General features: G+C 71.1%; 48 protein-coding genes, 1 tRNA gene and 1 riboswitch (1 of these 50 running past the window's edge). Of the genes, 30 read left to right on the forward strand and 19 right to left on the reverse strand.

The genetic code is table 11. From position 1 onward, the window contains the following. The first annotated feature begins 107 nt into the window (after positions 1-107). The 4 genes from dxs to ACFC0D_RS16520 all read left to right on the forward strand — a co-directional run bounded on the left by dxs (position 108) and on the right by ACFC0D_RS16520 (position 4,341). Positions 108-2,078, forward strand: coding sequence for a 1-deoxy-D-xylulose-5-phosphate synthase (dxs, locus tag ACFC0D_RS16505; RefSeq protein WP_376435684.1), 1,971 nt, complete (start codon positions 108-110; stop codon positions 2,076-2,078). Next, positions 2,075-3,460, forward strand: a complete 1,386-nt coding sequence (locus ACFC0D_RS16510) for an aspartate aminotransferase family protein (RefSeq protein WP_376435687.1) — start codon at positions 2,075-2,077, stop codon at positions 3,458-3,460. Before dxs ends, ACFC0D_RS16510 begins: the two co-directional genes overlap by 4 nt. Positions 3,461-3,535: 75 nt before the next feature. Next, complete coding sequence (locus tag ACFC0D_RS16515; protein WP_376435689.1) at positions 3,536-4,165, forward strand: XRE family transcriptional regulator; 630 nt, start codon at positions 3,536-3,538, stop codon at positions 4,163-4,165. A 20-nt stretch (positions 4,166-4,185) separates the two neighbouring features. After that, complete coding sequence (locus ACFC0D_RS16520) at positions 4,186-4,341, forward strand: DUF6126 family protein (protein WP_376435691.1); 156 nt, start codon at positions 4,186-4,188, stop codon at positions 4,339-4,341. A 9-nt stretch (positions 4,342-4,350) separates the two neighbouring features. Here ACFC0D_RS16520 and ACFC0D_RS16525 read toward each other — a convergent pair whose 3' ends face one another. Then, on the reverse strand, positions 4,351-5,163 hold the full coding sequence (locus ACFC0D_RS16525) for a tyrosine-protein phosphatase (RefSeq protein ID WP_376435694.1): 813 nt from the start codon (positions 5,161-5,163) through the stop codon (positions 4,351-4,353). A 366-nt stretch (positions 5,164-5,529) separates the two neighbouring features. Beyond that, positions 5,530-5,703, forward strand: a riboswitch (cyclic di-AMP (ydaO/yuaA leader). 4 nt (positions 5,704-5,707) lie between these two features. Between ACFC0D_RS16525 and ACFC0D_RS16530 the strand changes: the two genes are divergently transcribed. Further along, positions 5,708-6,679 (forward strand): peptidoglycan DD-metalloendopeptidase family protein, encoded by a 972-nt coding sequence (locus tag ACFC0D_RS16530; protein ID WP_376435697.1) that lies wholly within the window; start codon positions 5,708-5,710, stop codon positions 6,677-6,679. 163 nt (positions 6,680-6,842) lie between these two features. Further along, positions 6,843-7,637, forward strand: a complete 795-nt coding sequence (locus tag ACFC0D_RS16535) for an SGNH/GDSL hydrolase family protein (protein ID WP_376435700.1) — start codon at positions 6,843-6,845, stop codon at positions 7,635-7,637. Here ACFC0D_RS16535 and ACFC0D_RS16540 read toward each other — a convergent pair. The 8 genes from ACFC0D_RS16540 to ACFC0D_RS16575 all read right to left on the reverse strand — a co-directional run bounded on the left by ACFC0D_RS16540 (position 7,624) and on the right by ACFC0D_RS16575 (position 16,069). Further along, positions 7,624-8,478, reverse strand: a complete 855-nt coding sequence (locus ACFC0D_RS16540) for an STM4011 family radical SAM protein (RefSeq protein WP_376435702.1) — start codon at positions 8,476-8,478, stop codon at positions 7,624-7,626. The two genes, ACFC0D_RS16535 and ACFC0D_RS16540, sit on opposite strands and share 14 nt — an antisense overlap. A 13-nt stretch (positions 8,479-8,491) precedes the next feature. Beyond that, a complete protein-coding gene (locus ACFC0D_RS16545; protein WP_376435704.1) occupies positions 8,492-9,823 on the reverse strand; it encodes an STM4012 family radical SAM protein in 1,332 nt (443 codons plus the stop codon). After that, on the reverse strand, positions 9,820-10,641 hold the full coding sequence (locus ACFC0D_RS16550; protein ID WP_376435868.1) for an STM4013/SEN3800 family hydrolase: 822 nt from the start codon (positions 10,639-10,641) through the stop codon (positions 9,820-9,822). The genes ACFC0D_RS16545 and ACFC0D_RS16550 overlap by 4 nt, the downstream gene beginning before the upstream one ends. A gap of 20 nt (positions 10,642-10,661) precedes the next feature. Next, positions 10,662-11,831: an STM4014 family protein gene (locus ACFC0D_RS16555; protein ID WP_376435707.1), complete on the reverse strand. Its 1,170-nt coding sequence runs from the start codon at positions 11,829-11,831 to the stop codon at positions 10,662-10,664. Beyond that, complete coding sequence (locus ACFC0D_RS16560) at positions 11,828-12,787, reverse strand: STM4015 family protein (protein WP_376435710.1); 960 nt, start codon at positions 12,785-12,787, stop codon at positions 11,828-11,830. The genes ACFC0D_RS16555 and ACFC0D_RS16560 overlap by 4 nt, the downstream gene beginning before the upstream one ends. A 161-nt stretch (positions 12,788-12,948) precedes the next feature. Next, a complete protein-coding gene (locus ACFC0D_RS16565; protein ID WP_376435713.1) occupies positions 12,949-14,046 on the reverse strand; it encodes a hypothetical protein in 1,098 nt (365 codons plus the stop codon). A 98-nt stretch (positions 14,047-14,144) separates the two neighbouring features. Further along, positions 14,145-14,780 (reverse strand): TetR/AcrR family transcriptional regulator, encoded by a 636-nt coding sequence (locus tag ACFC0D_RS16570; RefSeq protein ID WP_376435716.1) that lies wholly within the window; start codon positions 14,778-14,780, stop codon positions 14,145-14,147. A 110-nt stretch (positions 14,781-14,890) separates the two neighbouring features. Continuing rightward, entirely contained in the window at positions 14,891-16,069 is a 1,179-nt protein-coding gene (locus ACFC0D_RS16575; RefSeq protein WP_376435718.1) for a Glu/Leu/Phe/Val dehydrogenase dimerization domain-containing protein, read from the reverse strand. Between the two features lie 88 nt (positions 16,070-16,157). On the opposite strand from ACFC0D_RS16575, the gene ACFC0D_RS16580 reads away from it, so the two are divergent. The 7 genes from ACFC0D_RS16580 (at position 16,158) to ACFC0D_RS16610 (ending at position 23,430) form a co-directional block, all read left to right on the forward strand. Further along, on the forward strand, positions 16,158-17,387 hold the full coding sequence (locus ACFC0D_RS16580) for an MBL fold metallo-hydrolase (protein WP_376435720.1): 1,230 nt from the start codon (positions 16,158-16,160) through the stop codon (positions 17,385-17,387). Between the two features lie 843 nt (positions 17,388-18,230). Continuing rightward, positions 18,231-19,397, forward strand: coding sequence for an ATP-binding protein (locus ACFC0D_RS16585; RefSeq protein WP_376435724.1), 1,167 nt, complete (start codon positions 18,231-18,233; stop codon positions 19,395-19,397). Further along, positions 19,394-19,795 (forward strand): roadblock/LC7 domain-containing protein, encoded by a 402-nt coding sequence (locus ACFC0D_RS16590; RefSeq protein WP_329113631.1) that lies wholly within the window; start codon positions 19,394-19,396, stop codon positions 19,793-19,795. The genes ACFC0D_RS16585 and ACFC0D_RS16590 overlap by 4 nt, the downstream gene beginning before the upstream one ends. Next, positions 19,792-20,169 (forward strand): DUF742 domain-containing protein, encoded by a 378-nt coding sequence (locus ACFC0D_RS16595; protein ID WP_376435728.1) that lies wholly within the window; start codon positions 19,792-19,794, stop codon positions 20,167-20,169. The genes ACFC0D_RS16590 and ACFC0D_RS16595 overlap by 4 nt, the downstream gene beginning before the upstream one ends. Continuing rightward, complete coding sequence (locus ACFC0D_RS16600; protein ID WP_329113627.1) at positions 20,144-20,737, forward strand: ATP/GTP-binding protein; 594 nt, start codon at positions 20,144-20,146, stop codon at positions 20,735-20,737. The genes ACFC0D_RS16595 and ACFC0D_RS16600 overlap by 26 nt, the downstream gene beginning before the upstream one ends. Positions 20,738-20,746: 9 nt before the next feature. Next, positions 20,747-22,099 (forward strand): cytochrome P450, encoded by a 1,353-nt coding sequence (locus tag ACFC0D_RS16605; RefSeq protein WP_376435730.1) that lies wholly within the window; start codon positions 20,747-20,749, stop codon positions 22,097-22,099. Between the two features lie 197 nt (positions 22,100-22,296). After that, positions 22,297-23,430, forward strand: a complete 1,134-nt coding sequence (locus ACFC0D_RS16610) for a tryptophan dimethylallyltransferase family protein (protein WP_376435733.1) — start codon at positions 22,297-22,299, stop codon at positions 23,428-23,430. Positions 23,431-23,446: 16 nt separating this feature from the next. On the opposite strand, the gene ACFC0D_RS16615 is transcribed toward ACFC0D_RS16610, so the two are convergent. Continuing rightward, entirely contained in the window at positions 23,447-24,778 is a 1,332-nt protein-coding gene (locus tag ACFC0D_RS16615; protein ID WP_376435736.1) for a flavin-containing monooxygenase, read from the reverse strand. 585 nt (positions 24,779-25,363) lie between these two features. Here ACFC0D_RS16615 and ACFC0D_RS16620 point away from each other — a divergent pair. Genes ACFC0D_RS16620 through ACFC0D_RS16640 form a run of 5 tightly spaced genes read left to right on the forward strand, consistent with a single transcriptional unit; the run spans position 25,364 to position 29,236 of the window. After that, positions 25,364-27,253 (forward strand): ATP-binding protein, encoded by a 1,890-nt coding sequence (locus ACFC0D_RS16620; RefSeq protein ID WP_376435738.1) that lies wholly within the window; start codon positions 25,364-25,366, stop codon positions 27,251-27,253. A gap of 7 nt (positions 27,254-27,260) precedes the next feature. Continuing rightward, positions 27,261-27,695, forward strand: a complete 435-nt coding sequence (locus ACFC0D_RS16625) for a roadblock/LC7 domain-containing protein (protein WP_376435741.1) — start codon at positions 27,261-27,263, stop codon at positions 27,693-27,695. Next, on the forward strand, positions 27,692-28,069 hold the full coding sequence (locus tag ACFC0D_RS16630) for a DUF742 domain-containing protein (RefSeq protein ID WP_376435744.1): 378 nt from the start codon (positions 27,692-27,694) through the stop codon (positions 28,067-28,069). The genes ACFC0D_RS16625 and ACFC0D_RS16630 overlap by 4 nt, the downstream gene beginning before the upstream one ends. After that, a complete protein-coding gene (locus ACFC0D_RS16635) occupies positions 28,047-28,670 on the forward strand; it encodes an ATP/GTP-binding protein (RefSeq protein WP_376435747.1) in 624 nt (207 codons plus the stop codon). Before ACFC0D_RS16630 ends, ACFC0D_RS16635 begins: the two co-directional genes overlap by 23 nt. Continuing rightward, the gene (locus ACFC0D_RS16640) at positions 28,667-29,236 is read left to right on the forward strand and encodes a GAF domain-containing protein (protein WP_376435750.1); all 570 of its coding nucleotides are present in this window, start codon (positions 28,667-28,669) and stop codon (positions 29,234-29,236) included. Before ACFC0D_RS16635 ends, ACFC0D_RS16640 begins: the two co-directional genes overlap by 4 nt. An 89-nt stretch (positions 29,237-29,325) precedes the next feature. On the opposite strand, the gene ACFC0D_RS16645 is transcribed toward ACFC0D_RS16640, so the two are convergent. Next, positions 29,326-30,525 carry an acyl-CoA dehydrogenase family protein gene (locus tag ACFC0D_RS16645; protein ID WP_376435753.1) on the reverse strand — a complete coding sequence of 400 codons (1,200 nt, stop codon included), beginning with the start codon at positions 30,523-30,525 and terminating at the stop codon, positions 29,326-29,328. 537 nt (positions 30,526-31,062) lie between these two features. Here ACFC0D_RS16645 and ACFC0D_RS16650 point away from each other — a divergent pair. Next, positions 31,063-31,434, forward strand: a complete 372-nt coding sequence (locus ACFC0D_RS16650; RefSeq protein WP_376435756.1) for an MmcQ/YjbR family DNA-binding protein — start codon at positions 31,063-31,065, stop codon at positions 31,432-31,434. A gap of 21 nt (positions 31,435-31,455) precedes the next feature. Here ACFC0D_RS16650 and ACFC0D_RS16655 read toward each other — a convergent pair whose 3' ends face one another. Next, entirely contained in the window at positions 31,456-32,349 is an 894-nt protein-coding gene (locus ACFC0D_RS16655; RefSeq protein ID WP_376435759.1) for a transketolase family protein, read from the reverse strand. A gap of 21 nt (positions 32,350-32,370) precedes the next feature. Continuing rightward, entirely contained in the window at positions 32,371-33,057 is a 687-nt protein-coding gene (locus ACFC0D_RS16660) for a transketolase (protein WP_376435762.1), read from the reverse strand. A 128-nt stretch (positions 33,058-33,185) separates the two neighbouring features. Here ACFC0D_RS16660 and ACFC0D_RS16665 point away from each other — a divergent pair. After that, positions 33,186-33,259: transfer RNA gene (locus ACFC0D_RS16665), tRNA-Pro, on the forward strand. A 209-nt stretch (positions 33,260-33,468) separates the two neighbouring features. Here ACFC0D_RS16665 and ACFC0D_RS16670 read toward each other — a convergent pair. Further along, positions 33,469-33,975 carry an RrF2 family transcriptional regulator gene (locus ACFC0D_RS16670; protein ID WP_376435765.1) on the reverse strand — a complete coding sequence of 169 codons (507 nt, stop codon included), beginning with the start codon at positions 33,973-33,975 and terminating at the stop codon, positions 33,469-33,471. Between the two features lie 108 nt (positions 33,976-34,083). Here ACFC0D_RS16670 and ACFC0D_RS16675 point away from each other — a divergent pair, with 108 nt between their 5' ends. The 9 genes from ACFC0D_RS16675 (at position 34,084) to ACFC0D_RS16715 (ending at position 45,637) form a co-directional block, all read left to right on the forward strand. Beyond that, positions 34,084-34,830 carry an SDR family oxidoreductase gene (locus tag ACFC0D_RS16675; protein ID WP_376435768.1) on the forward strand — a complete coding sequence of 249 codons (747 nt, stop codon included), beginning with the start codon at positions 34,084-34,086 and terminating at the stop codon, positions 34,828-34,830. 203 nt (positions 34,831-35,033) lie between these two features. Next, positions 35,034-36,254 (forward strand): saccharopine dehydrogenase C-terminal domain-containing protein, encoded by a 1,221-nt coding sequence (locus ACFC0D_RS16680; protein WP_376435771.1) that lies wholly within the window; start codon positions 35,034-35,036, stop codon positions 36,252-36,254. A gap of 112 nt (positions 36,255-36,366) precedes the next feature. Beyond that, positions 36,367-37,875, forward strand: coding sequence for an APC family permease (locus tag ACFC0D_RS16685; RefSeq protein ID WP_376435774.1), 1,509 nt, complete (start codon positions 36,367-36,369; stop codon positions 37,873-37,875). A 1-nt stretch (position 37,876) separates the two neighbouring features. Continuing rightward, positions 37,877-38,293 carry a universal stress protein gene (locus ACFC0D_RS16690; protein ID WP_376435777.1) on the forward strand — a complete coding sequence of 139 codons (417 nt, stop codon included), beginning with the start codon at positions 37,877-37,879 and terminating at the stop codon, positions 38,291-38,293. A gap of 256 nt (positions 38,294-38,549) precedes the next feature. Beyond that, a complete protein-coding gene (locus ACFC0D_RS16695; protein WP_376435780.1) occupies positions 38,550-39,959 on the forward strand; it encodes a family 2B encapsulin nanocompartment shell protein in 1,410 nt (469 codons plus the stop codon). 98 nt (positions 39,960-40,057) lie between these two features. Beyond that, positions 40,058-41,323, forward strand: coding sequence for a family 2 encapsulin nanocompartment cargo protein terpene cyclase (locus ACFC0D_RS16700; RefSeq protein ID WP_376435783.1), 1,266 nt, complete (start codon positions 40,058-40,060; stop codon positions 41,321-41,323). A gap of 14 nt (positions 41,324-41,337) precedes the next feature. Further along, on the forward strand, positions 41,338-42,222 hold the full coding sequence (locus tag ACFC0D_RS16705) for a geranyl diphosphate 2-C-methyltransferase (protein ID WP_376435786.1): 885 nt from the start codon (positions 41,338-41,340) through the stop codon (positions 42,220-42,222). Positions 42,223-42,414: 192 nt separating this feature from the next. Further along, entirely contained in the window at positions 42,415-43,737 is a 1,323-nt protein-coding gene (locus ACFC0D_RS16710; protein ID WP_376435789.1) for a cytochrome P450, read from the forward strand. A gap of 79 nt (positions 43,738-43,816) precedes the next feature. Further along, a complete protein-coding gene (locus ACFC0D_RS16715; protein WP_376435793.1) occupies positions 43,817-45,637 on the forward strand; it encodes an ABC transporter ATP-binding protein in 1,821 nt (606 codons plus the stop codon). A gap of 25 nt (positions 45,638-45,662) precedes the next feature. Here the strand turns inward: ACFC0D_RS16715 and ACFC0D_RS16720 are convergent, their stop codons facing one another. The 4 genes from ACFC0D_RS16720 to ACFC0D_RS16735 form a co-directional block, all read right to left on the reverse strand. After that, positions 45,663-46,460, reverse strand: a complete 798-nt coding sequence (locus ACFC0D_RS16720) for a hypothetical protein (protein WP_376435796.1) — start codon at positions 46,458-46,460, stop codon at positions 45,663-45,665. A gap of 199 nt (positions 46,461-46,659) precedes the next feature. After that, a complete protein-coding gene (locus ACFC0D_RS16725) occupies positions 46,660-47,721 on the reverse strand; it encodes a trypsin-like serine peptidase (RefSeq protein ID WP_376435799.1) in 1,062 nt (353 codons plus the stop codon). Positions 47,722-47,774: 53 nt separating this feature from the next. Next, entirely contained in the window at positions 47,775-53,180 is a 5,406-nt protein-coding gene (locus ACFC0D_RS16730; RefSeq protein WP_376435802.1) for a trypsin-like peptidase domain-containing protein, read from the reverse strand. Positions 53,181-53,305: 125 nt separating this feature from the next. Further along, positions 53,306-54,202, reverse strand: a complete 897-nt coding sequence (locus ACFC0D_RS16735) for a DNA/RNA non-specific endonuclease (protein WP_376435805.1) — start codon at positions 54,200-54,202, stop codon at positions 53,306-53,308. Between the two features lie 106 nt (positions 54,203-54,308). Here ACFC0D_RS16735 and ACFC0D_RS16740 point away from each other — a divergent pair, with 106 nt between their 5' ends. Beyond that, complete coding sequence (locus tag ACFC0D_RS16740) at positions 54,309-55,121, forward strand: caspase domain-containing protein (protein WP_376435808.1); 813 nt, start codon at positions 54,309-54,311, stop codon at positions 55,119-55,121. Positions 55,122-55,143: 22 nt separating this feature from the next. Here the strand turns inward: ACFC0D_RS16740 and ACFC0D_RS16745 are convergent, their stop codons facing one another. Further along, positions 55,144-57,164: the 3' portion of an AAA family ATPase gene (locus ACFC0D_RS16745; RefSeq protein WP_376435811.1), read on the reverse strand. Its footprint extends 1,000 nt past the window's final position; only the last 2,021 of its 3,021 coding nucleotides appear in the window; its start codon lies off the right edge, out of view; it ends in the stop codon at positions 55,144-55,146.

Consider the following 57,164-nt stretch of genomic DNA (forward strand, 5'->3'; position numbering starts at 1 on the left):
GACGGACTCCGGCACCCGTGGGTGCGACGGGGCGCCGGGGGAGCCCTGCCCTGGACTCCCCGGGCGCGCAGCAGTACGCCGGGTCGACGGGTCGAAGGGGGCCGAGCATGACGATTCTGGAGAACATTCGGGGGCCACAGGACCTCCGGCCGCTCGGCGAGGCCGAGCTCGACGAACTGGCCGAGGAGATCAGGCAGTTCCTGATCCGGGCCGTCGCCAGGACCGGCGGCCATCTGGGCCCCAACCTCGGCGTGGTGGAGCTCACGCTCGCCCTGCACCGGGTCTTCGACTCGCCCGCCGACCGCATCCTGTGGGACACCGGTCACCAGACCTACGTCCACAAACTGCTCACCGGCCGCCAGGACTTCTCCAAGCTGCGCGGCAAGGGCGGACTCTCCGGCTATCCCTCCCGCGAGGAGTCGCCGCACGACGTCATCGAGAACTCGCACGCCTCGACCGTCCTCGGCTGGGCCGACGGCATCGCCAAGGCCAACGAGGTGTCCGGACGCCCGGACCACGTGGTCGCCGTCATCGGCGACGGAGCCCTCACCGGCGGCATGGCCTGGGAGGCGCTCAACAACATCGCCGCCGCCAAGGACCGGCCCCTGATCATCGTCGTCAACGACAACGAGCGCTCCTACGCGCCCACGATCGGTGGCCTCGCCCACCACCTGGCGGCCCTGCGGACCACCGACGACTACGAGCGCTTCCTCGCGTGGGGCAAGGACGTACTCCAGCACACACCGGTCATCGGGCAGCCGCTCTACGGCTCGCTGCACGGCGCCAAGAAGGGGTTCAAGGACGCCTTCGCGCCCCAGGGCCTCTTCGAGGACCTCGGCCTGAAGTACGTCGGCCCCGTCGACGGCCACGACGTCGGAGCCGTCGAGTCCGCGCTGCGTCGCGCCCAGCGCTTCCACGGGCCCGTGCTCGTCCACTGCCTCACCGAGAAGGGCCGCGGCTACGGACCGGCGCTGGAGGACGAGGCCGACCGCTTCCACGCCGTGGGGGCCATGGACCCGCTCACCTGCGAGCCGCTGACCCCGTCCGGCGGCCCGTCCTGGACCTCCGTCTTCGGTGACGCGATCGCCGAGATCGGGGCGGAGCGGCCGGACGTGGTCGCGATCACCGCCGCCATGCTGCACCCCGTCGGCCTGACGAAGTTCGCCGAGCGCTTCCCCGACCGGGTCTGGGACGTCGGCATCGCCGAGCAGCACGCCGTCGTCTCGGCCGCGGGCCTCGCCGCCGGCGGCCTCCACCCGGTCGTCGCCGTCTACGCGACCTTCCTCAACCGTGCCTTCGACCAGCTGCTCATGGACGTGGCCCTGCACAGGTGCGGAGTCACCTTCGTCCTCGACCGGGCCGGCATCACCGGCACGGACGGTGCCTCCCACAACGGCATGTGGGACCTGTCGCTCCTCCAGGTCGTGCCGGGACTGCGGATCGCCGCGCCGCGCGACGCCGAGCAGCTGCGGGTCCAGCTGCGCGAGGCCGTCGAGGTCGACGACGCACCGACCGTGCTGCGGTTCCCCAAGGAGACCGTCGGCGCTCCGGTGCCGGCCGTGGGACGGATCGGCGCCATGGACGTCCTGCTCGCCCCCCGGCCGGACGTCGGCTCGGAGCCGGAGCTCGTCGCCCGGCCGGGCAACGCCGTCCGGCCGGATCTCGGCTCGGAGCCGGATCCCGCCGCGCAGTCGGACGCGGAGGTGCTGCTGGTCGCCGTCGGCGTGATGGCGGAGGTCTGCCTCCACGCCGCAGACCTGCTGGCCGCACGCGGCATCCGGTGCACCGTCGTCGACCCGCGCTGGGTCAAACCGGTCGACGAGGCCCTCGCCCCGCTCGCCGAGCGGCACCGCCTGGTCGCGGTCGTCGAGGACAACAGCCGCACGGGCGGCGTCGGGGCGGCGGTCGGCCAGGCCCTGCGCGACGCGGGCGTCGACGTACCCCTGCGGACGTACGGAATCCCCGAACAGTTCCTCGCGCACGCGAAGCGCGGCGAGGTGCTCGCGGATCTCGGCCTCACCCCGGTGGAGATCGCCGGAGACATCAGCGCGGCACTGACCCGGAAGAAGGGGCGATGACCAAGGAGTTCGACCTCGCGGCGCTGCTCGCCGAACGCGGCGCCGAGCGCTACGAGCTGCACACCCGGTACCTCAACCACCAGCTTCCGCGGATGCTGCACACCATCGGCTTCGACAAGGTCTACGTGCGGGCCGAGGGTGCCCACTTCTGGGACGTCGACGGCGGCGACCACCTCGACATGCTCGCAGGCTTCGGTGTCATGGGCCTCGGCCGGCACCACCCCGTCGTCCGCCAAGCTCTCCACGACGTCCTGGACGCCTCCCTCGCCGACCTCACCCGCTTCGACTGCCAGCCCCTGCCCGGGCTGCTCGCCGAGGAGCTGCTCGCCCACAGTCCGCACCTCGACCGGGTCTTCTTCGGCAACAGCGGCACGGAGGCGGTGGAGACCGCGCTGAAGTTCGCCCGGTACGCCACCGGGAAGCCGAGGGTCCTGTACTGCTCCCACGCCTTCCACGGCCTGACCACCGGTTCCCTCTCGGTCAACGGAGAGGACGGCTTCCGGGACGGCTTCGCCCCGCTGCTGCCCGACACCGCGATCGAGCTGGGGGACCTGGAGGCCCTGGAGCGGGAGCTGCGCAAGGGGGACGTGGCCGCGTTCGTCGTCGAGCCCATTCAGGGCAAGGGGGTGCACGAGGCGCCGCCCGGCTTCCTGCGCGCCGCCCAGGAGCTGCTGCACGCACGCGGCGCGCTGCTGATCGTCGACGAGGTGCAGACGGGGCTCGGCAGGACCGGGGACTTCTACGCGTACCAGCACGAGGAAGGTGTCGAACCGGACCTCGTCTGCGTCGCCAAGGCGCTCTCCGGCGGCTATGTGCCGGTCGGCGCGACGCTCGGCAAGGACTGGATCTTCAAGAAGGTCTACTCGTCCATGGACCGGGTCCTCGTCCACTCGGCCAGCTTCGGTTCGAACGCCCAGGCCATGGCCGCCGGGCTCGCCGTGCTCTCGGTCATGGAGAACGAGGGGACGGTGGCGCATGTGCGCCGGGTGGGCGAGCTGCTGTCCTCGCGCCTGAAGGAGCTCGTCCCGCGCTACGAGCTGCTGAAGGAGATCCGCGGACGCGGGCTGATGATCGGGATCGAGTTCGGGCGGCCGTCCTCGCTCGGGCTGCGCAGCCGGTGGACGATGCTGCAGGCGGCCCGCAAGGGGCTCTTCGCCCAGATGGTCGTCGTCCCGCTCCTCCAGCGGCACCGGATCCTCACCCAGGTCTCGGGCGATCACCTCGAGGTGATCAAACTGATCCCGCCGCTGATCATCGACGAGGAGGACGTGGACCGCTTCGTGACCGCCTTCACGGCCGTGATGGACGACGCCCATGGGGGCGGCGGACTGATGTGGGACTTCGGGAAGACGCTGGTCAAGCAAGCGGTGGCACAGCGCTGATCTTCGGCCTCGCGAGGCTTTTGCCTCTGAGGCAAGAATGTTGCCTCAGAGGAAAGATCCTGGCGGAATGGAGGCATGGAGCACCTCCCCGGGGAGCGGTCCCCGGACCCCGCCGCACCCGATGTCCTGCCGGACGTCGCGCCCCAGCTGCGCGCCCTGCGCCGACGCCGCGGGCTGACCCTGGAGGCCGCCGCCCAGCGGGCCGGTCTCTCCCCGGCCCATCTCTCCCGGCTGGAGACGGGCCGCCGGCAGCCCTCGCTGCCCATGCTGCTCGCCCTCGCCCGCATCTACGGTACGACGGTCGCCGAGCTCCTGGGGGAGGTTCCGCCCGAGCGTGATCCGGTCGTCAGGGCGGGTCGGTCCGAGCCCGTCGAGGCCGACGGCTGGATCTATCGCCAGGCCGGTGGCCCCGGCCGCGCGATGCAGGCGCTCCGGGTCCACGTGCCGTACGCCACCCGGACCGACATCGTGCGCGTCCACCCCGGGGAGGAGTGGCTCCACGTCCTCGAAGGGCAGGTGCGGCTCGCACTCGGCGACACCGTGCACGTACTCGACCCGGGGGACAGCGCGCACTTCGACTCGCTCACCCCGCACCGCATCGGCGCCGCCGGCCGCGGCGGGGCCGAGCTGCTCTTCGTCCACACGCTGATGCAGAGCCCCGCTGCCGAGCTGTGTCTCGGCGACGGAACTCCGTATCCGCGCTGAGCCCTTCGGAAGGGGCCGATATGTCCGAGAAGTCCGCACCCGTCACCGGCGAAGAGCGCGACGGGGGCAAGTTCCCCAAGGGTCTGGTGCTCCGGCTCTTCGCCTATCTGGTGGCCGGGCACCTCTTCGCCGGGTTCCTCTACCTGCTGTTCATGCTCGGCGGGCAGAACCAGTAGGGGGCGGGGTCACGCCTCGACGACGAGTCGCTCGCGCAGCCGCTCCCGCGTCTCGGGAGAGAGCTCGAGGCCGTCCGTGAGGTAGCTCTCGACCGTGCCCCAGGTCTGCTCGATCGTCTCGAACGAGGCCCGCAGGTACTCGACGCGCGCGTCGAAGAGCGGGCTGAGCAGCTCCATCACCTCGGGCGACATGGCGTCCGCGGCGGTGGAGCTGCGGCGCACCTTGTACCGGCGGTGCGGGTCGTTCGACTTCACGTAGTCGGCCTCGATCGCCTCGCGCTCGACACCCACCGCGAGCAGCGAGATGGCGATCGACAGGCCCGCGCGGTCCTTGCCGGCCGCGCAGTGCATCAGCGCCGGAACGCTGTCCTCGGCCATCGCGTGCAGGATGCGGCTGTGCTCAGCGGTCCGCTCGACAATCATCTTCCGGTACGAATCGGACATTCGGCCGGCCGCCTTGCCGTCACCCAGGATGGCGCGGAGCTGCTCCAGCTCGCCCGTGCTGACCAGCTTCCAGAACTCCTTGCCGTCGGCCGGGTCATTGAGCGGTATGTTCACATTTCGTACACCCGGAAGTTCGACGTCCGGGCCCTCGACCTTCCGGTCCGCCTGGTTGCGGAAGTCGAAGATCGTGTGCAGCCCGAGGGTGGAGAGGAAGGCCGCGTCCTCCTCGGTGGCGTGCGCGAGGTGGCCGCTGCGGAAGAGCCGTCCGAATCGCACCGATCCGCCTGTCACGGTCGGCAGGCCGCCCACGTCCCGGAAGTTGCGCACCCCGGTGAGCTCGGGTTCGGTCGACGGGATCTGCGGCAGCTGCTGCGTCACGAGTGCTCCTGAAGGTTGGCTGATCGAGATCGGTTCCTGGGGCAATCATCCCGGGTGGGGTCGGCTCCGCCTACCCCCGGGGTATGGGAATGGGTGTTCTGTCCGAATTGGGCCCTTAGGTATAACGCGCCCTGGTAATAGGGGAGATGGGTTCGGGTGCGTGAGCAGCGTCATAAAAGTGACGGACCGTGCCTGATCGTTCCGGGCGATCTCCCTGCCGGAAAAGGGAATCGGCGCTCCGCCCTCCACGGAGGGTGACCGGAATTCGGCGTGAATATCCCGGCCCTGAATGCGAGAGAAAAACGGTGGCTTGTTCGCGCCGACTCCGCTCGTCTACGGTCACCGTCAATCCGGTCGGACCGCCGAATCCTGCCACCGCCCGGAATCCGCACCCATCCACGTACGGCAGGAGCGGGGGACCCAGGTAAGTACGCCGAACCGGCTCGATCCGGACGGCTTGGGGTTAAGCCGCGTGAGAACGCGGCCGGACATCTCCAGTCCGAACCCGACAGCTCACCTCGCAGGCGACGGAGAGGAATTCGCCATGCCCGCAAAGGGTAAGCACCGCCGTCCCAAGGTCAACCCGATCACGCGCGGATTCGTCGCCGCCGGCACCGGTGGCGCCGTCGTCGCCCTGCCGCTCCTCGGTGCGACCGGAGCCCACGCCGCCGACAAGGGCGCCCCGACCGTGACGCCCGAGCAGGCCGTCGCCGCCGTCGCCGCCGCTCCCGCGAAGGCCCCCGCCGCCGACAAGACCGCCAAGCCGAAGACGTACTCCGTCGTCCGCGGCGACTACCTGTCGAAGATCGCCTCCGAGCACCACCTGGCGGGTGGCTGGAAGAAGCTCTACGAGGACAACCGCCAGGTCGTCGGCGGGAACCCCTCGCTGATCCTTCCCGGCATGAAGCTCACGCTCGGTGCCAAGTCGACGGCGAAGGCGCCCGCGCCCAAGGCCGCTCCGAAGGCCGCCCCGAAGGCCGCACCCAAGGCGGAGAAGTCCTCCACCGGCTCGGGTGAGCGCAGCTCGCGCAGCGCCGACCGCGGCGCGGTCGAGTCCACCCAGGCCTCGACCTCAACGCCGGCGCCGGCCGCTCCCGCGAAGGCCGCGTCCTCCGGCTGGGTCGCCCCGGTCAGCGGCGGCGTCTCCACCCCGTACCGCGCCTCCGGTGCCATGTGGTCCTCCGGCTACCACACCGGTGTCGACTTCATCGCCTCCTCCGGCACCTCGGTCAAGGCCGTCGGCGCGGGCACCGTCTACTCCGCGGGCAACAGCGGCTCGTACGGCAACGAGGTCGTCATCCAGCATGCCGACGGCACGTTCTCGCAGTACGCCCACCTCTCCTCGCTGGGCGTCTCCGCCGGCCAGACCGTCACGGGCGGCCAGGAGATCGGTCTCTCCGGTTCGACCGGCAACTCCACCGGTCCGCACCTGCACTTCGAGATCCGCACCGGACCGAGCTACGGCTCGGACATCGACCCGCTGGCCTACCTGCGCTCGCACGGCGTCAGCATCTGACGTACACCCAGCACCCGAAGGGCCCGGCACGTGTTGTGCCGGGCCTCTTCGCGTTCCGCAGTATTCCGGCTTGGCGGAATCTTGACCGGTGGCGTATCTCACCCGGCGTCAACCCCTCCTTACGGTCGCGTAGGTCACACCCATAAGGGAAAGATGAGCTCCCGTGGCAGACGATTCGAGATCAAGAGACATGGACGTATTCGGGTCGTACGCGGCGATCGGTGACAGCTTCACCGAGGGCGTCGGAGACCCCGGGCCCGATGGGAAGTACGTCGGCTGGGCGGACCGCTTCGCGGTGCTGCTCGCCGACCAGCTGCCGGAGCACGACGCATTCCGTTACGCCAACCTGGCCGTACGCGGCCGCCTCCTCGACCAGATCGTGGAGGAGCAGGTCCCCAGGGCGAAGGAGCTCGCCCCCGACCTCGTGACCTTCTGCGCGGGGGGCAACGACATCATCCGCCCGGGTACCGACCCGGACGATGTCGCGGAGCGCTTCGAGCGCGCCGTCGCGGATCTGACCTCGGCCGTGGGCACGGTCATGGTGACGACCGGCTTCGACACCCGCGACGTACCCGTCCTGCGCCATCTGCGCGGCAAGATCGCCACCTACACGGCCCATGTCCGGGCCGTCGCCGACCGATACGACTGCCCGGTCCTGGACCTGTGGTCGCTCAAGTCGGTGCAGGACAGGCGGGCTTGGGACGGCGACCGGCTGCACCTCTCGCCCGAGGGGCACACCCGGGTCGCGCTGCGCGCCGCCCAGGTCCTCGGCATGGAGGTGCCGGCGGACCCGGACCAGGCGTGGCCGCCGCTGCCGCCGCGGAACACCCTGGACGTGCGCCGCGACGACATCCACTGGGCGAAGGAGTACCTCGTCCCGTGGATCGGGCGGCGGCTGCGGGGTGAGAGCTCGGGGGACCACGTGGAGGCCAAGCGCCCGGACCTCATGCCCCTCTGAGCGCGGCGGGGATCCGTTCCAGGACGCCTCCGGCGAAAACGTCGTACAGCGGCAGCGTCTCCAGATGGACGTAGCCGATGTGGCAGTCGCAGAGGGCGAGAGGGCAGGCGCGGGGCCGCAGCGCGGCGCGGTACGAACCGTCGTACAGGTTGCCGAGCTCGGCCTTCACGAAGTGGCAGCGTCGCACCGTCCCGTCACCGTCCACCGAGATCACCGACTCGCCGGTCCGGCAGGGGAGACCGGCTGAGGGGTGCGGGCGGCGGCTGTACGGGAAGAGGGGGTCGAGGGCGGTCCAGCCATCGGCCTCCTCGTCGGTGTAGGTGTGCCCCTCGGCGGCGTTCACCCAGAGGTACACCTCGGGCGGGAGATCGTCCCTCAGCCGCCGCGCGTGCTCCCGGTGCTCCGGCAGGCCGACGATCCCGACGCTGAAACGCGTGCCCCGGGCGGTCAGTTCGCGGCACTTGGCGAGGAAACGGTCGTACGGTGTCTGCCCCGGGTGGTACGTGCACCAGAGCGCGAGGGTCTCGGGGTCGGCCTCGGCCAGCCAGTCGGTGCGGCAGCTCAGATTCGTCTGGATCGCCACCCGCTCGATGTGGGGGAGGCGCGACAGCTCGGTGAGCGTGCGCCGGTACCAGGACCTGACCAGGCCCTCGCCCCACGGGGTGAAGAGAATCCTCAGCCGGTCGCCGCTCTGCGCGGCCGCCCAGGCGGAGAAGCGCTCCAGCGCGGCGCGGTCGGCACGCAGCTGCTCGTGGCTGTCACGGCGCTTGGCGAAGGGGCAGTAGGGGCAGTCGTAGTCGCACGAGGCGAGCGGGCCCCGGTAGAGGATCGTCAGGTCCATGCCGTCACCTCCGCTACTTCGGCTCGTAGGCGGCCATCGCCGCCCGGACGGCCGGCGAGAACAGTGCGGGACCGAGCGCGTCCGAGTGGGCCAGGCCCTCGGGCGAGAGCCGCAGCAGCCCGGCCGGGGCCGTCGGATCCAGCCAGCCGAGCTCCTCGAACCGGCCCAGTTCGGCCGGGAAGTCCGCGAACGGCGAGGTGCCGAACCGCTCCTCGTAGTCGACCGTGGACATGCCCCGGGCCTGCAGAAGCGACTGGAGCAGATGGCGTCGGCGCGCCTCGTCCGCGTCGACCCACCGGCCCACCTGGGCGCGTGTGAAGTCCCGCGTCCCGGTGTAGGAGTCGATGATCGAGCGGACCTCCCTCATGTCGACGGCGTAGTCGAAGGAGTAGTGCAGCGAGGACGTGTACGAGCGCGCCCCGCAGCCCAGGCCGATCATCCCGTCCGTCTGGCAGGCGTAGTCGTCCGCGCCCTGCGGCGGGGCGTCCGCTCGCCGGAACATCCGCATCGATTCCTGCTGGTACCCCCGCGCCAGCAGATGGTCCCGGCCGTGGCGGTACAGCCGCAGCCGCTGCTCGTCCCACTCCCGGTCCGCGGTGGGCGAGAGCCGGCCGAGGCCGGTGAGCGGGCGGACGTAGAGGGGATAGAGATAGAGCTCCTCGGGCGCCCAGGCGAGCGCCGCGTCGAGGGAACGGGACCAGGACTCCTCGGTCTGGCCGTCGATGCCGTAGATCAGGTCGATGTTCAGTACGGGGACGCCGGTGTCCCGGATGCGGCCGAGCGCGGCCTCGACATCGGCGCGGCGCTGCGGCCGCACGGCGGCGCGGGCCTCGGCCTCGACGAAGCTCTGCACCCCGATGCTGAGCCGGGTGGCGCCCCGGTCGGCCAGGACCGCGAGCCGGTCGGCGGTGGCCGTCGAGGGGGAGGTCTCCACGGAGAGCGGGACGGCCCGCAGATCCGCACCCATCCGCTTCTCCGCGATGTCGCAGAGCCGCTCCAGCTCGCCGGCGGTGAGGAACGTGGGGGTGCCGCCGCCGAAGGCGGCCGTGGCGAAACGGACCGGTCCGGCGTCGCCGAGCGCCTCCCTCACGGCTGTCGCCTGTCGGTCGAGCGCGTCGAGATAGCGGCCGGTCAGCTCGTCCGGGGCGCCGATCCGGGTGAAGAGGTTGCAGAAGCCGCAGCGGACTTCGCAGAACGGTATGTGCGCATAGAGGGAGAGCGTGTCCTTCGGCTCGTCCGCCCACAGCGCCGCTAGGGAGGGCGCGGGGTCGGGGAGCGGCCGGTACGCCGTCTTGTGCGGGTAGGCGTAGACATAGCTCTCGTACGGACGCGGGGCATCGCTCATGCGACCGCCTCCCGCTCCGGGCCGGCCAGGAGGAAGTGGGCGTACGGCACGGTCCAGACGACCTCGTGGCCGAGGCGGTGACCGGTGAAGCCGTCCTCCCCGTATGCCGTGCCGTGGTCGGAGCAGACGATCGCGAAGCAGCTCCGGCGGCTGCTCATGGCGGCGAAGAGCCGGCCGATGTGCCGGTCGACGTACTCCAGCGCCGCCGCGTGCGAGGCCCGGGTGTCCCCGGACTCCCGGGTCGCACCGGGCAGATGGAACCAGTTGGGCTGGTGCAGGGCGGAGACGTTGACGAAGAGGAAGAGGCGCTGCTCGTGCGGGAGCGCGGCGACGATCTCCTCGGCCCGGGTCACCTGGGACTCGAAGGAGGTGGGGGAGGCGACGCCGAAGTCGGGCTCCCAGTGGCTCTCCTGGAAGAGGCCGGGCAGCACCGAGCCGAGGGGGCCCTGGCCGTTGAAGAAGCCGACGCCGCCGACGCAGGCGGTGCGGTAGCCCTCCTTCGCCAGACCGGAGACCAGATCGGGGGTGTCGTGGACGAAGGTGCCGTCGGCGGTGCTCTCACTGCCCGCGAACCGCGCGGCGAAGAGTCTGGGGTGCGGGCCCTGATGGTCCGGGGTCGGCAGGAAGCCCGCGAAGATCGCCTGATGGGAGGCGTAGGTGAAGCTGCCGGGGGCGTGCCGACGCTCCCAGCTGCCGCCGGGGAGGTGCCGGGCCAGGTTCGGGATGCGCCCGGCCGCGGCGAGCTCGTTGGCGACGTCGTACCGGAGGGTGTCGAGCGTCACCAGGAGGAGATCGTGGCTGCCCACGATCTCGTTCATGTCGGGTGCGGGAGGCTGGTTCACACGATGCTCGTTCCTGTGGTGCGACCGGTGCTGCCGGTGGTGCTGTCGGGGCTTCTGCGGAGGAGCGCGGAGACCTGGGCCGCGTAGGTGTCCTGGCCCTCCGCGCCGCTGCCCGGGAGGCCGGTGAGCCCGGGAAGCAGATCGCCGAAGGCATTGACCTCGCCGACGGCGAAGCGTCGCCAGCCGACGGCCGGAAGCAGGTCGACGCCGACGCACTGGGTGCCGGGGAAGGCGTCGGCGGCCCGTTCGCACACGTCGAGGGCGTCCGTCCACCGTCCGCCCGCGCCGGCGACCGCCGCACGCACGGCGCCCAAGTCCCCCCGGGTACCGCCGAGATGGAGATTGGTCATGGGGGAGCGGCTGGTCCGTACGACGGCATGGGTGGCCCGGCCTGCGATCACGACCACGCGCAGATCGGCCACACGGCCGCCCTGCGCCGCCTTCGGCACCCAGCGCTCCATGTGCAGCCCGTCGGGGGCGAGCGCGTCCACGATGGCGGCGACCTCGCGTTCCGTCGTATAGCGGCGCACCCGGAGGGAGTTGAAGAGACGCCCGTCCGGGGCGCGTTCCACGGAGGTGGTGGCCTGCACCCGGCCGGCGCCGTTCGTCTCCACGGCCAGGACTCCCGAGGCGGACGAGCCGTGGGCGAGTTTCACGAACACCCGGCGCAGACCCGATTCCGCCATCAGGGCGCAGACGTCCGACCAGCCCCGTACGGCGGGGGCGTCCGCCCCCGATGTCGGCGAGTCCGGCACCGGGACCCCGGCCTCGCGCAGCCGGGCATGGGCGAGCCGCTTGTCGAACAGCACGGCCAGCTCGGCGGGGTCGTCGACGAGGACCGCCCCGGCCTCGCCCACGCTCCGCGCGAGCTCCGCCGTGGCCGCCGTGAACGACTCGTACCAGCGGCCCGTGCCCTCGACCCGGGTCGGGTCGTCCGTGCCGCGCAGCAGCCGGTCGACCTCCGGCTCCTCGCCGGGCGACTCGAGCCGGACCGTCTCGCCCGGGTGGAACCGTGCCCCGCCCCGCAGGGCGTCGAGCCAGGGCTCGACCCGCACGTCGGGCAGCCCGGCGGCCCGCACCGCGTCGCGGAAGAACGCGACCCGGCGGTTGGCCGGGTTGCCGACGACGACGAGGCGGGGCTGCGCGAGGGGCGGGGAGTGCGTCATTCGGCGACCGCGACGTACCGGTGGACCTCGCCGTCGCCGTCGTCCTCCGGATCCTGCGCGTCGTCGACGTCGACGGTCACGCCGTGCGGGGTGAGGGCGTCGACGATCCGCTCGCTCATCTTCTCCGACAGATAGTGGTGGAAGAGGTCGAGGTGGGTGAGGTGGGTCAACGGCTGCCCCGCGAGCAGCGCCTCGGCCCCCTCGTCGGTGAGCGTGCCCATCGACAGGTCGAGACGGTCGAGCCGGGCGACCACCGGGGCGCTCGCCACGGCGGCGGCGATCTCGTCCTGGATGACGCTGTTGCGCAGCCCGAGATGGCGCAGGGCCGGGAGGCGGGTGCCGGCGAACAGCGGCTCGAGGTCGGCGACCGTGGAGTCACCGCCGTACTCGTCCGTGCCGAGCCACAGGTCCAGCTTCTCCAGCGCGGGCAGGTCGCTCCCGGCGATGCCGCGCACGACCTCGGCACCGAGACCGCCCGACTCCACCACGAGCGTGCGCAGTCCGGAGTGCCGGACCGCCGGGAAGGCGAGCTCCGAACCGCCGCGCACCCCGAACTCCCGCAGGGCGGGGTAGGCCGCGAGCAGCGGCGTCACATCGGACTGCTGGATCCAGCTGATCTCGCAGTCCTCGAAGCCCATGTCACCGAGGAAGAGCGCCTCAAGACCGGGCAGCCGGTCCTTGGCCGCGACAAGGGCGGCGACGATGGCCGCGGACGAGGTCTCGTACGCCTCGTCCCAGCCGCCGACGATCAGCGCGCGGACCCGCTCCGTGTCGACGTCCGCGAGGAAGCGGGCGAAGAACTGCTCCCACTGCTCGTCGTCGGAGTCGCAGTACGTGGGGCCGGAGACGCGCCAGGCCGCGGAAGCGGCGTCCGGCAGTTCGACGACGGTGTCACGATCCGGGAAGTGGAACACGGGCAGGCCGTGGAACTCCTGCAGATATCCCGAAATGGTCATGAGTGCTCCAGACACCGGACGGCGTTGATCGGCTGACGCGAGCAGTTGTACCAAGCGGCACCGACAACTCCGCGCCGGGGGCGGTCGGGGGGCCGTCGTCGGTCGGCACCCCCGACGTCGAACGGGTGGTCGGCACGCGGCGTGTTCACCCCGGAGGGGTGTCAGGACGGGGTCCCGGGGTCGGTGTACCGCAGCAGGGCGCCCACGCCCTCGCGCAGAGTCAGCTCGCTCTCGGGCACGGCGACCAGCTCGGCGCCGGTGCCGACGAGGGCCCGGACGAGGGCCTCGTCGGCGCGTTCCTCGCGCGGGGCCCGTACGCCGAACGAAGACAACTCCGCTTCTGTCAGAGCGAGTTGGGTGGGATGAGGGCCCACCCAGAGCCGCGGTGAGGCCCCGGGCGGCCGGTTCAGGAGCAACGCCGCGACCTGGCCGCGTTGCAGGGCGGCGACGGTGGCGGCCAGCCCCTCCGTCGTGGGCCCGCCGGCGGCGCGCCGACCGATGAAGACCTGCACCAGTTCCCAGTCGTGCGCGGCCATGTGGCCGCGGAAGACGGCGTCGAGCTGAGGCTCCAACAGGGCACGTCCGGTGTCGGTGGGGGTCCGGCCGCCCACGCGAACGACCTTGTCCCGCAGGGAGCGCGGCAGACGGCGGACCAGCACGTTGCCCGCCCACTCGTCCCCGCCGACGACGACGGCGTCGGCATGGGCGTGCCGCGCCTGCTCGTCCAGCCGGTGGCCGAGACGGAGGGAGGTGCGGTGCCAGGTCGCCACCGGGACCCTGCGGTGCAGCCGCTCACCCGGAGTCACGGTGGAGGTGGGCCAGGTGCCGGTCTCCGCCTCCAGCGTCACCCAGCCGTGCGTCTCGGCCGTCGGAAGGCCGCGGTAGTGGACGACCACAGCCATGTAGGGGATCTCCGGAACATGCTGGGTGACCAGGGGCATCGCGTCCGGCAGTGTGCTGTAGCGCGCGGAATCGCGCTCGGGCGGCCTCGGCAGCTCCCCGTCCAGGACGAGCGTGCCGTGGGCGGCGAAGACTGCCTGCCCGTGCACCCCCGGCACCTCCGCGTCGGTACCGACCGCCTCCTCCAGTACGTTCAGCAGTGTCCTGTCCGCGCCCTGACGGGACAGGCTGTCGCGCAATCGCTGCCAGCGCAGCGCGATCGCCCGCTCGGGATGCTCGGCGTCTCGGGAGGTGTCCAGGTACACGGAGGCGTACGGGCCCGGCTCTGCGTAGAGGGGCTCAAGGAAAGACAGCCTCATCGCCGCTCCTCGTCGATGGTCTCCCTACGTTCGATGATGCACCGGCCGCCTCGGGGGCCGTACGCGCGCGTGGCGCCCTTTCCCGCTCCGAGCCGCCGCTAGGGCAAAGGCCGAGCGGACGGCGCCCCGGCGCCGTCCAGGGAGGGGAGGCCGAGCTCGCGGGCCAGCGCGGCGTCGGCCCACTCCAGCATGGCGGCGCGCGAGAGCGACCCGGCGTACGAGGTCATCTGCACCGCGAGCCCGTCCAGGAAGGCCGTCAGCCGCCAGGCCGCCACGGCCGGGTCCGGACAGGGGAACTCGCCGGCCGCCGCACCCTCGGCGATCACCTGTGTCAGGGCGGCCTTCCACTGCTGGTCCAGCGCCCCGGCGACCTCGCGCAGCGCGGGTTCCCGCAGGCAGGCCGCCCAGCCCTCGATCCACAGCCGCCAACCCTTGGCCTGCCCCGTCGGCGCGTACCAGCGGACGGCCGCGCGCAGCCGGCGCAGGGCGGTGGTACGCCGCCCGAGGAGGCGGCGAAGATGCGCGAGGTCGGCCTCGGCGGCGTAGGCGAAGGCCGCGGCGACGAGCTTCTCCTTGGTCGAGAAGTGGTAGAGCACCAGTGCGTTGCTGACGCCGAGCGCGGAGGCCACGTCGGCGATCCTGACGGCCGCCACGCCCCGTTCCTCGATCTGTTCGACGGCGGCCCGGAGCAGTTCCTCCTGCCGTTCGGCCACGCTCAACCGCACTCTTGCCACGTCGGTCAGCCTACACAGCACATGACGCGGGCATGATCGTTTACAGGGGGCGTGGCGCCGCCGCGATCAGGGCCGGCGCTGTCAGCACCAGCGCGTCGGTACCGGCGCCGTCAGTACCAGCCGTACCGCTCGGCGATCTCCGGCAGCCGCTCCTCCACCAGCGCGTGCGCCGCCGCACGGGGCGTACTCCCGTCCGCCTCCGCCCGGTCCAGCATCCGGCCCACCAGGGACCGCATGGCCCGCCGGGTGAACCCGAAGGCCTCGTCCGCGTCCGCCCCGATGTCGCCGAAGAGCGTCCACCACCACCAGGCGTTGGTGCCCGAATTGACGACGACGTCCGGGAGCACCACGACCCCGCGCGCGGCGAGCAGCACCTCCGCCTCGGGGAGGACCGGCATGTTGGCCGCTTCCACGACCCACCGGGCGCGGATCAGCCCCTGTGTCTCGGCGTCGATCGCGTACGAGACGGCCGCCGGGACCAGGACCTCCGCGTCGACCGACAGCCAGGCGTCGCCGGACTCCTCCCGGTCCGCGGGCCGCAGCGCCGAGCGGTCCACCGTCCCGTGCGCGTCGCGCGCCGCGAGCAGCGCCTCGACATCGAGCCCCTCGGGGTTGACGATCGTGCCCTTCACATCGGCGACCGCCACCACGACGAGTCCGGCCCGCTCCAGGAAGCGGGCGGTGGCCCCGCCCATGGTTCCCAACCCCTGGATCGAGACCCGCGTGCCCGCGTACGGCCGCTCGGCACGGTCCAGGGCCACGAGGACCGACTCGGCGACGCCGCAGCCGCCCACGAGCTCGTCGAGCCCGATTCCGTCCACGTCGACCTCGAAGGCGTCGGCGAGCCGCTGCCGGGCCGCCGCCTCGTCCTCCAGGAGGGGGTACACCGCCTGGATCGAGGAGACGAGCCCCGCCTCCGCCGCCGCCCGGTCGATCAGGTCCTGCGTCAGACCCAGATCCTCGCCCGTGGTCCAGAAGCGCTCGATGTACGGCCGCATCGCCCGGAGGTACCGCACCAGTACGCCGTACGCCTCGGGGGAGCGGGGGTCGCAGTCGATGCCGCCCTTGGCGCCGCCCAGCGGGACGTACCGGCTGGTCGGGTCGTAGTGCAGGGCCTCCTTCATGGTCATGCCCCTGGCGAGTCCGGCGACCTCCTCGGCCGTGCACCCCTCGCGCATCCGCAGCCCGCCGCTGGCCACGCCGCGCACCAGCCGGTCGACGACCAGATGGCCGCGGCGGCCGGTCACGTGATCGGTCCAGCCGATGGACAGCAGGGGTGCGGGGCTCATGGGAATACTCCGGAGTTCGGCCAGCGTTACTGAACGGCGATTCAGTATCACCCATTGGCCCGGCCGTAAGCGGCGCGGGTTGCCCATAATGGAACGACACCGACCATCAGGAGGCCTCGTGACCGGCACCGGCTCCGACCACTCGCTGCGGGCCCGCCTGCGCGCCCTGCGGCCCGAGGCCTTCGGCGCCGACCCGGCCGGGGAGCGCTGGGAGCGCATCCGGCGCTCGCCGAACTTCGCGGACGGGGTCTTCCAGAACCCGGTGGCCGCCCGGACCCGGCCCTCCGGTTCCACCGTCGAGTTCGCCAAGATCTACTTCCAGAAGGAAGCGCGGGCGCGCCGCGCCCCCATCGGCACGATCCCCGTGCACCCCACCACCCTGGCCGACCTCGCCAAGCCCCCGGCCTCGGGGCTCCGCCTCACCTGGATGGGGCACTCCAGCGTCCTCGCCGAGATCGACGGCCGGCGGGTGCTCTTCGACCCGGTCTGGGGCGACCGCTGCTCGCCCTACAGCTTCGCCGGACCGAAGCGGCTGCACCCCGTGCCGCTGCCGCTCGCGGCGCTCGGCCCTGTCGACGTCGTCGTGATCTCCCACGATCACTACGACCACCTCGATCTGCCCACGATCAAGGCCCTGGCCTCCACGGACACGGTCTTCGCGGTCCCGCTGGGCGTCGGAGCCCATCTGGAGCGCTGGGGCGTGTCTCCGTCGCGTCTGCGCGAGCTCGACTGGAACGAGTCCACCGAGATCGGCGAGCTCCGGCTCACCGCGACCCCCGCGCGCCACTTCTGCGGCCGGGGTCTGCGCAACACCCAGCACACCCTCTGGGCGTCCTGGGTCGTCTCGGGCCCCGACCACCGGATCTTCCACAGCGGTGACACGGGCTACTTCCCGGGCTTCTCCGAGATCGGTGCCGTACACGGCCCCTTCGACGCGACCATGATCCAGATCGGGGCGTACTCCACCGAGTACTGGCCCGACATCCACATGACGCCCGCCGAGGGCGTGCAGGCGCATCTCGACCTCCAGGGCGGCCGTCCGCACGGCGTGCTGCTGCCGATCCACTGGGGCACCTTCAACCTGGCCCTGCACGCCTGGGCGGAGCCCGGCGAGTGGACGAGCGACGCCGGTGCGGAGGCCGGACAGGCCGTCGCGTCCCCCCGCCCGGGCGAGCCCTTCGAGCCTTCCGGAAAGCTCCCCGCCGACCCGTGGTGGCGAGGCATCTCCGTCCCGATCGCCCGCCCCTGGCGCCGCCCCAAGGGACAGGCTCCGGCCGCGGAGGCCCGCGGAGACCTGGACCTCGCGGGCGAGCGCTGACCCAGGGCGCGCACAAGCCCGACGAACGCCCACGGCTACCGGACTCGGACCGGCTCCGACCCCCGGCAAGGTCCGGGCCGGCCCGGACCGGACCGAGCCCGACCGTCCCCGTCCCCGCCCGGCCGTCGACCGGGCACGACCGGCCCGCACCCGGCCGGTCCGGACCTTGTGGTCCCGGACCACGACCGGCCGGCCCTGATCGGGCCCCGCCGGTCCACGCCGGCCGGGACCCGATCCCCACCAGCCAGAACCGGCCCCCACCGGCCCGGACAGGCCCGCACCCGCCCGGCCCGCGCCCCGGCCGACCGGGACCGATCCCCGTCGGCCCGCACCGCGCCCGACGGGCCGGACCGTAGGACCGTCACTCCTGCCTACGGCGGCGAGCCGCCCCGTCCGGTTCCGTGAGTCGACGCCACCCGGCCCGCGCCGGGACAGAACCCCACCAGGGCACCCAGACCCTCCCCCGGGAACACGAACCACCTCGTTGCGCGCATGCCGCACCGCGCAACCCGATGGCAATTCCCCGTCATTCCGTACAAGTTCGTGAACTCCCCGCGCTGCGTGCCCCGCTTGGCCGTGAACTCTCCATGCCGCCCGGCCTGCGCATTCCGCTTACGCTCGTCGAACCTGCCCAATGCCCACCGGGTACCCCCCTGTTGACGATCGGTCACCTGTTCGTTGCCCGGTGATACGATCATCGCGCTTGCGGGGCGGGGGATGGGCGAAGACGACATCTCCGACCGCGGTGGCCATCCGCGCAATGACCGGCACGGACGGGTCCCGCCGGTCCACCCGCATTGACGGAATTCAGCAGCTGGCCGTCAGTCGCCTGAAGAGAGTCTTATGACGCATTACGCACAGAACCCAGTGCTCTGGGTCCTTCTCGTCGCCGTCATCGGCGCAGTCGCCGTCATTGTCCGCCAGCGCAGGGGGACAAGGGCTCTGCGGGGTGAGATCGAAGAGATCAAGGCCCATTACACCGAGCTGGAGATCAGCTTCTCGAAATCCGTCGAGGTCGAGAAGGAACGTGCCCAGGACGCCACCAAGTCGGTCCTCAAGTCCGCGATGCGGACCCTGCAGGGCCTTGCCGCCGAGCAGCAGTCGGTCATCTCCGGACTGCAGAACAAGTACGGCGAGTCCGTGATTCTCCAGGACCTCCTGGAGATCGACCACACGAACTCGCAGTTCGGCCGGCGTGCTCAGTCCATCGCGGTGTTGTGCGACGGCTGGCTCGGGCGACAGCGTGACGTCGCCTCGGTCTACGACGTGGTCCGCAGCGCCCAGGGCAGGATCCGTCACTTCCGCCGCGTGGAGATCCTTTCGCAGGTCGACTTCGCGATCACCAGTCGCTCCGTCGAACCGGTGGCGCTGGCTCTCGCCGAGCTGCTCGACAACGCCACCAGCTACTCCAGCCCGGACACCGTGGTCGAGATCAACATCCGTACCGTGCCCAAGGGCATCTGCATCGTCGTCGACGACGCCGGTGTCGGTATGAACGACGAGGAGCGGGCCAGGGCCGCGAAACTCCTCTCGAGCGAGCGCGTCTCCGGTGTCTCGGGGCTCGGCAGCCCCCCGCAGTTCGGATTCGCGGTGATCGGTGTGCTCTGCGAGCGCTTCGGCTTCGAGGTGTCCGTGGACTCCAGCTCTCCGTACGGAGGTGTCCGCGCCGTTCTCCTCCTGCCGCACGAGCTGCTCACCAACATGCCGGAGAAGAAGGCACCGACGCCCTCCGTCCCCGCGGTCTCCGCGACGGACCCGAGCGGCCCCGAAGCCGCCGTGGCCGGCTCCTCGACCGCCGACGGACTGCCGAAGCGCCGCCGCAAGCGGCCGATGGCCATCGTCCCGGGCAGCACGACCGCACCCGCGGCGACGCGCTCCGGTGCCGAGACCGCGGCGATCATGGGGGCCTTCCAGCGAGGCACGCAATCCGGCCGGGCCACACGCCCGGACTCCGCGGATCGAACCAGCAGCACACGTGATGCGAGCAGCGAAGGGCATGAGATCTCGTGAACGACGATCTGTCATGGATGCTTGACAGCGCCTTGGAGATACCCGGGGCGCTGCACGCGGTCCTCGTCTCCGCCGACGGTCTGCTGATGGCCCGGACGAAGGACTTCGACAAGGACAACGCGGACACCGTCGCCGCCGCGATGAGCGGCGTGCAGTCGCTCAGCCGCTCGCTCGGGTTCTTCGTCGACGGCGGCCAGCTGCGGTGGCGACAGACGCTGGTCGAGTTCGACGGGGGCTGGGTCTTCCTCATCTCCGCCGGGGAGGGCGCGTACCTCGGTGTCTCGGCCTCGCCGGACGTCGACATGCAGGACATCACCTTCCGGATGCAGCAGCTCGTCGGCCAGTTGGGCAAGGCCCTGACGACACCGCCGCGCGAGAACCTCGGCGTCCGCTCATGAGCGGCTTCGGAGAGCTGGAGCCCGAGGCCGCGGAATTAGTGCGTCCGTACGTCATCACCAAGGGACGCGGCCTGCCCGACGAGCAGCAGCTGTCCCTGATCACCCTGGTCACCGCGGCAGGCGACGAGGAGCAGCGTCCGACGCGGCTGTCTCCCGAGGAGCAGGGCCTGTTGGACCTGTGCACCGCCGGCTATCTCTCGGTCGCCGAGATCGCGGGGCACACGCGGCTGCCCATGGGTGTGGTGAAGATCCTTCTCTCCGCGCTCACCGAGGGCGGCTACCTCATCACCCGCCCGCCCGTGCAGCGTGCCGCGCTCGCGGACCGAGACATCCTCGAGGAGGTGCTGAATGGACTACGCACCAAGTTTGGGTGAGCAGGCGTACGTCCGCGGCGGAGCGACGCAGATCGCGGTGAAGATCCTCGTCGTCGGTCACTTCGCCGTCGGCAAGACCACCTTCATCGGTGCGATCTCGGAGATCCCTCCGCTGTCCACCGAGGAGACGATGACGCGCGCGGGCGAGTCGTTCGACGACCTCAAGGGCGTCCGGAGCAAGACCACCACCACGGTGGCCATGGACTTCGGCCGACTGACCATCAGCGACCGTGTCGTGCTGTATCTCTTCGGAACGCCCGGCCAGCAGCGTTTCGTGCAGATGTGGGAGGACATGGCGCGCGGCGCGCTCGGAGCGCTGGTGCTGGTCGACCCCGAGCGGCTGGCGGACTCCTTCGCCGTGATCGACCTGATCGAGCAGTACGGTCTCGACTACGCGATCGCAGTCAACCGATTCGACGGCACGGCGGATCGAGAGGTACGGGCGCTGCGCGAAGCGCTCGACCTGCTCGACGACACCCCGGTCGTCACCTGCGACGCGCGCGACGAGCAGTCGTCCGCCGACGCGCTGATCACACTCGTCCGGCATCTGCTGGACCGCGCTCACTAGGAAGCAGACATGGACGCTCAACCCACGGCCGCCCCCGTCCCCCCGCCGGGGTGCCCCGCCCACAGCGTCGGCGGCCGGGTGCCGCTGTACGGGCCGGAGTTCGCGGCCGATCCGCAGGCGTACTACTCCTATCTGCGGCACTTCGGCCCGACCGCACCCGTGGAGCTCGCTCCGGGGGTGGAGGCCACGCTCGTCACCGATTACGCGACGGCGCTCCAACTGCTGCAGGACTCCGGCTCCTTCCGCAAGGACGCACGCCGCTGGCGGGACCTCGCCGAAGGGCTGATCAGCCCGGACAACCCGGTCGTGCCCGCGCTGGCGTACCGGCCCAACAGCATGTTCAGCGACGGGGCCGAGCACCTGCGGCTGCGCCAGGCGATCACGGACAGCATGGCCCGCGTCGACGCGCGCAAGCTGACCCGGACCATCGAGCAGGTCTCCGAGTACCTCATCTCGCAGTTCGGCGCGCGTGGCTCCGCCGACCTGCTCGGTGACTACGCCAGGCAGCTGCCGCTGTTCGTGTTCAACGAACTCTTCGGCTGCCCCGCCGACATCGGTGACCGGGTGCTGTTCGGCATCACCGGCATGTTCGACGGCATCAACGCCGAACGGGCGGTCGAGGTCCTGTTCGGCGCCGTCGGTGAGCTGGTGGCGCTCAAGCGTGCCAGGCCTGGCGAGGACGTCACCTCGTGGCTGATGCAGCATCAGGCGAAGCTGACCGACGAGGAGATGATCCATCAGGTCGCCCTGCTCCTGGGTGCCGGCACCGACCCCCTGGGCAACCTCATCGGCAACACCCTTCACCGGCTGCTCACTCACGACCGGTACGCCGACGGCGGCGGCCTGATCGACGAGGCCCTCGACGACACCCTGTGGGACAACCCGCCGATGGCCAACTACGCGGCTCACTACCCGGCGGCCGACATGGAGTTCGCCGGTCACAAGTTCCGGGCGGGCGATCTCGTGATGGTCAGTTTCGCGGCCGCCAACTCGGGGCCGAAGCTGTCCGCCGCACGCCAGGCCGGCAGCAACCGGTCCCACCTGGCATGGAGCGCGGGCCCCCACGCCTGCCCGTCCAAGGAGCCTGCCCGGCAGATCACCGTCACCGCCATCGAGAGCCTGCTCAACCAGCTCCCCGACGTCGAACTGTCCGTGCCGGAGGACAGCCTCGTCTGGCGCCCTGGCCCGTTCAACCGGGGACTCACCACGCTGCCCGCGCGGTTCACCGCGGTCGAGACCGTGCGCCGGACCGGCGCGCAGGCACGTCCGGAGGCGTCCGCGCAACCGCAGCCGCCCGAGGCGGGCCGCAAGCGCGAACGCGGGGGAATGTGGAGCCAGTTCCTCAACTGGCTGGCGAAGTGACAGACGCAACTCCCCCTGGCTTTCCCGCCACCGCATGAACGATCAGCCATGGGGGTAGTGAGCACCGCGTTGTTCTGGCGTGCTTACGAGGCTAAGGAGGTGTCGTGGAGCACATATCCACCGACGCCGGTTTCATGCGAGGTCCCCTCGACTTCGGCCCCCTCGATACCCGCCCATCCGGGCGGGTATCTTCTTGGGTGCTCAGGCGCAATACGGAGACGCTCGGCGGTCACGCGGCGAGACAGGTCCTGCGGCTGTGCGAGGCCGTGGGGTTGAGCGGGGCCGACTCCACGGAGTACGCCCGGACGCTGCTCACCGTGCTGGGCCCCGCCGCCGAGCGGCCGCTCGACCTGCCGCCCGAGCAGTCCTTCCTCTCCGACGACCACACGCCGGTGGAGTTCTCGCTCGCTTTCGTCCCGGACGCGGACCCGACGCTGCGGGTGCTGCTGGAGCCTGGGTACGGCGCCGGCAGCCTGGCGGAGAACGGGCGCGTCGGACTGCGGGTGGTCCGTGAGATGGCGCGGCGATGGGGATTCGACACCAGGCGGCTGGACGAGCTCGAGGACCTGTTCTTCCCTCCCGAGCCCGAAGGTCCGCTGGCGCTCTGGTGCGCGCTGGAGCTGGTCCCCGGCGGGGTCCCCAGGGCCAAGGTGTATCTGAACCCCGCGGCGTCCGGGCAGGAACGTTCCGCCGACACGGTGCGTGAGGCGCTGCGCCGGCTCGGCCACCGCCGGGCGTTCGCGGCGCTGCCCGAGGGCGATCGCCATCTGTTCTTCGCCCTGGATCTGGGCGACTGGGAAGAACCCCGGGTGAAGGTCTACCTCGTGCACCAGGACTTGTCGGCAGCGGACGCGGCCGGACTGTCCCGCGTGGACGGCGGCCCGCGACGGAAGGAGATCAAGCGGTTCTTCCGCACGGCGGCAGGACACGACATCGACGTCGACGGCTTCGATCACCCGGATGTGCCACTCGACCGCAGGCCGGGCCTGAGCTGCCACGCCTTCACCGAGAGCCGGACCGGCCTGCCGAGCGGGTTCACCCTGCACATCCCGGTCCGCGACTACGCCCGCCACGACGGTGAGGCCCTCGACCGGGCGGTGGCCGTGCTCCGCCGCCACGGCATGGACCCGGCTCCGCTCGTCCGGGCACTGTCCGCCGTCACTTCGCGCCGGCTTCAGGACGGCGTGGGGCTCATCGCGTACCTGGGCCTCGTCCATCAGCAGGGCCGGGCGCCGCGGATGAACGCGTACATCTCCTCGGAGGCGTACGAGGTGAGGCCGCCGGCCACCGTGGCCGTACCGGCTCCCCGGCCGGAAGCCGTCCACTCATGAGGTTCCTCGCCCGGGGTCAGGCGTCCTGCAACTCGCGCAGCTCCCGCAGGTAGGGGCCGACGTCCACCTGGATCGAGGAACCCTCGGACCGCCCGTAGCGCTCCTCGATACCACTCAGGTACGTGCTGATCTCCTTGCGCATGACATCCGCGGACGGCAGGGCGACGTCGCCGTCGACGATCCGCGCCACCCACTGGGCCTGGGCCTCCACGAGGCGCGTGATCGAGCCCACGGGACGTATCAGACCGACGAAGTGCAGGCCGGGCCGGTCGGGGGCGACCACCCGCTTGTACAGCTCGACGGCGCCCTGCCGGGGATCCGCAGGGCATCCGGCGGGAAGGAAGGGGAAGGCCATACGGAAGCCGGTGCAGTAGACGATCGCGTCCGCCTCCACCGTGGTTCCGTCGGTGAAGGTCACGGTGCTGCCGTCCAGGGAAGCGATCGCGGGCCTCGGGATCACCCCGCCGTGCCGTATTCGGCTGAGGATCTCGTCCGAGATGGTCACGGCCGAGGAGAAGACGGGGTGGTCGGGCTCGGGGAGGCCGTAGTCCGACAGCTTGCCCCGCGCCACGAACAGGGCCTGCTCGACGAAGTGCCGCCGCTCGTCGAAGGGCATGTCGTTGAACCACGACGCGTCGGCGATCAGGTCCACGGACATGCCGAAGAGCTGCTTGGGCACGATGTGCAGCCCCCTGCGGACGGAGAGCACGGTCTGCTCGGCGTGCCGGGAGAGGTCCGTGGCGATGTCCACGCCGGACGCCCCCATCCCGACCACGACCACGCGCTGCCCGGCGAAGTCGCTGCCGTCGCCGTAGTCCATCGAGTGGAGAATCGTTCCGGCGAAGGAGCCGGAACCGGGAGGCAGTGAATCCGGCAGCGCCGCCACCGTGTTGTGGCCCGAGGCGACGATCACGTGCTCGAAGCGCCGTTCCGTCACCTCTCCGTGCGCGTCGCGACTGACGACCGTCCAGCCGCCGTCCGCGTCCTGCCGTACGGAGACCACTTCCGTACGCAGCTCGATGCGGGGCAGGAGTCCGGCCCACTCCGCGAAGGCCCGCAGATAGGCGGCGACGTCGCTGTGCCTGGGGTAGAGGGGCAGCTCGTCCGGCATCGGGAAGTCCGAGTAGCCGGTGAGCTGTTTGGCGGTGTTCAGATGCAGCGACGCATAGGCCGGGCCCCGTTCGCCGGCCCCGGGCCGACGCCAGATCCCTCCGACGTCCGGTGACTTCTCCAGGCACGCGAAGTCGATTCCCCTGGCCGCGAGCGCGTGTGCGGTCGCCAGCCCGGACAGGCCCGCGCCGATGACACACACGGTCGCCGCAGTGGGCACGGCATGTGACAGGCCCAAGGAACCCTCCACAGAACACCATCCGTCCTCGCACCGGACGTTGACCGCGACCGGTGCATCAGCCTTCTCCGCGCAGGAGCCCGGGGCCTCACGATACCGATCAAGCTCCCCGCAGGTGGGTGAGGTGGTTCCGGTCGTACGGACAGTCACATCGCCGACGACCGCGTTCGCGCGAACGGAAAGGATGCGAACGCGAATTCGAGGAACGTCGGCCTGGCCGAAAAGTGGCCCATGGATTCGGCCGGGGCGCGTGCCCGCTTCCGATATCGGCTCCCATCTGCGGATTCCGGTCAAGGTTCGTTTCCGCCGAGTTCTTCGGTGTGTACGGTCCTGAACTCTCTTCCGCTCCAGCGTTTCCGGGGGCCCTGTCGGGTTCCGGCCACACATTATCGGCCGGTCGTGCGAAGGGTGATACCAGAGTGCGGCGCTCTACGGGTAAGTTTGCCAACTGCGCACCGCACATGAACGGTTGACGACTACAGTGTGTGCTTGGTGATCATCGGTAGGCTCATCACATCCACGTAGTGCACACCCCCGTAGTGACAGAGAAGTACACCGATTCCTGGGCACGTACCAAGGACACTCATGTCTCAACTTCGCGCACCCGCCGCGCGGTCCGAACGCCGCGAGGGCGGGCGGCACGGCCGGTCAGGCGCCCGTTCCGCTCCCGGCGCGGGGGCTCCCAACCCCGTGCAGAATTCCGTGCCGCCTCCGCCGGAGGCCCGTATACGCTCGCAACTCCTGCGCACCTCCGTGCTTCCGGCCGTCGCCGTGGCACTCGGTGGCGCAGCGGCCGTCATCTTCACCATCCGCTCCACCGGGGCCGGCCCCACCGCCGGCCTCTGGGCCGCGCTGACCGGAGCCGCCGCCCTCACGGTCGCCTCCGTGACCGCGGCCGCGCTCGGTGCGGACCGGGCGGCCAAGTCCGTGCTCGACCGCTGCAACGCCCTGCGCCGCTCCAGCGCCCGCGGCCAGAGCGAGCTGCGTGCGGTCGTCGAGCAGCTGCGTCGTGGCGACGGCCCCCCGTCCCGCCCGGCCGTCCCGCCGGCCGTGGCGTCGGGCGACGAGTTCGACCTGCTCGCCCAGGAGCTGACCCGCTCCCACGAGGCCGCCGTGGCCGCCGTGGTGCAGGCCTCCCGGCTCTCCAGCAGCGTCGGCAACGAGCAGAAGGTCGAGGTCTTCGTCAACCTCGCCCGCCGCCTCCAGTCCCTCGTCCACCGCGAGATCCAGCTCCTGGACGAGCTGGAGAACGAGGTCGAGGACCCCGAGCTGCTCAAGGGCCTGTTCCACGTCGACCACCTGGCGACCCGCATCCGCCGCCACGCGGAGAACCTCGCCGTGCTCGGCGGCGCCATCTCCCGCCGCCAGTGGTCGAATCCGGTCACCATGACCGAGGTCCTGCGCTCCTCCATCGCCGAGGTCGAGCAGTACCCGCGCGTGAAGCTCGTGCCGCCGATCGACGGTACGCTGCGGGGCCATGCCGTGGCCGACGTCATCCACCTGCTCGCCGAACTGGTCGAGAACGCGACGCTGTTCTCCGCCCCGCACACCACGGTGCTGCTGCGCGCCCAGTACGTCACGGCCGGCCTCGCCATCGAGGTCGAGGACCGCGGCCTGGGCATGCCGGTCACCGAGCAGAACAAGATGAACGCCCTGCTCGCAGACCCCGACCAGGTCAACGTCGCCCATCTGCTCCAGGACGGCCGCATCGGCCTCTTCGTCGTCTCCGCGCTCGCCCGCCGCCACGGCATCGCGGTCCGCCTCCAGACGAACATCTACGGTGGCATCCAGGCCGTCCTCGTGCTGCCGCAGGGCCTGCTCGGCGCCGACCCCGAGGGTCTCGCACGGGCCGAGAACCAGCCGGGAGCGATCCCCGCGAGCCGGCCCTCCCACGCGCCGCAGATGCCTCAGCAAGCCGCGGCTCCCTCGGTCCACGCTGCCCCCGCCGCCGCCCCGGTCCCGACCGGGACGCACGGCAACGGAACGCCCGCACCGGCACCCGTACACCCGCAGACGCCCGCGCCCGTCCACGCGTCCGCGCACACTCCCGTACGGACGCCTGCCCACGCGCCGGAGCCCGCGGCCGAACCGCCGCACCGGCCGCTGACGTACACCACCTCCGCACCGGCGATCCCGCTCCGGCAGCCGAACGCGGGCGCGCCCGTCCCGGCCGCCGCCCCGGCGCACGACGGAACTCCCCTCCCCGTACGGGGAGATCACGCCGGGCGTGCCAACCCCGGGACGATCCCCCCGGCCCCGCGCGCGGAAGCGCCCGGCCGACCTCTCCTCCCCAAGCGGCGCGCGCAGGAACACATCGTCCCGCAGTTGCGCGACGAGCCCGCCGCCCGCCCGCCCGAGGAGCACGCCTTGCACGACCCGGGTCTGATGGCCGCCTTCCAGCGCGGTATCGGACTCGCCGAATCCCAGCCCCCAGCCCATGAATCGCTGCGTCCCGGTGACGCGCACAAGGAGTAGATGCACCATGGCGAGCAATGTGCCGAACGGCCATTCCTCGGATCTCGACTGGCTGCTGAGCGGTCTGGTCCAGCGGGTCCCGTACACCCGCAACGCGGTACTGCTCTCCTCCGACGGCCTGGTCAAGTCGGTCCACGGCCTCGACACCGACGCCGCCGACCACATGGCCGCGCTGGCCTCCGGGCTGTACTCGCTCGGCCGCAGCGCCGGCGCCCGGTTCGGCGACGGCGGCGAAGTCCGGCAGGTGGTCGTCGAACTCGACTCCACCCTGCTGTTCGTCACCACCGCGGGCTCCGGCACGTGCCTGGCGGTGCTCGCCGGCCGCGAGGCGGACGCCGCCGTACTGGGCTACGAGATGGCGATGCTGGTCAAGAGCGTACGGCCGTATCTGGTCACCCCCGCCAGACAGGCGGCGGGCGCGGCGCACAGCGCAGGGCAGTGAGCGTGACGTCCTCCCAGGAGGGGCCCTGGCTCGACGACGCGGCAGGCAGGCTGATCCGCCCGTACACCGTGATCGGCGGCAGGACCCAGCCCACCACCGCGCTCGACCTCCTCTCCATGGTGATGGCGACGGGCACCACACCGCAGGCCCACATGGGTCCCGAGCACAGCCTGGCACTCGGGCTCTGCGACGGACCCACCTCGGTGGCCGAGATCGCGGCGCACTTACGGCTCCCCGCGGTCGTCACCAAGGTTCTGCTCTCCGATCTCGTGGACTGCGGGGCGCTGACCGCCCGGGCGCCCCGCTTCCACGCCAACCCAACCGACCGTTCCTTGCTGGAGGCAGTGCTCGATGGCCTACGACAACGGCTCTGAGCGCCACGAGAGTTCTGCGACCGACCCGTTCCCCACCGCGCTCAAGATCCTGGTGGCGGGTGGCTTCGGCGTGGGCAAGACCACCTTCGTGGGCGCGGTCAGCGAGATCGAACCGCTGAGCACCGAAGAGCTGCTGACCCAGGTCAGCGCGGCGACCGACAGCCTGGAGGGCGTGGAGTCCAAGACCACGACCACGGTCGCGATGGACTTCGGGCGCATCACGCTCGACAAGCGGAACGTGCTCTACCTGTTCGGCACTCCGGGCCAGGAACGCTTCTGGTTCATGTGGGACGAGCTCTCCGAGGGTGCGCTCGGGGCGGTCGTCCTCGCCGACACCCGACGCCTGCAGGACTGCTTCTCCGCCGTCGACTTCTTCGAACGGCGCGGCATCGGGTTCGTCGTGGCGGTCAACGAGTTCGACGGCGCGTATCGCTACGAGCCGGACGAGGTACGGGCGGCGCTCGACCTCAAGCCCGAGGTGCCGGTCGTGCTGTGCGACGCCCGGATCTCCAGCGCCGGCATCCGCACCCTCCTCACCCTCGTCCAGCATCTGCTCACCACCATCCCGGCCCCCGTGCCGAGCTACGGAGCACCGTCATGACCTACGATCCGACCGGTCATCTGCTGCTGACCCCCGTCGACCGGGAGGCGCCCGCCCGTGTGCGGCGCCTGCGCGAACTGGGCCTGGGGGAGCGGCCGGAGCCCGCGTTCGACGAGTTCGCCCACCGGCTCGCGGACGTGACCGGTGCCCCGTACTCGATGGTCAACTTCATCGACGAGAACCGGCAGTTCTTCGCCGGGCTGCACACGCCCGCCGGCACCCACTCCGGCAGCGACCTGGGCGCGGCGGCGGCCGGCGGTGACGTCGGCCGGTACATGGCCCGTGACCACGGCTACTGCCCGCACGTCGTGGTGCGCCGCAAGGCGCTCGTCCTGGAGGACGTCTGCGACTACCCGCGGTTCGCGGGGAACCCGGTGGTGGACGAGATCGGCATCCGTTCCTACATGGGCGCGCCGCTGATCGACCGTACGGGCACAGCGCTGGGCACGATCTGTGTCGTCGACACCGACGTACGGCGGTGGGGCCGGGCCGGTCTGGAGACGATCAAGACGCTGGCCGCGGAGCTGGTGGAGCAGATCCACCGCCGCGAGGACGGGCTGATCTGACCCCTCCGTGACCCGTCCGTGCAGGACGCACGGGTGCGCCCCGGGACGGCTTCGCCGCCGTGCCGGGGCGCACTTCTGCGCTCACGCGGTCAGGCGTGTACGGGTTCCAGCTTGAGCAGGTCCGAGAGCCGCTCGGACCAACTGCCCTTGTCCTGGCCGAGGGCGACCTCGGCCAGCCGCAGGAGCTGGATGTCGGAGGTGCCCGCCGGCGCGAAGATGTGGTGCGCGTCGCGGAGGTAGCGCTCGATCGGACGGTCCGTGAAGAGACCGGCGGCCGCGTGGATCTCCATCGCGTCGCGGCCGGAGTCGATCGCCGACTCGACGTTGACCAGCTTCGCGTTCATCAACTCGGCGTCGCAGGACAGCCCCTGATCGAGCAGATGCACCGCGTGGTACGCGGCGAGCCGGGCCGTCATCAGCCGGGACTGCATCTGACCCAGCTTCAGCTTGACCGTGGGCAGATGGTGCAGCGGCTTGCCGTAGCGGATGCGCTCCGCGCAGAACCGGGTGGTCTCCTCGAGGATCGCCTGGTGGATGCCGAGGGAGACAGCCGTGAGGTTGGCCCGGCCGTACAGCACGCTCGACGAGTACGCGACGGAGAGGCCGTCGCCCTCGTCGCCGAGCCTGCTGGACGCCGGGACCCGGCAGTTCTCGAAGACGAGCTCACCGAAGCTGAAACCGTGCAGCCCCATGGCCGGTTGCTGGGGGCCGAGCCGGAAACCCGGGCGGTCGGATTCGACGAGGAAGGCCGTGAGCCCCCTCGATCCGGGGCCGGTCCTGACGACCACCCCGTGCAGATCTCCGACGTGGCTGTTCCCGACGAAGACCTTGCTGCCGTTGAGGACGTAGTCGTCGCCGTCGCGGACCGCGCTCGCCGTCATACCGAGGACATGCCCGCCCGAGTCGGGCTCGGTGACCGCGATGGTCGGCAGGCACTCACCCGCGGCGATGGCCGGGAGCCAGGTCTTGCGCTGGTCGTCACTGCCGAAGTGGAGGATCTTCGCGGTGCCGAGCTGGGAGGCCTGAACCATGGCGCCCATCGCGCCGCTGACCCGGGAGAGTTCTTCGATGATGATGGTCTTGGCCAGGTGACCGGCGCCCATTCCGCCGTACTCCTGGCCGATTGTGGCGCCCAGCCAGCCCTGCTCGCAGATCAGCCGGGACAATTCGTGGTGCACGGTCCGGGAGGCTTCCATCTCGGCTATTCGAGGCCGGACCTCACTCTCCGCGAAGTTCCGGACCGTTTCCCTGAGCTGATGATGAAGTCGACTGCTGAAGTAGCTGTCCATACGAGTCCCTCCCCTGCGAAACGCCTGCTCGCTCGGTTGTTCGAGCAGGTGGTGCATCGGCAGTGGCCCCGTCCCGAACAGGCCGACACTCCATGGTGTTGATCTTTCTTGGGCGGATCAATATCGCCACGGAATTTGTCTGAAACCCGAGTGGTTGACGGTTGAACCTGTCTGTGTTTCGTGCGGACTTGGCCTGTTCGGGCAGGTCTCCGGGGCATTCCCTGTGGGCGCCTTTCTGCCACATGCCAAAGGCAAGAAATCAGTGGGCATATGGCAGCGAGGGGTACTTGGTCGCCCCATACGCCACCTCTTCACCACAGTGGCGGAATGCCGGAAGAATCGTCGATCCCAGCAGGAAGCGGAACCTCGGGGCGGGTGTGATCGAGCCCGTGGGCCGGGGCACGGTATCCGGTCGTGCAGGTGCGCGCGGAGGCATGGGAGCGCGTTACGAGGAGTGACCGGCGCGCGCTCCGGCGCGTGCGCCCAGGGGGTCGTCGAGAGGGGGTCGGTGTCAGTGGTGGGTCGTACCGTCGACGTATGGCCACTGCCGACGATGTACGCAGAATCGCGCTCTCGCTGCCCGGGGCGGTCGAGAAGCTCGCCTGGGGCATGCCCACCTTCCGCGCAGGACCGGGTGGAAAGATCTTCGCCTCGCTGGACGACGACGATCAGGTGATCGGCGTGAAATGCCCCCAGGAGGAGCGCGAGGAGCTCATCGCGTCCGAGCCCGCCAAGTTCTTCATCCGCGAGGGTCACGACGACGGCTACGCCTGGGTACGTGTCCGGATCGGCGCCCTTGACGACGAGCAGGAGCTGCACGCGATCCTCGCCGACTCCTGGCGTCAGGCGGCGCCGCGCAGACTCCTGGAGCAGCACCCGGAGGTGGGGGTGGAGTCGGAGGAGAGCTGAGCGGCGCGCGGGCTCCAGGGGTCACCCGCCCAGGAAGGACGTGATGCGGCCGCGCAGACCGGTCGGGTCGAGGCCCTGGCCGACCAGGTGCTCGTCGATGCTGCCGTACGTGCGCAGCTCCCTCCGGGAGACTCCGAGGCCGAGGACGCGGTGGGGGAGCGCGGCGAGGGCGTCGTTGGCCGCCGCCGTCGACGTACCGGCGAGGTAGGGCTCGACCAGGACGACGTCCGGGCGGGCGCCGTCGACAGCCCGGTGCAGGGCCGGGCCGTCGAAGGGGCGGATCGTGGTGGCGTATAGAACGGTCACGTCGATGCCCTCGGTGGCGGCGAGGACGTTGTCCAGCATGGGCCCGACCGCGACGACCACCCCGTCCCGCCCTTCGCGGACGGTGGCGAAGCCGGGGGAGACGGGGTGCGGGGAGGCGTTGGACTGGAGCGAGAGCCGGACGTAGACGAGCTCGTCGCCCGCGACGGCCCGTCGCAGCAGCGTCTCCGCCTCGTCGGGGTGGCCGGGGACGTGGACCGTCCAGCCGTCGAGGGTGTCGAGCAGCGCCACGTCGCCTGGCGACATGTGCGTGAAGCCGCCCGCGGGCCAGTCGTACGACGCCCCGGCGCTGACCAGGACCCCGCTCACTCCCTGATGCCCGAAGTCCAGCTTCAGCTGCTCGAAGGGGCGCTCGACCAGGAAGCTCGCGAAGGTGTGCATGATCGGGCGCATCCCCGTGAGCGCGAGCCCACCGCCCGCGCCGATCAGCAGCTGCTCCCGGATGCCGACGTTGATCACCCGGTCCGGGTGGCGTCGCTCGGCCTGCTGGAATCCGTCCCGGCTGATCTCGGCGAGGACGAGCGCGAGGCGAGGGTCGTCGTCGAGCAGGCGCCCGGTGGTCGCGATGAAGCGGTCTCGCATGGTGTCCATGGGGGGTCTCCTTGAAGGGGATCAGGCGTTCTTGGGCTCGACGCGGGCGACGACCGCGCGCGGGCGGCCCGGGTGCGGGGCGGTGAAGGCGGCGTACAGCGCCTCGTGATCGCGTCCGTCGACGGTCTCGGCGGACCATCCGGCGGCCGCGAAGCGCGAGGCGATCCCACCGGGCCAGCCGTAGGTCGCGGAGCTGTTGTCGATGACGAGCGTGTGCAGCTGCTCGAGGCCGGCGGGCCCCGCGTAGGCGATGGCCTCGTGGTTGCTGCCCTCGTCGAGCTCGGCGTCCCCGATGAGCACCCACACCCGAGGCTCGGCGAGCCCCTGTGCGCGCAGCCCGAGCGCGCTCCCGACGGCGATCGGCAGCCCGTGCCCCAGGGACCCGCTGCCGATCTCGGCGCCGGGCACGAGCGTCCGGTCGGGGTGGTGCCCGAGCGGCGAGTCGTACGAGCCGAAGCCGGTGAGCAGCTCCTCGGGGAAGAAGCCCTTGGCGGCGAGGACGGCGTAGTACGCCATGGGCCCGTGCCCCTTCGACAGCAGGAAGCGGTCGCGCCCCGGATCCGCGACGGTCTCGGGCGACACGCGGAGCACCCGGTCGTACAGGACCCAGAGGGCGTCGAGGGTGGACGTGGCGGCGGGGGAGTGCTTCTCGTCGCCGGTCATCAGCGCCATGAGGGCGTGCAGCCGGTCGATGTCGGTGATCGTCATGCCACTCACCGTGCAACCTCAAGCGAGGTCGAGGTCAAGCGCGCAAAGGGGTTCGTGACCACGCGGGGAAGTGCGGTATTGTTCTCATGCGCGTTCGGCCGGGGGGAAATCCCAGGTCAGACGGGCATCGGGACGTGGCGCAGCTTGGTAGCGCACTTGACTGGGGGTCAAGGGGTCGCAGGTTCAAATCCTGTCGTCCCGACTTTTCGAAGTCGCAGATCAAGGGGCCGTTTCAGAGCAATCTGAAACGGCCCCTTGATCGTTTTCGGTGATCGGTCGAGGGTCAACTCGGTCCGGCCGGTTCGGCCGGCGACCGCGATCGCCGGTGGCGGGACAGCTGCCCGGAGCCTGGTCGGGCCGGCGCGGCCGATCGAGGTGTACCGCGCCGATCGGGCCACCTCCGTGCCGGGCCTACGGCGCGTCCGTGCCCGCTGGTGCGTCGGCGCCCGCGGTCAGCCAGGTGCCGATTCCCGGGAGCGCGTCCGGTCCGCTGTCGCCCTCCACCGACGCGACGAGATCGGCGATGGTGGTCCCCGCGAGCGAAGCCCTCCACGCGGCTTCCGCGGCTCCCATCGCCCGGGCGATGGCGCAGGGCCTCGTGCACTTCTCCGGTGGGGTCGCCATCGGTCCGCGTCGGCGGATCTCGGTGCAGACGAACGCCGGATCGGGCCCGTCGACGGCCTGCACGACATCGAGCAGCGTGATCTCGGCGGCCTGCCTGGTCAGCACGTATCCGCCGGTCTTGCCCTGGACGGACCGCACCAGCCCCGCCCGCGACAGTGCCTGCATCTGCTTGGCGAGGTAACTCGGCGAGACGTCGTGCAGCTCCGCCAGCCGGGCCGCCGGGACCGGCCGGCTCGCTGCCGTCAGGACCACGCAGCAGTGGAGCGCCCACTCCACGCCACCGGACAGTTTCATGTCGCCTCCCCGTTTGACTCGGATACAGGCTATCCGAGTATTATCTCGGACATCGGGTATCCGAGTTTGCGTCCCGGGGCCGTGACGGCCCACGAAGGAAGGCACACCATGAAGATCACCGTCATCGGCGGCACCGGCCTCATCGGCTCGCAGGTCGTGGCCATGCTCCAGAAGGCCGGCCACGACGTGGTCCCGGCATCCCCGTCCACGGGGGTCGACCTGCTCACCGGCGCCGGTCTGGACGAGGCGCTCGCCGGCGCCCACACGGTCGTCAACGTGACCAACTCCCCGACCTTCGACGACCGCTCCGCCGACTTCTTCCGCACCACCGTCGGCACCCTGCTCCGTGCGGGCGAACGGGCCGGAGTCCGCCACCAGGTCGCCCTCTCGATCGTCGGCGTGGACGAGGTCCCCGAACTGGACTACTACCGCGCGAAGGTGCTCCAGGAGGACCTGCTCCGCGACGGAACCACCCCCTACTCGATCGTCCGCGCCACCCAGTTCTTCGAGTTCATGGACGCCGTCATCTCCTGGACCTCCGCCGACGACGTCGTCCGCCTCCCCGCCACCCCGCTGCAGCCCATCGCGTCGGCGGACGTGGCCGCGGCCCTCGCCGACGTCGCCACCGCGGCGCCGCTCGACGGGACGCTCGACGTCGCAGGACCCGACGTCCTCGCACTGGACGAGATCGGTCGGATCACCCTGGCCGCACGTGGTGACGGCCGCCGCGTCGTCACCGACGACCGGGCGGGCATGTTCGCCGCCGTCCATGGTGATGTCCTGACCGCCGGCCCCGGTGCCCGCCGGGCGCCCACCCACTACCGCGACTGGCTGAGCAGCACCCTCGCCGGCTGATCGGGGTCGGCACCTGGCGCGGGACGGAACGTCGGCAGGCCGACTCCGTCCCGCATTTCTCCGGCGTCGCCCGCCCGGCCCGCCGCTGGTGGCCGTGGTGTGAACGAGGCGGCATCATCGGGGAGGACGCGACCGTCGTCCGTCGATGCCGACCTCCCGCCGCTCGGGCCGAGCCCGGAGGCGGAACGAAGGAGTGCTGCACCATGCGCATCCTCATGGTGGGGGCCGGAGGCGTGGGCACCGCGATCACCAGGATCGCGGCCCGCCGTTCCTTCTTCGCGCACATGGTCGTCGCCGACTACGACCCGGCGCGGGCGGAGTCGGCCGTCGCCGCCCTCGGGGCGGACGAGTCGAGATTCACCGCGGCGCGGCTCGATGCCTCGGACCCGGCCGCGGTGCGGGCGGCCCTCGTCGAGCACCGTTGCGACGTCCTGCTCAACGCCACCGATCCCCGGTTCGTCATGCCCCTCTTCGAGGCCGCGCTCGCCGAGCGCGCCCACTACCTCGACATGGCCATGTCCCTGTCCCGGCCGCACCCGTCGCGCCCGTACGAGGAGTGCGGCGTGAAGTTGGGCGACGAGCAGTTCGCCCGGACGGCCGAGTGGGAGGCGGCGGACCGGCTCGCTCTCGTGGGCATGGGCGTGGAACCGGGGCTCGCGGACGTCTTCGCCCGCTACGCCTCCGACGCGCTCTTCGACGACATCGAGGAGATCGGCATCCGCGACGGCGCCGATCTGGTCGTCGACGGATACGACTTCGCCCCGTCCTTCAGTATCTGGACGACGATCGAGGAGTGCCTGAACCCGCCCGTCGTCTACGAGGAGGGGCGCGGCTGGTTCACCACGGCGCCCTTCAGCGAGCCGGAGGTCTTCGACTTCCCCGAGGGCATCGGGCCGGTGGAGTGCGTGAACGTCGAACACGAAGAGGTGCTCCTGGTCCCCCGGTGGCTGAAGGCCCGACGAGTCACCTTCAAGTACGGACTCGGCGACGAGTTCATCGGCGTCCTGCGCACCCTCCACAAGCTCGGGCTCGACCGTACGGATCCGGTGAGCGTGGAGGGAACCGCGGGCAGGGTCGAGGTCTCGCCGCGGAACGTCGTCGCCGCCTGTCTGCCCGACCCGGCGACCCTCGGCGACCGGATGCACGGCAAGACGTGCGCGGGCACCTGGGTGAAGGGGACCAAGGACGGCCGGCCCCGGGAGGTGTACCTGTACCACGTGGTCGACAACCAGTGGTCGATGCGCGAGTACGGTTCCCAGGCCGTCGTGTGGCAGACCGCGATCAACCCCGTGATCGCTCTCGAGCTCGTCGCGAACGGGGCCTGGCAGGGCCGTGGCGTGCTCGGCCCCGAGGCGATGCCGCCACAACCCTTCCTCGACCTGCTCACGGAGTACCAGGCGCCATGGGGCATGCGCGAGCAGTGAGGCGCCCGGCGATACCGGCCGCCACTTCCTGCACATGCAGGAGGGGTCGAGCCTCCCTACGATGAAGGCGTAGGTCCCGCTGTTCTGTCTGGCGCGTCGGGAGCGAGGGAACATGACCGCCGAGGATGCCGCGCCCGCCGGGCGACAAGTGGGTCTGAAGCCCAACGCGATCGGATTCGTCGATGCGCTCGTCATCGGGCTCAACTCGACATCCCCCGCGTACTCGCTCGCAGCCGTCATCGGCCCGATCGTCGCCCTGGTCGGTATCTACGCGCCGGGCGTGATGTTCGCGTCCTTCGTGCCGATGCTGCTGATCGCATCGGCGTTCTACTACCTGAACAAGGTCGACCAGGACTGCGGTACGACCTTCTCCTGGGTCACGCGTGCCATGGGCCCCTGGGCCGGCTGGCTCGGCGGCTGGGCCATCGCGATGACCGGAGTCCTCGTCGTCGGCTCGCTCGCCGACGTGGCCGTGAGCTTCGCCCTGCTCGCCTTCGGCCTCGACAGCTGGGTGGACAACACCTTCGTACGCCAACTGCTCACCGTGCTGCTCATCCTGGTGATGACGGCCGTGTGCGTCATCGGCACCGAGCTGTCGGCCAAGGTGCAGAACGTCCTCATCCTGGCCCAGGTCGCCTGTCTGCTGATCTTCGTGGTCGTCGCGCTCTACAGCGTCTACGCCGGCACGAGCAAGTACCCATCGGTCGATCCCGAATTCAGCTGGCTGAACCCCTTCGGCGCCGGCGGCGCGGCGCTCACCGGCGGGCTGTTGCTCGGCGTCTTCATCTACTGGGGCTGGGAATCGGCGGTCAATCTCACCGAAGAGGTCGAGGACTCCGCGACCGCGCCCGGAAAGGCGGGGCTCTGGTCGACCGTCGTCCTGCTGGTGACCTACGTGTCTGTGGGATTCGCGGTCGTCGCCTACGCCGGTCCGACGTTCCTGGCCGAGAACGCCGGCGAGGAGGAGTTCATCTTCGCCCAGCTCGCCGGGGACGTCCTGGGCGGCTGGGACTGGGTCCTGCTCCTCGCCGTCTCCACCTCCGCCATCGCCTCCACCCAGACGACGATCATCCCGGCCTCGCGCACCGCCCTGTCCATGGCGCGTCGCCGGGCGCTGCCCGCGCACTACAGTCACATCAGCCCGCGGTTCCGCACCCCCGACGTCAGTACGTGGTGGGTCGCGGGTATCGCCATCGCCTGGTATCTCGTGGTGAGCCAGATCAGCGAGAACGCCCTCTACGACTCGCTGACCGCGCTGTCGCTGCTGATCTCCTTCTACTACGCGCTCACGGGCCTGGCCTGCGCGGTCTACTACCGCCGCCATCTCTTCGAGAGCGTCCACAACTTCCTGCTGATCGGCGTGGGCCCGCTGGTCGGCGCCGGGCTGCTGACCTGGCTGCTCGTGCGATCCGTCTCCGACATGTCGGACCCGGAGAACTCCTACAGCGGCACCTCGTGGTTCGGACTCGGCCCGCCGCTCGTCATCGGTATCGGTATCGCCGTCACCGGTGTGGTCATCATGTTCGTATGGCGCCTGCGGGCCCCGGCGTACTGGCAGGAGCGCCCGAGCGTGGTCGACCCCGACCTGGTCCACGGCCACGGCCACGGCAAGGAGTCCTGAGATGTCGGTCGTACTGGGCTACGACGAATCCCCCGGAGCCGCCCGCGCGTTGCGCATCGCGGTCGAGGTGGCCGCCGCCTTCGGCGAGCGACTCGTCCTGGTCTACGGCGCCGCGGCCCCCGGCCCCACGGGCGAGGAGTACGCGTCGCACCACGAGGCCATCCGCCAGGCCGGCCGCACCGGCCTGGAGCACGCGGTCACGGAGGCCGACCGGGTGGGCGTGCCGACCATCGTCGAAGTGATCGACGAGAAGCCGGCCCAGGCTCTGATCGACGCGGCGAACCGCCATTCCGCACGCGTCATCGTGGTCGGCAGCTGGGGCGAAAGCCCGATGCGAGGCGCCCTCCTGGGCTCGACCCCCCACAAGCTCCTCCACATGTCCACGGTCCCCGTCCTCTGCGTCCCTCCGGAGGAATGAGCGCTTCGGAACGCCGCGGGGCGGATGTGCTCTCGGCCAGGGGGTCCGGATGTCGTCGTTCGGCCCCGTAAACACCCGGCCGAGCAAGATCACTGTTTTGAGGTAATACCCGAGGCCGCATGGGGCGAGCCGGGCGTACCGGGCGTTACTGTTCCCCGGGATCTGGACGGATTCCCAGAGGTTCGTCCCCCTTTCTTCCTCTTCGTGGTCGGCGCGTGTTCGCCGACCATCACCCTTGCCAAGGAGAGCTCGCCCGATGACCGTTGAGACCAGGGCGGAAGCGCAACCGGAGCCGACTCGGCAGTCCCTCAGCACCACGGCTGCCCGTAACCTCGCCACCACCACCAAGTCCGCCCCGCAGATGCAGGAGATCACCTCCCGCTGGCTGCTGCGGATGCTCCCCTGGGTGGAGACCAAGGGTGGCGCCTATCGAGTGAACCGGCGGCTGAGCTACACCGTCGGCGACGGGCGCATCGACTTCGTCCAGGACGGCGCCGACGTCCGGGTGATCCCCCGGGAACTCGGCGAACTGGCCATGCTGCGCGGGTTCGACGACCTGGAGGTGCTCACCGCGCTCGCCGACCGGTGCGCCCAGCGCGACTTCCGCGCCGGTGAGGTACTGGTCGAGCGCGGTGCCCCGGCCGAACAGATCCATCTGATCGCCCACGGGCGGGTCAACCAGATCTCCGCCGGCAAGTACGGCGACGAGGTCGCCGTCGCCGTGCTCGCCGACGGCGACCGGTTCGGTGACCACGCCCTCCTGGACGGCCAGGGCACGTGGGACTTCACCGCCACCGCGGAGACCGCCGGCACCCTGCTCACCCTGACCCGCGCCGACTTCGACGCCGTGATGTCCACCGCGCCGAGCCTCCACGCCCACATCCAGCGGTTCAACTCGCTGCCCCATCAGCGGCAGAACCGTCACGGCGAGGCCGAGATCGCGATGTCGGCCGGCCATGTGGGCGAAGTCGCGCTGCCCGGTGCCTTCGTCGACTACGAACTCAAGCCGCGCGAGTACGAACTCTCCGTCGCCCAGACGGTCCTCAAGGTCCACACGAGGGTCGCCGACCTCTACAACGGGCCGATGAACCAGACCGAGGAGCAGCTCCGGCTGACCATCGAGGCGCTGCGCGAGCGCCAGGAGCACGAGCTCATCAACAACCGGGAGTTCGGCCTGCTCCACAACGCCGACTTCAAGCAGCGGATCCAGCCCCACTCCGGCCCGCCCACCCCGGACGACCTCGACGAGCTGCTCTGCCGCCGGCGCGGCACCAAGCTCTTCCTCGCCCACCCCCGGACCATCGCGGCGATCGGGCGCGAGCTCAACGCCCGCGGGATCTACCCGGACAACGTAGACCTCGACGGGCAGCAGGTCCTGGCCTGGCGCGGCGTCCCGATCCTGCCCTGCAACAAGATCCCCATCAGCAGGGAGAACACCAGCTCGATCCTCGCCATGCGAACCGGCGAGGACAACCAGGGCGTGATCGGCCTGCGCCAGACAGGGCTTCCGGAGGAGTACGAACCGGGCCTGTCGGTGCGCTTCATGGGCATCGACGAGCGGTCGATCATCTCCTACCTGGTCACCACCTATTACTCCGCCGCCATCCTCGTGCCCAACGCACTCGGCGTGCTGGAGAACGTGCAGATCGCCCGCAGGCACGACTAGAGCACCCGTCCCAGGCCGCGACGGCCCGGACCAGGACCGGGGCAGGGCGAGCAGCCCGGGCTCCGGGCACCCCCACCCACCTCACCAAGGAGCTACGGATGCCCGATCCGGGGCTTTCCCCTCTGCAGTCGGGCCTGCCTGCCGCCGCGACCGGCTTCGGGGCCCACGTCATCGACCACGCCCACACCTTGGCCACCGGTCTCGAAGCCGCCGTCGCAGCCGAAGGCGCAGCGGAGCCCGTCGGCGTCACCGACACCCCGCCCGCGCCGGCGACACCCGACCTGGAACGGATCCTGCGCGGTCCCACCGGTCTGGGCACCTCGAGCCTGTACCTGGGGCGGCGCGAAGAGCCTGCGGCCCCGCCGGCGCCCGAGGCCCCGGTGGAGGGCACACCGATCCCTGGCCTCTACCACCACCCGATCCCGGAGCCCGACCCGGTGCGTGTGGAGGAGGTCAGCCGCAGGATCAAGGCCTGGGCGCTGGACGAGGTCGACCTCTACCCCGAGGACTGGGAAGGCGAGTTCGACGGCTTCTCCGTCGGTCGCTACATGGTCGCCTGTCATCCCGACGCCCCGACCGTCGACCATCTGATGATCGCCACCCGGCTGATGGTCGCCGAGAACGCGGTCGACGACTGCTACTGCGAGGACCACGGCGGCTCGCCCATCGGCCTCGGCGGGCGCCTTCTGCTCGCGCACACCGCCCTCGACCCCCTGCACACGACGAAGGAGTACCAGCCGCAGTGGGAGGAGTCGCTCCACGCGGACGCCCCTCGGCGCGCCTACCGCTCCGCCATGGAGTACTTCGTCCAGCAGTCCACCCCCTCCCAGGCGGACCGGTTCCGGCACGACATGGCCCGGCTGCACATGGGATACCTCGCCGAAGGCGCCTGGGCCCAGACGGACCACGTCCCCGAGGTGTGGGAGTACCTGGCGATGCGGCAGTTCAACAACTTCCGCCCCTGCCCCACCATCACGGACACCGTCGGCGGCTACGAACTGCCCGCGGACCTCCACGCCCAGCCGGCGATGCAGCGCGTCCTCGCGCTCGCCGGCAACGCCACCACCATCGTCAACGACCTGTATTCGTACACCAAGGAACTCGCCAGCCCCGGCCGGCACCTGAACCTGCCCGTGGTGCTCGCCGAACGCGAGGAGCTCTCGGAGCGGGAGGCGTACCTCAAGGCGGTCGAGGTCCACAACGACCTCATGCACGACTTCGAAGCCGAAGCCGCCGCCCTGGCCGCCGCCTGTCCCGTCCCGAGCGTGCTGCGCTTCCTGCGGGGAGTCGCCGTGTGGGTCGACGGCAACCACCACTGGCACCAGACCAACACCTATCGATACAGCCTGCCCGATTTCTGGTAAGAACGGAATCATCTGTGACCAGCACCGAGTTCACCACCGTCAACGGCACCTCCGCGTTCGTCCCGGGACCGGCCACGCCCTATCAGAGTGACATCGCCCGTTACTGGAACAACGAGGCCAGGCCGGTGAACCTGCGTCTCGGCGATGTCGACGGTCTTTACCACCACCACTACGGCATCGGCGACATCGACCACACCGCCCTCGGGGACGTCGAGGACAGCGCGTACGAGAAGAAGCTGATCGCCGAGCTCCACCGCCTGGAGTCGGCGCAGGCCGAGGTCCTCCTGGACAACCTCGGCTCCATCGGGAGCGACGACACGCTCGTCGACGCCGGATGCGGCCGCGGCGGTTCGATGGTCATGGCGCATCAGCGATTCGGATGCAAGGTCGAGGGCGTCACGCTGTCGGCCAAGCAGGCCGAGTTCGCCAACCGGCGCGCCGAGGAGCTCGGGATCGGGGACCATGTCCACGCCCGTGTGTGCAACATGCTCGACACGCCCTTCGAGACCGGCCAGGCCGCCGCCTCGTGGAACAACGAGTCGAGCATGTACGTCGACCTGAACGACCTCTTCGCCGAGCACTCCCGCGTCCTCGAGGTCGGCGGCCGCTATGTGACCATCACCGGCTGCTGGAACCCGCGTTACGGCCAGCCCTCGAAGTGGGTCTCCCAGATCAACGCGCACTTCGAGTGCAACATCCACTCCCGCCGTGAGTACCTGCGCGCCATGGCCGACAACCGTCTCGTACCGCAGGCCGTCATCGACCTGACGCCCGCGACGCTCCCGTACTGGGAGCTGCGCGCCACGTCCTCCCTGGTCACCGGCATCGAGGAGGCGTTCATCAACTCCTACAAGGACGGCTCGTTCCAGTACGTCCTGATCGCGGCCGACCGCGTCTGACCGAGCGCCGCACAGCTGACCGAAGGGGTCGGGTCCGTCACGGGCCCGACCCCTTCGGCACAGCCGGAGCCCCATGCCGGAGCACGAGCCCGATGCCGAACCGGGAGCCCGCGGCCGAGGCGGCCTGTCGCCCCCCGCGCCCGCTCCCCTACAGTGCGTGACGACCCGCAGTCGCCGAACAGGAGCAGACCCGTGGCCACCCCCGCCCGCCCGTCCTCCCTTCCGAGCCCGTCTCCCTCGGCCCGGCGGGTTCCCGAACTGGATCCCGCCCTTGTCGCGAAGTGGCAGGCCGGCGGAGGGGAGCTCGTCGACCTCCTCACCGAGGCGCGTGAACGCCTCGGCGGTGTCGCCGCGTTCCGGCTCGGCCCGCGTCCGACCGTCCTGGTCACCGCACCCGATGCCGTGCAGCACGTGCTCGCGCTCCGGCCCGACCGGTACGTGAAGCGCTCGCACCGCGCCCGACTGCTCATCGGCGACGGCATCCTGGCCGCGACGGGCGAGGCGTGGCAGCGACAACGACGGTTGCTGCAGTCCCAGTTCACCGGCCGGGGAATGCGCCGCTACGAGCAGCGGATCGCCGGGGCCGCCCGGACCGCCGCGGCGCGCTGGGACGCGTACGCCCGCACCGGGCAGGTCCTCGACGTCGGCGAAGAGATGCGTCGCTTCGCCCTGGACACCATCTGGCGGTCCCTGACCGGCCATCCGCTCGATGCCGACACGGAGCGCGAACTGGCCGCCGTACCCGCCGTGGTGACCGCACTGCCCAGCCTCCCCGCCGACACCGTCGCAGCTCAGGGCGCCGTCGCCGACGAGCTCGCGAGAATCGACGCCGTGGCGAGCCGCGCCATCGCCGCCGCCCGCGACGGCGAGGCCGGACCCGACGGCCCCGGCCTGCTGCACATCCTCGTCGAGGCGGCCGGAACACGCCCCGAGTACACCGACCGGCTGATCCGCGACGAACTGGTCACCCTCCTCGTCGCCGGTCACGAGACCACCGCCACCACCCTGACCTGGCTCTACCTCCTGCTCGACCGAAACCCCCGCTCACGGGAGCAGGCCCTCGCCGCGGGTGACGACGGTTCACCCGAACGGCGGCAGGCTGTCCAGGCACTCGTCAGCGAGACGCTGCGCCTCTACCCGTCCGCCTGGATGCTGCCGCGCTGCGCGGCGGAGGACGACCTCCTCGCCGGATACGAGATCGACGCCGGCACCGACGTACTCGTCTGCCCCTACCTGACGCACCGGGACCCCGGACTCTGGGAGGACCCCGAGCTGTTCGACCCGACGCGCTTCATCGCCCCCGGCCGGCGCCCCGACGGCCCGGGGAGCTACCTCCCGTTCGGCATCGGCCCCCGGGCCTGCCTGGGTCTGCAGTTCGCCCTCCGCGAGTCCACCGTCCTCCTCGAACACCTGCTGCCCGCCCACACCCCGCGGTTCCGGTCGACGCCTACCAGGACGGCCTACGGCGTCACCGTACGCCCGGACGGCCCCACGCCCGCGACGGTGAGTGGCTAGAAAAAACGCTTGGACCGCGCGGGTCCCCTCACGGAACACTGCGGATTCTGTCCTACAGGTCCGACAAAGCAGGGTTGGGATGGGATTGCCTGAATCGCGCAAAGGTTCGCCGGACAAAGGTCCGGTGCTCCTCGCACTTCGCTATTACGGACGGGAGTTGGCCCGCCTCCGGTGGCTGACGCTGCCCGCCATGCTGCTCCCGGCGCTGGGCAACATCGGCATCTTCTACATCGCGCCACTGGTCGTCGCGAAGCTCGTCGGCCGGATCGTCGGAGGCGGCCGCACCGACATCGGTTCGATGCTGCCGTACGTCCTCGGCTTCGCCGGGGTGCTGCTCTTCGCCGAGCTGCTGTGGCGCATCGGACTCCACTGCCTGAACCGTCTCGACGCCCGTGGCATCGAGCAGCTGTACGTCATCGGCATGGACGAACTGTTCGCCAAGGACGCCGCGTTCTTCCACGACAACTTCGCCGGATCGCTGACCAAGCGGGTGCTGAGCTTCGCCTCCCGCTTCGAGGAGTTCGTCGACACGCTGACGTTCTCGGTCATGGGCAGCTTCGTGCCGCTGGTCTTCGCCTCGGTGGTGCTGTGGCAGTACGAGCCGCTGCTCGTCGTCGGCCTCCTGGTCATGATCACACTGGCGGCGCTGTGCGTGACGCCGCTGATCCGCCGCCGCCAGGCGCTCGTCGCCCAGCGCGAGGAGGCGATCGCCCGGGTGTCGGGCCATGTCGCGGACAGCCTGATGAACATGGACACGGTCCGGGCGTTCGCCGCCGAGGAACGCGAGGCCGCCGAACACCGCTCCCGCGTCGCGGAGTCCCGGCGCCTCACACTGCGTTCGTGGGACTACGGAAACCTGCGCATCGACACCCTGGTCGCGCCGATGTCCGTACTGACCAACACCCTCGGACTGCTGCTCGCCATCGCTCTCGGCGCGGGGAACCACGGTGTGGAGGCGATCATCGTCACCTTCACCTACTACGCGAACGCGACACGGATCATGTTCGAGTTCAACCAGATCTACCGTCGCATGGAGAGCTCCATGACGGAGGCCGCGCAGTTCACCGAACTGCTGCTGACACCGTCGACCGTGCTGGACCCGGTGCATCCGGAGCCACTGCAGTCCGACAAGGCCGTCGACGTGCGGTTCGAGCGGGTGACCTTCGCCCACGGTGGAGCGAAGCCGCTCTTCGAGGGTCTCGACCTCGCCGTGCCGAGCGGGGCGAAGGTCGGCCTCGTCGGCAGGTCGGGCGGGGGCAAGACCACGCTCACCCGGCTGCTGCTGCGGATGACGGACATCGACGCCGGCCGCATTCTGATCGGAGGACAGGACATCAGCAGACTGTGCCAGGCCGACCTGCGCAGTCTGATCGCCTATGTGCCGCAGGATCCGGCCATGTTCCACCGCACACTGCGCGACAACATCGCCTTCGCCCGGCCGGACGCCACCGACGCAGAGATCCGCCGCGCGGCCGAGGCCGCGCACGTCACGGAGTTCGCCGACGCGCTTCCCGAAGGCTTCGACACCATGGTCGGCGAGCGTGGTGTGAAGCTGTCCGGCGGGCAGCGCCAGCGGGTCGCCCTCGCCAGGGCGATCCTGCGCGACGCGCCGATCCTGCTCCTGGACGAGGCGACCAGCGCGCTGGACTCGGAGAGCGAGATCCTCGTCCAGGACGCGCTGTGGCGGCTCATGGACGGCCGGACGGCCTTCGTGGTGGCGCACCGCCTGAGCACGGTCGCCACCATGGACCAGCTCGTCGTCCTCGACCGGGGCCGGATCGTCGAACAGGGCACACACCAGGAACTGCTCGCCACGGACGGCGCCTACGCGAAGCTGTGGCAGCACCAGTCGGGCGGCTTCCTCGACGACAACCCCGCCCGGGCGGCCGACCTGATCTGAAACCCGGCGCGGTGCGTACAGGTCCCTAGAGGTTCAGGCAGACCACGAGCAGGCAGAGCTCCGGCGGCTTCGTCGCGGCCGGAGCCGCCGGTGTGGTCGGAGCGGTGCCCGGCTGCGACGCTGCCGAGTCCGAGCCGGTGCCCTCGTTCTCGTCGGCGGCAGCGGGCGCTTGCGTCTGCGCAGGGCTCGTCTTCGCCGTGTCGGAGGACGCGGAAGCGGAGCCCGGGGAACCGCTCTGTCGCTGCGGGGCCGGCGCCGCCGTCGTGGGACGTGCGGCAGCCGTCCGCGTCTGGGTGCTCGGCGGCGCGGTGCGGACGGAGGCCGTGCTGTGCCGCTGCCGCGGGAGGTCGGGCGCGGGCGGCTGGGTGGAGGGCGTGGGCGCGGTGTCGTGCGGGGCGGGCGGTATCGACGTCGGGCGGGGGTCCTGCGCCGCCTCTTCGGCGATGGCGGTGCCCGGGTCCTCCGGTGCCGTGGCCGCCTGTGCGCGGTCGCCGCCCTGGCGGTCCATCGCGGACACGGTCAGACCGCCGCCCACCAGCGCGAAGGCGGTCGCCACCACGGCCCGGCGCCGGCTCTTCCTCCAGCGGGCCCGCTGGCGTCGCCGCGCCGCCCGCCCTTCGGGCGAGGGCACTTCACTCAGAGGATCCTCGGACGGGTCCTGCCACATGTCCTGGCCGTGGTCGGCCCCGACCGCCGTCGTGGGAGAGGCGGGGACGAAGCGACCGTGGTCGGTGACCGGGGCGATGTCCGGGGCGTAGGCGCCGCACCCGGGGCACACCAGGGCGCCGTTGAGATGCCGACGGCACGAGGAGCAGTAGTCCATCTCGGGTCTTCCTGAGTTGACATGCCGCCGGCCCACCGGGCCGCGGTTCGGTCGCGTTCGCGAACGTGATCGAGCGCCCCGCCACGCTAACGAAGCCCTCGAAAGGCTGTGCGCAGCCTGTGTGAGGCTCCTGTGGGGATTCACCGGGCAGTCGCGACGGCCTTGTGTCGAGTCGCGGCAGATCGTGCGGGGGCGCGTTTCAGACCCAGTTGACGTCCGCCCGGGCCAGCAGGGGATCGTCGACCAGTTCCCAGAGCGGTACGGCGAAGTTGCCGAGGCGGTAGCGGCCGCCGAAGTGCAGGCCGAGGACTCGGTGGTCCGTCAGGTCGAAGACCGGGGAGCCGCTGTTGCCGCCCAGGGTCGAGCAGTCGTGCTTCATCACCTGGCCGCCGGGGGTGAACTCCGTCGCCGTTCCCGGCTGGAGTCGCTTCACGTTGTAGACGTCCATGAAGATCCGCCGCATCGACTCGGGCTCGTTGCGGCGGCCGTCCCAGGCGGGGTAGCCGATCACGTACACCGGCCGGCCGGGCACGTTCGCGGGTGCGTCGGCCGCGACCGCGAGCGGGGTGGGGAGTGCGCCGCCGTCGGGCGGGGCGACCCGGAGCAGTGCCATGTCGACGTCCGGATGGATGCCGATCACCTCGGTGATCTCGTACGGGGGCGGGCCACCGACCGGCTCCGGGGTCGCGGACAGCTCCTCGCCCGGGTCGACGCGTGCGGACATGCCCTGCTGGAAGGACCAGCCGGCCTCTTCGGCGCGGCTGAACTCCACGGCCACGTGCCGGTTGGTCATCACCGTCGTCGGACCCACCAGGAAGGCGGTGCCGACCCAGTCCAGGCTCGGGTGGCCGGTCACCTCGACACGCCCCACGCGCGCGATCGACTCGCGGATCGCCGCCCGTCCCGCGTCCAGCACGGACCAGTCGCCGTCCTGCGCGGCGAAGTCCTGTCCCTGCACCAGGATCGCGGGCCTGCCCTCCAGGAGGACGATCGCCTCCACGCCGAAGTACTCGTCCTCGTCGATCTCGTCCGCGCGGCCACCGGCCAGCTTCTCCAGACCGGCGACACCGGCCTCCAGGACACGGGCCCTCTCCTCATGCGCGAAGCGGGAGATCTGGCCCGCCGGAGCCTCGTCCGGCGGCAGTTCCTCCACCGACTCGGAGATCTCCGCCTCCAGGTGCCCGCGCACCCGTGCGGCGACTCCGCGCAGATCGTCGAAGACCCGCTCGGGATCGGTCGCGACCGGCGATCCGTACCTCATCTCCCGCCACCTCCTCCTCGGTTCGTCACAAGGCCGGCCTCATAAGGCGGTTCTCACGCGGCCCACTCGTGGTCCTGCGGAGCCGTGGCCGACTGCGCTCGGGTGATCTCCTCGTACAACTCCACGCTGTTCTCGCGAAGATGGGCCAGGATCCGGCTCATCTGCGTGCCCACGTTCACGAACGCCGTCTTCCTGCCCTGGAAGTCGACCTCCTCCATCCGGCGGGTGCCGCGGTGGAGCGCCACGACCGTCCAGTCGTCGGTGAAGACCGGTGAACCGGACGATCCGCTGCGGGTGTCGGTGAAGTAGCGGACGTCGCGCTCGTCCGCCTGGAAGACAAGGTTGTTGCGCAGTGCGACCCGCTTGGGCTGTCCGCCGGGGTGCTGGATGATGTTCACCGCCACCGGTTCCGTGCCGTTCAGCAGCAGCGGCGCGGTCGCGATCCGCAGCATCGGCCGCGGCTCCGGCCCGTCCGAGAGCCGCAGGACCGCGTAGTCGAGCGCCTCGTCCCAGGCGATCAGGGCGCCCGCCGTCACCTCCTCGGTCTCCGTCTCGTCGGCGCCGTAGTCGAAGCGCGAACGGGAATTGGCCACCTGGAGCCGGAGATCCTCCTCGGCCACCTGCGGCCGTGCCCCGGGCGAGCGGGTACGGGCGTACACCACATGGTGGTTGGTGATCAGCAGCCCCGGGGCGATGATCCAGCCGGTACCGGCGTGCGGATAGGCGGGCTGCTGGGGCCGGCCGGACTCGTACGGCGGGACCTTCAGACGCGCCACCGAGGCGCCGGCCAGGACGCCGCCGTGCAGGAACTCGAACGGCACGGTGTCGTCCCGGAAGATGATCTCCTCCTTGGTCTCGCCGGGCATCATCTCCGGTGGCAGGTCCGGCTCCCCCGCGGCGTCGCGCGCCACGTTGTCCAGGGCACGCTGGAGCACGGTCAGCGGGCCCGCCTCGACGGTCTGGGCGATGGCGTTGCGCAGCCAGACCTCCAGCGGCACCGTCCCGTCGATCAGCCGCTCCACCTGGTTCATCGTGTGCAGGTCGGAGTGGAGCTGCCGCAGCGGGGTGTCCATCGTGGGCAGACTCGCCCTGAAGTGCGCGGTCGTGCCCGCGAAGAGCAGGGGTCGTACGGTGTTCTCGGCGAGCCCCGCGTCCAGTGCGGCGTTGCGGACCCGTACGACGTCCTCGGGGGAGAGGTACGGATCGCTGCGCACCGCCGCCTCGGCCGCGTCCGGCGGCGGCTGCGACCACAGTCCCGTACCGCTCCCGGCCCCGCCGGGTTCCGTGATCGGGCCGCGCGCGGGGGAACCCGCGTCCATGGCGGCCGCCACCCCCTCGACCAGATCGCCGCTCCGGTCGCGGAGCATGAGCGCCCGCCACGCGAGACTGTCCAGGGTGCCGCGTCTGTGTGCCTCCCACAGGGCCTGCTCCACCGTCGTGTACGGCGGGTCGGGTGAGCCCACGGCACCGGGCCCCGCTGCTCCTGCCGCGGGCTGCTGCGGCTGCGGCGAGGCTCCCGCCGCCGATTCCAGGATCCGCGTCAGGGGTTCACGCAGTTGTGGCTCGTCGACCATGGCGGTCTCGATCCAGCGGGCGAGGGCGTCGACCACCGCCTCGTCGTCGGCCGGGAGACCCACGAGCCGCAGAGTGTGCTCCAGGAGCTGCGGATCGACCCGGGAGGCCGTGGCGGCCGCGGCCCGGGCCAGGGCCGGCTGCCGGGCCAGCTCCGCGTCCGGCATACCGCGCAGGGCGCCGGCGAGACGGGCGTCCGTCTCGGCGGAATTCTCGTCGGAGAGCACGGCCAGCCGCGACCTGGCGACCAGGACGCCCATCGACTCATGGGCGAGGCCGAGGCCGGCCGCCAGGTCCTCCGCCTCCTGCAGATCGCGGTCGGCGTCCGCGAAGTCGCCCTCGTCCTGGGCGAGACGGGCCGAGATCTGCAGCAGCTCCAGCTGCATCTCCGAGCACCCGGCCTCCTCCGCCCGGTCCACGGCCCCCTCGGCCGTCTCCCGAGCCTCGGCCAGCCGCCCGGACCTGGCCAGTGTCTCCACCAGGAGCCCGTGCAGCCTGCTGCACGGAGTCCAGGGCCGGCGTTCGGCCAGCCGCTCCGACGCCGCCTCCACGTACCCCTGGGTGAGCAGGTCCTCGACCTCCCGGGCGGCGATCCGCTCCCAGTCCTCCTGGTCGGCCTCGGCCATGATCCGGTCCGGTACGTGTCCGCCGATCTTCCCCAGCAGGAAGGCGGCCGAACGCGCCGGCATGTCCCGGTCCGCCCCGACCAGGTGCCCGGAGACGCCCGACTCCCAACGCCGTTCCACCGCACGGGGGTTCTGGCCGAGACGGAGCCGGTGGTAGATCTCCTCGGCGCGGGCGGCGGCGCCTTCACGGGCGGAGTAGAACTCCACCGCGCGATGGTCGACGGCCCGCATCAGATCCGTACGCGCGCTGTCGGAGAGCCTCAGCATGATCGAGCGCAGATCCACCCGGTGCCGTACGGCCTGCGGCCCCGCCGACTCCATCAGGTCGGCCCGCGAGACCAGCCGTCCGAAGAGGGTGCGGGCCTCCTGCGGCGAGGTGACATGGAGTCCGGCGGGCTCGGCGAGGACGTCCTGGATGAGCTCCGGGGTGATGACCCGCAGGGCCAGACCCGCCTGCACCAGGTCGCGGACCGCGTCGTCCGCGATGTGCTTCAGGATCCGGTCGTACAGCGTGCCCTGGATGAGCATCTGGTCGACCTGGTGGTGGAACCAGCGCTTGCGCGAGGGCAGGCTCGACAGGAGGCCGCCGAGCGACTCGGACCGCGCGCCCAGGATCACGGCGGTCCGGGCGGCCAGCTTCAGGCTGAGGGGATGGCCACCGACCCGGTCGGCGAGGTCACGTGCCACCGACTCGTCCTCCACGCCGGAGGCCATCAGCAGGTCGACGGCGGCCTGCTGGTCCAGTTCGCCGAGCTCCATGGTGCGGAGCGTGAGGACCCTGGCGGGGTGGTCGATGGGGGCCCGTCCGGAGACGATGTACCGCAGCCGTGGGTAGGTGGCGCGCAGGGCGGTCCAGATCGCCCACATACGGCCGACGACCGGTGAACCGCGGTACTGCGCCTCCTCGAAGGAGTCGAGAGCGATGACCAGCGGCGGGTCCATCGCGCCCGCCGGACCGCGTACGGCCTCGGCGACGAGCTCGGCCACCTTCTGCGCGAGCTCCTGTTCACGGGCGCTGGCCCGGGAGTGGAACCCGGCGGAGTAGTCGCGGCCGAGGGTCGCCCGGGTGGTGGAGAGCTGGAACAGCTCGTCCAGCTGGTTGCGTTCGCCCCGCTGGGAGGCGGCGGTCTCCTCGCACTCGTCCGCGAGTGCGTCGAACGCGGCGCGGTGGCGCGGGTACTGGATGCCGAGCTGGCGGGCGAACTCGGCGATCATGGTGGCGGGTTCGTGGATGGAGAGCGTCGGCCGCTCGAAGTCGATGTAGACGAAGGGGAATCCGGCGGGCGAGTCGTGGAGGCTGTCGACGAGGAACTTGGCGAGCAGCGTGCTTTTGCCGACGCCCCCCACGCCGTGGATGAGGACGGGTGGCTCGGCGGGCTCGGCGGGCAGGTCGATGTAGGAGCGCAGGGAGTCGAGTTCGCGCTGCCGCCCGTGGACGGTCTCCCGGATCAGCCGCTCCATCGGCTGCAGCAGACGTGCCCGTTCCAGGCGGTGCTGTACGTCGTCCACATCGGGCAGCCCGGTAGTGCCGGGGACCCGGCTCAGCCACAGCACGGCCTGCAGCGTGTCCGCGAGCCCTTCGACGTCCTGCGGCAGTCCTGCGGCGGGAGCGACACCGGACGGGGCGACACCGGACGGAGCGACACCGGACAGGTCGGATGCGACCCCCGGCAGGCCCGGGGACAGGTCCCGAGAGCCGGCGGACAGGTCTGGAGAGACCCTGGACAGGTCCGGAGGCGCCCCGGACGGGGAGGGAGCGTCCGTCGGCGTGTCGGGCAGCACGCCGGCCAGCAGGGCGAGCGCCGCGCGCTCGGGTCCGGGACCTTCCGGGGCGAGCGCGATGTTGGCCTCCAGGGCGCGCCGGGCGGCCTCGGGGCCCGCGAGTCCGCTCAGCGTCAGCTCGCGGATCTCCGGCTTCAGGGTCCAGGACGGCGAGGGGTGTGAGGGCAGGGCCGTGCAGTCGTCGACAAGGGCGAGGGCGGCCCGCCCCGTGGGCCCGCTCTCGTCCGGCAGCAGCAGCCGGGTGGGGTCGAAGGCGTCGAGGAGGCAGGCCGCCTCCCGGTAGGCGGCGCGCAGTTGGGCGGGTGCGGGCGGGGGCGACCCTGTCGTGTCCCGCATGCCCCGGTGGAGCACTCCGGTGAGGTCGCCGCCGGGGGTGAGGGAGCGCGAGAGCCGTACCGTCGCCTCCACCGCCGTGCACACCCGGCGCATGTAACTGTCGCCGGAACCAGGGGTGTCGACCGCCCGGAGGACCTCGGTCACCGCCACGTCCACCAGCGCGGGTATCGCCGCGGAGTCCGACGCGGGACGCTCCTGGGTGAAGAACTCCCGGAAGAACTCCCGCAGATCGTCCTCCTCGACGACGCGGGCCGTGTCCCGACATTCGTTCTTGCGTATGTCGTAAGGGAGTTGGCGCATGGTGGGCGAGTAGCCCAGGAGGACGAGCCGGGGTACGGAGTCCTTCCGTACCGGTGTGTGCTCGTAGACGGCGAGCGCCAGTTTGCCGATGCAGTCCCAGACGTCCGCGTTCGGATCGAGCTTGTCGCACTCGTCGAGTACCAGCCAGAACTGTTCCTCGGAGGCGGTCGCCCGGCTGACGATCCGGTGCACGGCGTCGTCGATCGCGGGCAGTGGATCGTTCAACTGTGTGGGGTTCAACGGCATCCGGTCCGCACCGGGCGGGGACACGAAGTCGTCGAGCCGCTCCACCAGACGCGCGGCCGTCGAGGTGCGCGAGAGGGTCACCCGTACGGGACGGAAGCCGCAGTGCTGCCCGAGATGCCGGATGAGGTGGTACGAGTACGAGCGCCCGCTGTCGGGCTCGCCGTCCACGACCAGGACCGTCTGCTCCGGGTCGGCGACGAAGGCGCGGAGCTTCTCGCGCAGTTCGTGCCGGTCGATGAACACCTCGGTCCCGTTGGCGAGGACAAGGGTGCGGAAGGGGTCCTGGGCGGAGTGCAGCACCGCTTCGTCCTCCCGCAGCCGTGTCAGCAGGATCCTCGCCTCGGCGTTGCCCGCGCCGGTGAGGGCGTCGAGCCCGGCCAGCACGTCGAGGAGCCGGCGCTGGTGGGCGACGTCCCGGCGCGCCGCGCAGACGACCGTCCGCGCGTTCTCGTCGCGGTCCGGCGTGAGCTCGAGATCCGCGACGAAATCCTGCGAGAGGCCACTGTGCCGCAGTCGGGTGAGGGGATCGGGGGTGTCGAGAAGGTACTCCCGCACCCAGCTCGTGACGAGTCCCCATTCCGTTTCGCTGAGCGGCATACGGCACCTGCCCGGCCGTCCCTCCGGGAAGCCGGGGACGGACTGACTGACTGACTGAAACCTGCCAGCACAATCGTTTCACCGGGCAGGGACCGTGGCAAACGGGCGATCCGCCGGCGGCCCGGTCAGCCCTGCATCGCGATGTCGTCGAACGACTCCAGCCGCCGCCAGCGGTCCTCCGGCGCCCGCGTCGGAGGCATCAGATCGACATCGGGCAGCGGCCCGAACTCCAACTCGGTGATCTCCGCGATGTCCGAGACCGGTACCTGGTACGTCCGGTACGGGCCGAGCGGGGGCGGCGCGCCCGCCTTCGCACCGGCGAGCGCCCGTTCGGCGTCCCGGCTCAGATCGGGGCTCTGGTCGAGGACGTACGCGGTCGATGCCAGCGCCCCGTCCTGCATGAACGCGGCCACCTTCCAGAAGCGCAGCGGCACCTGCACCCCCCGGTAGGGCGGGTCCGAGTCGTGCAGCACCGGACCGGTGAGTACGGTCAGCTTCCGGTCGAACTCGGCCGCGTGGTCGAGCAGATAGTTCTCCAGGCCCTGCCAGAGCTGCTTTCCCTGATTGAAGACGTCCGACTGCGGGGCGGCGTTCGTGTAGTGGAACGTGTCGGTGTTGGCCCGGCCGGCCACCGCGGGCGTGCCCCACACCGGATCGAGCCTGCGCACCAGATGCCCGCGGTCCAGGCTGTTGTTCCGGTAGATGTCGTTGCCGGCCTGGTGCTCCTCGGGCAGTCGCGGGTCGAACTCCCAGACGTCGTCCCGGGGTACGTCCTCGGCGAGTTGCGAGCCCTCGATGCAGACCGCGGTCGAGGCGGCGAGCCGCCGGTCCGGCCGGAAGACCACGGTGAAATGGGTGTACGGGAGTGTCACCGTCTCCACCGAGGTGCGGACGGGCACGGGCAGCGGCACGACGGGACCGAGGAAGTTCTCGTCGTATCCGGTCCGGTCGGCGAGCGAGTCCCGGCGGGGTCCGCCCGCTCGGGGAGGCGGTGGAGAGGACGGGGGATCGGTCTGTTTCATACGATGTAAGTACCGCGCATGAAGGGTCGCGCTCGGCACCGGGCCGCAGGCCACTCGATCAGCCGCCTCCCGGAGCCTCCCTCCCTCACCCCCTAGGAGGCACCCCATGCCCGCCGGACTGTCCATCCACGTAGGACTCAACAAGGTCGACCCCGACGCCTACGACGGTTGGGACGGCGCCCTCGTGGCCTGCGAGAACGATGCCCACGACATGGCCAGGATCGCCCGCGCCGCGGGCTTCTCCGACACCGTCCTGCTGACCGCCGACTGCACCGTCGACAACGTGACCGCGGCGCTGCGCCAGGCGGCGGCCAAGCTCGCCCCCGACGACATCCTGCTCTTCACCTACTCGGGTCACGGCGGGCAGATGCCCGACGTCACCGGGCCGGACGACGAACCGGACGAACTCGACGAGACCCTCGTGCTGTACGACCGGCAGTTCCTGGACGACGAGGTGCACCAGGAGTTCCGGGGGTTCGCCGACGGCGTCCGGATCTTCGCCCTGCTCGACTGCTGCCACAGCGGCAGCGCCATCGAGCTGCCCGGAGCGGCCCAGCCCGAGACCGGTATCCGGCTGATGCCCGTACCGAAGCAGCAGGAGATCTTCGAGCGGGACAAGGCGTTCTTCGAGGAGCTCCAGCGCTCCCTGCGGAAGGCTTCCCCCGACGGAGAGGCCGCCGGACCGCCGGCGATCCTCATCTCGGCCTGCCAGGACAACCAGGTCGCCTCCGACGGCCCGGTCAACGGTGCCTTCACCGAGGCGCTGCTCGGCGTCTGGGGCGAGGGCGCCTTCCGAGGCGGATACCGGCCCTTCCACCGCGCGATCCAGGGCAAGCTGCCATCCACGCAGAGCCCGAACCTCTACACGACGGGAAACCCCACGTCCGCGTTCCTGAGCCAGAAGCCGTTCACGGTGTGACCGTCGGACCTTCCGGGGCGCGTCAGCCGCGGAGCGCGGTCGCCAGCTGCGCCCGCGAGCGGACGTCCAGCTTCTGGTAGATCCGGGTGAGGCGCGCCTCGACCGTCTTCACGCTCAGATACAGCTTGGCCGCCGCCTCCTGGTTGCTCGCCCCCTGGCCGACCAGGTGCGCAAGCCGCAACTCCGCGTCCGTCAGGGAGGAGAGCGCCGACGGGGCCTCCTCGGTCGCGGGCGTCTCGCTCGTCAGAGCCAGCCAGGGGGCCGCTCCGGCGCGCTCGAACACGACCGCCGCCGACTGGAGGGCGCTGTGCGCCGCCGACCGGCGACGGCGCCGCCGCTCCACCCGCGCCAGCGCGATCAGCGCCCTGCCGTGCTCCAGCGGCAGCCCGGCCTCGGCGTACCGTTCGGCGGTGCGGGCGAGCAGCTCCGCCGCCTCGTCCGTCTTCCCGCACGTCGCCAGATACTGCGCGTACGCCCGGTCGCAGCCGAGAAGTACCGTCGTACGGCCCAGCCGCTCCGCGACCGGACGTACCTCGGCCAGCAGCTCCGCCGCCTCCCGCGCCGCGTCGTTGGCGAGCAGCGCCTCGGCCAGCTCCTCGTGCCAGCGCAGCATCGACGGGTCGACGGTCGACTGGGCCCGCTCGTTGGCCTGCACCCGCCGCAGGGTCTCCAGGGCCGAGGCGACATCCCCGTTGACCAACTGGACGCGGCCCAGCGCGTACAGGCTGCGGGAGAGGAAGACCCGGTCGCCCTCCTCTTCCGAGGCCTGGACGCTGCGCCGCGCATAGCTCGCCGCCCGCCCGAAGCTTCCGCCGGCCGTCTCCGCGAGCGCCAGCGTGTACCAGGCGGGACCGGGGGAGAGGCCCGCCTCCAGGGTCAGTGCCAGGGACTGCCCGGCATGGACGAGCGCCGCCGGGCACGCCCCGATGCGCGACTCGATCGCGGCCAGCGTCGAGAACAGCTCGATGGTGTCCTCCACCGAACCACGCCGCTGCACCAGCGGGAGGAGCGCGTTCAGCTGGTCCCGGGCGTCGATCAGCCGATCGTCGAAAAGGGCGTGACGGATCGTCAGGATCTGGGCGGCGTTGCGGATTCCGAGCGGGCGCTCGGCCATCTCCAGACCGCGGGCCTGGGCGAGCACCGACTCCGCGTCCGAGGCCCCCAGTGCCCGGTCCATCCGCGCCTGTACGGTCAGGGCCTGGGCGGCCGTCCGGGGATCGCCCATCGAGGCGGCCAGCGCGGCGGATTCGACGGCCGCGGCCCGTGAGCGCAGTGGATCCCCGTCCGCCAGCACGTACTTGACGGCCAGCCGGAGCAGCACGCCCGCCCGGAGCGCGGTGTCGCCCTCGGAATCCTCCATCGCGTGGACGTACATCTCGTCGAGCCCGGTGAGGCCCTGGCCAGCGGTGTCGAGGACGGCGAGCCTGGCGCGTACCCGGTCGGACGGGGCCGCGTCCCGGGCCAGCAGATCGCTCGCCGCCCGCATCGCGAGATCGGCCCGCGCGGCCCGGGCGGCCTCCTCGGCGGCATCGACGAGCCGTCCGATCCGCTGCGCGCCGTGCTGGACCGGGGTCGACTCGGCGGCGAGCAGGGCCAGTTCGGCGGCGAGCGCGCTGTTGCCGCGGCGCCGGGCGAGATCGGCGGCGGCGGCGACCTCGGCGGCGAGGGCCTCGTCGGGGATGTCCGTGGCCAGCGCCCGGTGCCGTACCGCTTCGACGGAGTCGTCGACGACCCCGGCGAGCGCGGCGTGCCCGGCGCTGCGCTCGGCCCAGCAGGCGTCGTGGACCAGGGTGGAAGGGAGCAGCCCGGCGGTGAAGGCGACCGTGCCGTCCTCGGCGAGGGAGACCAGGTCGGCTCGCTCGGCGGCCGCGAGGTCCGCCTCCGCGTTCGGCCGTCCGGCCCGGCGTATCAGTGCCGCCGTCGGGCGCAGGGCCAGCGCGGCGAACAGGAGTGTCTCGCGGACGTCGGGCGGCGCCGTGCCGAGGAGCTGCCGGGCCAGATCGCGGGCCCGCCCGGAGAGTGTGAGCGCCTCGGCGTGGTGCA

Origin of the sequence: Streptomyces sp. NPDC056222 (assembly GCF_042264065.1) — a bacterium.
GTDB lineage: Bacteria > Actinomycetota > Actinomycetes > Streptomycetales > Streptomycetaceae > Streptomyces.

What these genes read in the sequence shown, in the direction of transcription:
- dxs (WP_376435684.1), top strand. Translation starts at nt 108, where the DNA reads ATGACGATTCTGGAGAACATTCGGGGGCCACAGGACCTCCGGCCGCTC.
- ACFC0D_RS16510 (WP_376435687.1), top strand. Translation starts at nt 2,075, where the DNA reads ATGACCAAGGAGTTCGACCTCGCGGCGCTGCTCGCCGAACGCGGCGCC.
- ACFC0D_RS16515 (WP_376435689.1), top strand. Translation starts at nt 3,536, where the DNA reads ATGGAGCACCTCCCCGGGGAGCGGTCCCCGGACCCCGCCGCACCCGAT.
- ACFC0D_RS16520 (WP_376435691.1), top strand. Translation starts at nt 4,186, where the DNA reads ATGTCCGAGAAGTCCGCACCCGTCACCGGCGAAGAGCGCGACGGGGGC.
- ACFC0D_RS16530 (WP_376435697.1), top strand. Translation starts at nt 5,708, where the DNA reads ATGCCCGCAAAGGGTAAGCACCGCCGTCCCAAGGTCAACCCGATCACG.
- ACFC0D_RS16540 (WP_376435702.1), bottom strand. Translation starts at nt 8,478, where the DNA reads ATGGACCTGACGATCCTCTACCGGGGCCCGCTCGCCTCGTGCGACTAC.
- ACFC0D_RS16545 (WP_376435704.1), bottom strand. Translation starts at nt 9,823, where the DNA reads ATGAGCGATGCCCCGCGTCCGTACGAGAGCTATGTCTACGCCTACCCG.
- ACFC0D_RS16550 (WP_376435868.1), bottom strand. Translation starts at nt 10,641, where the DNA reads ATGAACGAGATCGTGGGCAGCCACGATCTCCTCCTGGTGACGCTCGAC.
- ACFC0D_RS16555 (WP_376435707.1), bottom strand. Translation starts at nt 11,831, where the DNA reads ATGACGCACTCCCCGCCCCTCGCGCAGCCCCGCCTCGTCGTCGTCGGC.
- ACFC0D_RS16560 (WP_376435710.1), bottom strand. Translation starts at nt 12,787, where the DNA reads ATGACCATTTCGGGATATCTGCAGGAGTTCCACGGCCTGCCCGTGTTC.
- ACFC0D_RS16565 (WP_376435713.1), bottom strand. Translation starts at nt 14,046, where the DNA reads ATGAGGCTGTCTTTCCTTGAGCCCCTCTACGCAGAGCCGGGCCCGTAC.
- ACFC0D_RS16575 (WP_376435718.1), bottom strand. Translation starts at nt 16,069, where the DNA reads ATGAGCCCCGCACCCCTGCTGTCCATCGGCTGGACCGATCACGTGACC.
- ACFC0D_RS16580 (WP_376435720.1), top strand. Translation starts at nt 16,158, where the DNA reads ATGGAACGACACCGACCATCAGGAGGCCTCGTGACCGGCACCGGCTCC.
- ACFC0D_RS16585 (WP_376435724.1), top strand. Translation starts at nt 18,231, where the DNA reads ATGACGCATTACGCACAGAACCCAGTGCTCTGGGTCCTTCTCGTCGCC.
- ACFC0D_RS16595 (WP_376435728.1), top strand. Translation starts at nt 19,792, where the DNA reads ATGAGCGGCTTCGGAGAGCTGGAGCCCGAGGCCGCGGAATTAGTGCGT.
- ACFC0D_RS16600 (WP_329113627.1), top strand. Translation starts at nt 20,144, where the DNA reads ATGGACTACGCACCAAGTTTGGGTGAGCAGGCGTACGTCCGCGGCGGA.
- ACFC0D_RS16605 (WP_376435730.1), top strand. Translation starts at nt 20,747, where the DNA reads ATGGACGCTCAACCCACGGCCGCCCCCGTCCCCCCGCCGGGGTGCCCC.
- ACFC0D_RS16620 (WP_376435738.1), top strand. Translation starts at nt 25,364, where the DNA reads ATGTCTCAACTTCGCGCACCCGCCGCGCGGTCCGAACGCCGCGAGGGC.
- ACFC0D_RS16625 (WP_376435741.1), top strand. Translation starts at nt 27,261, where the DNA reads ATGGCGAGCAATGTGCCGAACGGCCATTCCTCGGATCTCGACTGGCTG.
- ACFC0D_RS16635 (WP_376435747.1), top strand. Translation starts at nt 28,047, where the DNA reads ATGGCCTACGACAACGGCTCTGAGCGCCACGAGAGTTCTGCGACCGAC.
- ACFC0D_RS16640 (WP_376435750.1), top strand. Translation starts at nt 28,667, where the DNA reads ATGACCTACGATCCGACCGGTCATCTGCTGCTGACCCCCGTCGACCGG.
- ACFC0D_RS16645 (WP_376435753.1), bottom strand. Translation starts at nt 30,525, where the DNA reads ATGGACAGCTACTTCAGCAGTCGACTTCATCATCAGCTCAGGGAAACG.
- ACFC0D_RS16650 (WP_376435756.1), top strand. Translation starts at nt 31,063, where the DNA reads ATGGCCACTGCCGACGATGTACGCAGAATCGCGCTCTCGCTGCCCGGG.
- ACFC0D_RS16655 (WP_376435759.1), bottom strand. Translation starts at nt 32,349, where the DNA reads ATGGACACCATGCGAGACCGCTTCATCGCGACCACCGGGCGCCTGCTC.
- ACFC0D_RS16660 (WP_376435762.1), bottom strand. Translation starts at nt 33,057, where the DNA reads ATGACGATCACCGACATCGACCGGCTGCACGCCCTCATGGCGCTGATG.
- ACFC0D_RS16670 (WP_376435765.1), bottom strand. Translation starts at nt 33,975, where the DNA reads ATGAAACTGTCCGGTGGCGTGGAGTGGGCGCTCCACTGCTGCGTGGTC.
- ACFC0D_RS16675 (WP_376435768.1), top strand. Translation starts at nt 34,084, where the DNA reads ATGAAGATCACCGTCATCGGCGGCACCGGCCTCATCGGCTCGCAGGTC.
- ACFC0D_RS16680 (WP_376435771.1), top strand. Translation starts at nt 35,034, where the DNA reads ATGCGCATCCTCATGGTGGGGGCCGGAGGCGTGGGCACCGCGATCACC.
- ACFC0D_RS16685 (WP_376435774.1), top strand. Translation starts at nt 36,367, where the DNA reads ATGACCGCCGAGGATGCCGCGCCCGCCGGGCGACAAGTGGGTCTGAAG.
- ACFC0D_RS16690 (WP_376435777.1), top strand. Translation starts at nt 37,877, where the DNA reads ATGTCGGTCGTACTGGGCTACGACGAATCCCCCGGAGCCGCCCGCGCG.
- ACFC0D_RS16695 (WP_376435780.1), top strand. Translation starts at nt 38,550, where the DNA reads ATGACCGTTGAGACCAGGGCGGAAGCGCAACCGGAGCCGACTCGGCAG.
- ACFC0D_RS16700 (WP_376435783.1), top strand. Translation starts at nt 40,058, where the DNA reads ATGCCCGATCCGGGGCTTTCCCCTCTGCAGTCGGGCCTGCCTGCCGCC.
- ACFC0D_RS16715 (WP_376435793.1), top strand. Translation starts at nt 43,817, where the DNA reads ATGGGATTGCCTGAATCGCGCAAAGGTTCGCCGGACAAAGGTCCGGTG.
- ACFC0D_RS16720 (WP_376435796.1), bottom strand. Translation starts at nt 46,460, where the DNA reads ATGGACTACTGCTCCTCGTGCCGTCGGCATCTCAACGGCGCCCTGGTG.
- ACFC0D_RS16725 (WP_376435799.1), bottom strand. Translation starts at nt 47,721, where the DNA reads ATGAGGTACGGATCGCCGGTCGCGACCGATCCCGAGCGGGTCTTCGAC.
- ACFC0D_RS16730 (WP_376435802.1), bottom strand. Translation starts at nt 53,180, where the DNA reads ATGCCGCTCAGCGAAACGGAATGGGGACTCGTCACGAGCTGGGTGCGG.
- ACFC0D_RS16735 (WP_376435805.1), bottom strand. Translation starts at nt 54,202, where the DNA reads ATGAAACAGACCGATCCCCCGTCCTCTCCACCGCCTCCCCGAGCGGGC.
- ACFC0D_RS16740 (WP_376435808.1), top strand. Translation starts at nt 54,309, where the DNA reads ATGCCCGCCGGACTGTCCATCCACGTAGGACTCAACAAGGTCGACCCC.